60 protein-coding genes, 1 tRNA gene and 1 pseudogene (2 of these 62 running past the window's edge) are annotated in these 53619 nt (G+C 67.2%); 30 read left to right on the forward strand and 32 right to left on the reverse strand.

From position 1 onward, the window contains the following. On the forward strand, nucleotides 1–52 hold the 3' portion of the coding sequence (locus ABID41_RS05175; protein ID WP_331927811.1) for a helix-turn-helix domain-containing protein. Its footprint begins 344 nt before the window's first position; 52 of the gene's 396 nt are visible here — the last part of the coding sequence; its start codon lies beyond the left edge, outside the window; its stop codon occupies nucleotides 50–52. 42 nt (nucleotides 53–94) lie between these two features. Next, nucleotides 95–919 carry a histidinol-phosphatase gene (gene hisN, locus ABID41_RS05180; RefSeq protein ID WP_331927809.1) on the forward strand — a complete coding sequence of 275 codons (825 nt, stop codon included), beginning with the start codon at nucleotides 95–97 and terminating at the stop codon, nucleotides 917–919. A gap of 3 nt (nucleotides 920–922) precedes the next feature. Here the strand turns inward: hisN and ABID41_RS05185 are convergent, their stop codons facing one another. The 5 genes from ABID41_RS05185 to ABID41_RS05205 form a co-directional block, all read right to left on the reverse strand. After that, a complete protein-coding gene (locus tag ABID41_RS05185; RefSeq protein ID WP_354297253.1) occupies nucleotides 923–2362 on the reverse strand; it encodes an alpha/beta hydrolase in 1440 nt (479 codons plus the stop codon). A 1-nt stretch (nucleotide 2363) separates the two neighbouring features. Next, nucleotides 2364–2672, reverse strand: a complete 309-nt coding sequence (locus ABID41_RS05190; protein ID WP_331933038.1) for an SCP2 sterol-binding domain-containing protein — start codon at nucleotides 2670–2672, stop codon at nucleotides 2364–2366. A 110-nt stretch (nucleotides 2673–2782) separates the two neighbouring features. Then, nucleotides 2783–3223 (reverse strand): DUF3617 domain-containing protein, encoded by a 441-nt coding sequence (locus ABID41_RS05195; RefSeq protein WP_331933037.1) that lies wholly within the window; start codon nucleotides 3221–3223, stop codon nucleotides 2783–2785. A 138-nt stretch (nucleotides 3224–3361) separates the two neighbouring features. Beyond that, on the reverse strand, nucleotides 3362–4258 hold the full coding sequence (locus tag ABID41_RS05200) for a class I SAM-dependent methyltransferase (protein WP_331933036.1): 897 nt from the start codon (nucleotides 4256–4258) through the stop codon (nucleotides 3362–3364). Between the two features lie 65 nt (nucleotides 4259–4323). After that, on the reverse strand, nucleotides 4324–5163 hold the full coding sequence (locus ABID41_RS05205) for a class I SAM-dependent methyltransferase (protein WP_331933035.1): 840 nt from the start codon (nucleotides 5161–5163) through the stop codon (nucleotides 4324–4326). 259 nt (nucleotides 5164–5422) lie between these two features. On the opposite strand from ABID41_RS05205, the gene ABID41_RS05210 reads away from it, so the two are divergent. Next, nucleotides 5423–5878: an Hsp20 family protein gene (locus ABID41_RS05210; protein ID WP_331933034.1), complete on the forward strand. Its 456-nt coding sequence runs from the start codon at nucleotides 5423–5425 to the stop codon at nucleotides 5876–5878. A 118-nt stretch (nucleotides 5879–5996) separates the two neighbouring features. On the opposite strand, the gene ABID41_RS05215 is transcribed toward ABID41_RS05210, so the two are convergent. From ABID41_RS05215 to gpmA, 4 genes are all read right to left on the reverse strand, one after another. Next, complete coding sequence (locus ABID41_RS05215; RefSeq protein WP_354297254.1) at nucleotides 5997–6764, reverse strand: crotonase/enoyl-CoA hydratase family protein; 768 nt, start codon at nucleotides 6762–6764, stop codon at nucleotides 5997–5999. A 59-nt stretch (nucleotides 6765–6823) separates the two neighbouring features. Next, nucleotides 6824–8083, reverse strand: coding sequence for a pentapeptide repeat-containing protein (locus tag ABID41_RS05220; RefSeq protein WP_331932002.1), 1260 nt, complete (start codon nucleotides 8081–8083; stop codon nucleotides 6824–6826). A gap of 75 nt (nucleotides 8084–8158) precedes the next feature. Next, nucleotides 8159–8602, reverse strand: a complete 444-nt coding sequence (locus tag ABID41_RS05225) for a bifunctional diaminohydroxyphosphoribosylaminopyrimidine deaminase/5-amino-6-(5-phosphoribosylamino)uracil reductase RibD (protein ID WP_331932001.1) — start codon at nucleotides 8600–8602, stop codon at nucleotides 8159–8161. Continuing rightward, a complete protein-coding gene (gene gpmA, locus ABID41_RS05230) occupies nucleotides 8599–9312 on the reverse strand; it encodes a 2,3-diphosphoglycerate-dependent phosphoglycerate mutase (RefSeq protein WP_331932000.1) in 714 nt (237 codons plus the stop codon). Before gpmA ends, ABID41_RS05225 begins: the two co-directional genes overlap by 4 nt. A 103-nt stretch (nucleotides 9313–9415) precedes the next feature. On the opposite strand from gpmA, the gene ABID41_RS05235 reads away from it, so the two are divergent. From ABID41_RS05235 to ABID41_RS05265, 7 genes are all read left to right on the forward strand, one after another. Next, on the forward strand, nucleotides 9416–9661 hold the full coding sequence (locus ABID41_RS05235; protein ID WP_331931999.1) for a hypothetical protein: 246 nt from the start codon (nucleotides 9416–9418) through the stop codon (nucleotides 9659–9661). 14 nt (nucleotides 9662–9675) lie between these two features. Further along, nucleotides 9676–10638, forward strand: coding sequence for a KpsF/GutQ family sugar-phosphate isomerase (locus ABID41_RS05240; RefSeq protein ID WP_331931998.1), 963 nt, complete (start codon nucleotides 9676–9678; stop codon nucleotides 10636–10638). Nucleotides 10639–10732: 94 nt separating this feature from the next. Continuing rightward, nucleotides 10733–12232 carry a phosphomannomutase/phosphoglucomutase gene (locus ABID41_RS05245; protein WP_331931997.1) on the forward strand — a complete coding sequence of 500 codons (1500 nt, stop codon included), beginning with the start codon at nucleotides 10733–10735 and terminating at the stop codon, nucleotides 12230–12232. Between the two features lie 111 nt (nucleotides 12233–12343). After that, nucleotides 12344–13648: a UDP-glucose dehydrogenase family protein gene (locus ABID41_RS05250; RefSeq protein ID WP_331931996.1), complete on the forward strand. Its 1305-nt coding sequence runs from the start codon at nucleotides 12344–12346 to the stop codon at nucleotides 13646–13648. A 415-nt stretch (nucleotides 13649–14063) separates the two neighbouring features. Beyond that, nucleotides 14064–14744: a DUF969 domain-containing protein gene (locus ABID41_RS05255; protein WP_331931995.1), complete on the forward strand. Its 681-nt coding sequence runs from the start codon at nucleotides 14064–14066 to the stop codon at nucleotides 14742–14744. Then, complete coding sequence (locus ABID41_RS05260) at nucleotides 14741–15691, forward strand: DUF979 domain-containing protein (protein WP_354297255.1); 951 nt, start codon at nucleotides 14741–14743, stop codon at nucleotides 15689–15691. The genes ABID41_RS05255 and ABID41_RS05260 overlap by 4 nt, the downstream gene beginning before the upstream one ends. After that, the gene (locus ABID41_RS05265) at nucleotides 15669–16679 is read left to right on the forward strand and encodes a DUF2891 domain-containing protein (RefSeq protein ID WP_331929350.1); all 1011 of its coding nucleotides are present in this window, start codon (nucleotides 15669–15671) and stop codon (nucleotides 16677–16679) included. The genes ABID41_RS05260 and ABID41_RS05265 overlap by 23 nt, the downstream gene beginning before the upstream one ends. Here ABID41_RS05265 and ABID41_RS05270 read toward each other — a convergent pair. Next, complete coding sequence (locus ABID41_RS05270; protein WP_331929352.1) at nucleotides 16676–17692, reverse strand: adenosine deaminase; 1017 nt, start codon at nucleotides 17690–17692, stop codon at nucleotides 16676–16678. The genes ABID41_RS05265 and ABID41_RS05270 overlap by 4 nt on opposite strands. Then, nucleotides 17692–19044, reverse strand: a complete 1353-nt coding sequence (gene glmM, locus ABID41_RS05275; protein WP_331929354.1) for a phosphoglucosamine mutase — start codon at nucleotides 19042–19044, stop codon at nucleotides 17692–17694. Before glmM ends, ABID41_RS05270 begins: the two co-directional genes overlap by 1 nt. Before the next feature lie 110 nt (nucleotides 19045–19154). Between glmM and glmS the strand changes: the two genes are divergently transcribed. Then, complete coding sequence (gene glmS / locus ABID41_RS05280) at nucleotides 19155–20975, forward strand: glutamine--fructose-6-phosphate transaminase (isomerizing) (protein ID WP_331929356.1); 1821 nt, start codon at nucleotides 19155–19157, stop codon at nucleotides 20973–20975. Nucleotides 20976–20979: 4 nt separating this feature from the next. Here glmS and ABID41_RS05285 read toward each other — a convergent pair whose 3' ends face one another. After that, nucleotides 20980–21237 carry a hypothetical protein gene (locus ABID41_RS05285; protein ID WP_354297256.1) on the reverse strand — a complete coding sequence of 86 codons (258 nt, stop codon included), beginning with the start codon at nucleotides 21235–21237 and terminating at the stop codon, nucleotides 20980–20982. Between the two features lie 184 nt (nucleotides 21238–21421). Here ABID41_RS05285 and ABID41_RS05290 point away from each other — a divergent pair, with 184 nt between their 5' ends. Continuing rightward, nucleotides 21422–22291: a UTP--glucose-1-phosphate uridylyltransferase gene (locus tag ABID41_RS05290; RefSeq protein ID WP_331930896.1), complete on the forward strand. Its 870-nt coding sequence runs from the start codon at nucleotides 21422–21424 to the stop codon at nucleotides 22289–22291. 3 nt (nucleotides 22292–22294) lie between these two features. Further along, nucleotides 22295–23155 (forward strand): SDR family oxidoreductase, encoded by an 861-nt coding sequence (locus tag ABID41_RS05295; RefSeq protein WP_331930898.1) that lies wholly within the window; start codon nucleotides 22295–22297, stop codon nucleotides 23153–23155. A gap of 10 nt (nucleotides 23156–23165) precedes the next feature. Here ABID41_RS05295 and ABID41_RS05300 read toward each other — a convergent pair whose 3' ends face one another. After that, complete coding sequence (locus tag ABID41_RS05300; protein ID WP_331930900.1) at nucleotides 23166–23921, reverse strand: alpha/beta fold hydrolase; 756 nt, start codon at nucleotides 23919–23921, stop codon at nucleotides 23166–23168. 84 nt (nucleotides 23922–24005) lie between these two features. Here ABID41_RS05300 and ABID41_RS05305 point away from each other — a divergent pair, with 84 nt between their 5' ends. The 5 genes from ABID41_RS05305 to ABID41_RS05325 all read left to right on the forward strand — a co-directional run bounded on the left by ABID41_RS05305 (nucleotide 24006) and on the right by ABID41_RS05325 (nucleotide 29385). Next, complete coding sequence (locus ABID41_RS05305) at nucleotides 24006–25175, forward strand: glycosyltransferase family 4 protein (protein WP_331930902.1); 1170 nt, start codon at nucleotides 24006–24008, stop codon at nucleotides 25173–25175. Continuing rightward, the gene (locus tag ABID41_RS05310; RefSeq protein ID WP_331930904.1) at nucleotides 25175–26149 is read left to right on the forward strand and encodes a glycosyltransferase family 9 protein; all 975 of its coding nucleotides are present in this window, start codon (nucleotides 25175–25177) and stop codon (nucleotides 26147–26149) included. Before ABID41_RS05305 ends, ABID41_RS05310 begins: the two co-directional genes overlap by 1 nt. Before the next feature lie 114 nt (nucleotides 26150–26263). Further along, nucleotides 26264–26785, forward strand: a complete 522-nt coding sequence (infC, locus tag ABID41_RS05315; protein ID WP_331930906.1) for a translation initiation factor IF-3 — start codon at nucleotides 26264–26266, stop codon at nucleotides 26783–26785. A gap of 156 nt (nucleotides 26786–26941) precedes the next feature. Beyond that, nucleotides 26942–28186, forward strand: a complete 1245-nt coding sequence (locus tag ABID41_RS05320; RefSeq protein WP_331930908.1) for an MFS transporter — start codon at nucleotides 26942–26944, stop codon at nucleotides 28184–28186. Next, nucleotides 28183–29385 (forward strand): MFS transporter, encoded by a 1203-nt coding sequence (locus ABID41_RS05325; RefSeq protein ID WP_331930910.1) that lies wholly within the window; start codon nucleotides 28183–28185, stop codon nucleotides 29383–29385. Before ABID41_RS05320 ends, ABID41_RS05325 begins: the two co-directional genes overlap by 4 nt. Before the next feature lie 51 nt (nucleotides 29386–29436). Here the strand turns inward: ABID41_RS05325 and ABID41_RS05330 are convergent, their stop codons facing one another. Then, nucleotides 29437–30129, reverse strand: coding sequence for a DUF1345 domain-containing protein (locus ABID41_RS05330; protein ID WP_331930912.1), 693 nt, complete (start codon nucleotides 30127–30129; stop codon nucleotides 29437–29439). Nucleotides 30130–30319: 190 nt separating this feature from the next. On the opposite strand from ABID41_RS05330, the gene rpmI reads away from it, so the two are divergent. From rpmI to pheT, 4 genes are all read left to right on the forward strand, one after another. Then, nucleotides 30320–30520 carry a 50S ribosomal protein L35 gene (gene rpmI / locus ABID41_RS05335; RefSeq protein WP_331930969.1) on the forward strand — a complete coding sequence of 67 codons (201 nt, stop codon included), beginning with the start codon at nucleotides 30320–30322 and terminating at the stop codon, nucleotides 30518–30520. Between the two features lie 13 nt (nucleotides 30521–30533). Then, on the forward strand, nucleotides 30534–30890 hold the full coding sequence (gene rplT / locus ABID41_RS05340; protein WP_331930914.1) for a 50S ribosomal protein L20: 357 nt from the start codon (nucleotides 30534–30536) through the stop codon (nucleotides 30888–30890). A 207-nt stretch (nucleotides 30891–31097) separates the two neighbouring features. Further along, on the forward strand, nucleotides 31098–32201 hold the full coding sequence (pheS, locus tag ABID41_RS05345; RefSeq protein WP_331930916.1) for a phenylalanine--tRNA ligase subunit alpha: 1104 nt from the start codon (nucleotides 31098–31100) through the stop codon (nucleotides 32199–32201). 85 nt (nucleotides 32202–32286) lie between these two features. Beyond that, entirely contained in the window at nucleotides 32287–34662 is a 2376-nt protein-coding gene (pheT, locus tag ABID41_RS05350; protein WP_331930918.1) for a phenylalanine--tRNA ligase subunit beta, read from the forward strand. A 32-nt stretch (nucleotides 34663–34694) separates the two neighbouring features. On the opposite strand, the gene ABID41_RS05355 is transcribed toward pheT, so the two are convergent. Both ABID41_RS05355 and ABID41_RS05360 read right to left on the reverse strand, forming a co-directional pair. After that, nucleotides 34695–35450, reverse strand: coding sequence for an alpha/beta fold hydrolase (locus tag ABID41_RS05355; protein ID WP_331930920.1), 756 nt, complete (start codon nucleotides 35448–35450; stop codon nucleotides 34695–34697). 28 nt (nucleotides 35451–35478) lie between these two features. Further along, a complete protein-coding gene (locus ABID41_RS05360) occupies nucleotides 35479–36105 on the reverse strand; it encodes a DUF1134 domain-containing protein (protein ID WP_331930922.1) in 627 nt (208 codons plus the stop codon). A 151-nt stretch (nucleotides 36106–36256) separates the two neighbouring features. Here ABID41_RS05360 and lepA point away from each other — a divergent pair, with 151 nt between their 5' ends. Next, the gene (gene lepA, locus ABID41_RS05365) at nucleotides 36257–38062 is read left to right on the forward strand and encodes a translation elongation factor 4 (protein ID WP_331930924.1); all 1806 of its coding nucleotides are present in this window, start codon (nucleotides 36257–36259) and stop codon (nucleotides 38060–38062) included. Here lepA and ABID41_RS05370 read toward each other — a convergent pair. After that, nucleotides 38031–38429, reverse strand: a complete 399-nt coding sequence (locus tag ABID41_RS05370; protein ID WP_331930926.1) for a DUF2784 family protein — start codon at nucleotides 38427–38429, stop codon at nucleotides 38031–38033. The two genes, lepA and ABID41_RS05370, sit on opposite strands and share 32 nt — an antisense overlap. A gap of 96 nt (nucleotides 38430–38525) precedes the next feature. On the opposite strand from ABID41_RS05370, the gene ABID41_RS05375 reads away from it, so the two are divergent. After that, complete coding sequence (locus ABID41_RS05375; protein ID WP_331930928.1) at nucleotides 38526–38663, forward strand: entericidin EcnA/B family protein; 138 nt, start codon at nucleotides 38526–38528, stop codon at nucleotides 38661–38663. A 6-nt stretch (nucleotides 38664–38669) separates the two neighbouring features. Here ABID41_RS05375 and ABID41_RS05380 read toward each other — a convergent pair whose 3' ends face one another. Then, complete coding sequence (locus tag ABID41_RS05380; protein ID WP_331930930.1) at nucleotides 38670–38825, reverse strand: hypothetical protein; 156 nt, start codon at nucleotides 38823–38825, stop codon at nucleotides 38670–38672. A 161-nt stretch (nucleotides 38826–38986) separates the two neighbouring features. On the opposite strand from ABID41_RS05380, the gene ABID41_RS05385 reads away from it, so the two are divergent. From ABID41_RS05385 to ABID41_RS05395, 3 genes are all read left to right on the forward strand, one after another. Beyond that, nucleotides 38987–39367 (forward strand): DUF983 domain-containing protein, encoded by a 381-nt coding sequence (locus tag ABID41_RS05385; protein WP_331930932.1) that lies wholly within the window; start codon nucleotides 38987–38989, stop codon nucleotides 39365–39367. Between the two features lie 74 nt (nucleotides 39368–39441). Further along, nucleotides 39442–39600 carry a DUF3309 family protein gene (locus ABID41_RS05390; RefSeq protein WP_331930934.1) on the forward strand — a complete coding sequence of 53 codons (159 nt, stop codon included), beginning with the start codon at nucleotides 39442–39444 and terminating at the stop codon, nucleotides 39598–39600. Nucleotides 39601–39656: 56 nt separating this feature from the next. Then, nucleotides 39657–40370 (forward strand): DUF599 domain-containing protein, encoded by a 714-nt coding sequence (locus ABID41_RS05395; RefSeq protein WP_331930936.1) that lies wholly within the window; start codon nucleotides 39657–39659, stop codon nucleotides 40368–40370. On the opposite strand, the gene ABID41_RS05400 is transcribed toward ABID41_RS05395, so the two are convergent. Together ABID41_RS05400 and msrA are read right to left on the reverse strand one after the other, a co-directional pair. Continuing rightward, complete coding sequence (locus ABID41_RS05400) at nucleotides 40367–40705, reverse strand: MmcQ/YjbR family DNA-binding protein (RefSeq protein ID WP_331930938.1); 339 nt, start codon at nucleotides 40703–40705, stop codon at nucleotides 40367–40369. The genes ABID41_RS05395 and ABID41_RS05400 overlap by 4 nt on opposite strands. Further along, nucleotides 40702–41354 (reverse strand): annotated as a pseudogene (msrA, locus tag ABID41_RS05405) (peptide-methionine (S)-S-oxide reductase MsrA). The gene ABID41_RS05400 and the pseudogene msrA overlap by 4 nt, the downstream one beginning before the upstream one ends. Before the next feature lie 163 nt (nucleotides 41355–41517). Between msrA and ABID41_RS05410 the strand changes: the two are divergent. Then, nucleotides 41518–41607, forward strand: a tRNA-Ser gene (locus ABID41_RS05410). Nucleotides 41608–41979: 372 nt separating this feature from the next. Here ABID41_RS05410 and ABID41_RS05415 read toward each other — a convergent pair. The 5 genes from ABID41_RS05415 to ABID41_RS05435 form a co-directional block, all read right to left on the reverse strand. Further along, nucleotides 41980–43548 carry a recombinase family protein gene (locus tag ABID41_RS05415; RefSeq protein WP_354297257.1) on the reverse strand — a complete coding sequence of 523 codons (1569 nt, stop codon included), beginning with the start codon at nucleotides 43546–43548 and terminating at the stop codon, nucleotides 41980–41982. Next, on the reverse strand, nucleotides 43545–43952 hold the full coding sequence (locus tag ABID41_RS05420) for a DUF2924 domain-containing protein (protein WP_354297258.1): 408 nt from the start codon (nucleotides 43950–43952) through the stop codon (nucleotides 43545–43547). The genes ABID41_RS05415 and ABID41_RS05420 overlap by 4 nt, the downstream gene beginning before the upstream one ends. Beyond that, nucleotides 43949–44443 (reverse strand): DUF3489 domain-containing protein, encoded by a 495-nt coding sequence (locus ABID41_RS05425; RefSeq protein WP_354297259.1) that lies wholly within the window; start codon nucleotides 44441–44443, stop codon nucleotides 43949–43951. The genes ABID41_RS05420 and ABID41_RS05425 overlap by 4 nt, the downstream gene beginning before the upstream one ends. A 124-nt stretch (nucleotides 44444–44567) precedes the next feature. After that, nucleotides 44568–44789: a hypothetical protein gene (locus ABID41_RS05430; protein WP_354297260.1), complete on the reverse strand. Its 222-nt coding sequence runs from the start codon at nucleotides 44787–44789 to the stop codon at nucleotides 44568–44570. A gap of 53 nt (nucleotides 44790–44842) precedes the next feature. Continuing rightward, the gene (locus tag ABID41_RS05435) at nucleotides 44843–45058 is read right to left on the reverse strand and encodes a helix-turn-helix domain-containing protein (protein WP_354297261.1); all 216 of its coding nucleotides are present in this window, start codon (nucleotides 45056–45058) and stop codon (nucleotides 44843–44845) included. Nucleotides 45059–45152: 94 nt separating this feature from the next. Here ABID41_RS05435 and ABID41_RS05440 point away from each other — a divergent pair, with 94 nt between their 5' ends. Then, nucleotides 45153–46094, forward strand: a complete 942-nt coding sequence (locus ABID41_RS05440) for a hypothetical protein (RefSeq protein ID WP_354297262.1) — start codon at nucleotides 45153–45155, stop codon at nucleotides 46092–46094. A gap of 6 nt (nucleotides 46095–46100) precedes the next feature. On the opposite strand, the gene ABID41_RS05445 is transcribed toward ABID41_RS05440, so the two are convergent. The 4 genes from ABID41_RS05445 to ABID41_RS05460 all read right to left on the reverse strand — a co-directional run bounded on the left by ABID41_RS05445 (nucleotide 46101) and on the right by ABID41_RS05460 (nucleotide 49798). Continuing rightward, on the reverse strand, nucleotides 46101–46619 hold the full coding sequence (locus ABID41_RS05445) for a hypothetical protein (RefSeq protein ID WP_269628142.1): 519 nt from the start codon (nucleotides 46617–46619) through the stop codon (nucleotides 46101–46103). Then, nucleotides 46616–47971 (reverse strand): site-specific DNA-methyltransferase, encoded by a 1356-nt coding sequence (locus ABID41_RS05450; protein ID WP_354297263.1) that lies wholly within the window; start codon nucleotides 47969–47971, stop codon nucleotides 46616–46618. The genes ABID41_RS05445 and ABID41_RS05450 overlap by 4 nt, the downstream gene beginning before the upstream one ends. Further along, a complete protein-coding gene (locus tag ABID41_RS05455) occupies nucleotides 47968–48456 on the reverse strand; it encodes a hypothetical protein (protein ID WP_354297264.1) in 489 nt (162 codons plus the stop codon). The genes ABID41_RS05450 and ABID41_RS05455 overlap by 4 nt, the downstream gene beginning before the upstream one ends. A gap of 697 nt (nucleotides 48457–49153) precedes the next feature. After that, nucleotides 49154–49798, reverse strand: coding sequence for a VOC family protein (locus tag ABID41_RS05460; protein WP_354297265.1), 645 nt, complete (start codon nucleotides 49796–49798; stop codon nucleotides 49154–49156). Nucleotides 49799–49840: 42 nt separating this feature from the next. Here ABID41_RS05460 and ABID41_RS05465 point away from each other — a divergent pair. Continuing rightward, nucleotides 49841–51195, forward strand: a protein-coding gene (locus ABID41_RS05465) for an IS3 family transposase (RefSeq protein WP_354297266.1) whose coding sequence is annotated in 2 segments (ribosomal slippage) — nucleotides 49841–50180 and nucleotides 50180–51195 — 1356 coding nt in all. Because the reading frame shifts where the segments join, the coding sequence is not laid out codon by codon here. A gap of 205 nt (nucleotides 51196–51400) precedes the next feature. Here ABID41_RS05465 and ABID41_RS05470 read toward each other — a convergent pair. The 3 genes in view from ABID41_RS05470 to ABID41_RS05480 are tightly spaced (at most 31 nt apart) and all read right to left on the reverse strand, a layout consistent with a single transcriptional unit that may run on beyond the window. Beyond that, nucleotides 51401–52654 carry a TolC family outer membrane protein gene (locus ABID41_RS05470; RefSeq protein ID WP_354297267.1) on the reverse strand — a complete coding sequence of 418 codons (1254 nt, stop codon included), beginning with the start codon at nucleotides 52652–52654 and terminating at the stop codon, nucleotides 51401–51403. Further along, on the reverse strand, nucleotides 52651–52854 hold the full coding sequence (locus tag ABID41_RS05475) for a YgaP family membrane protein (RefSeq protein ID WP_354297268.1): 204 nt from the start codon (nucleotides 52852–52854) through the stop codon (nucleotides 52651–52653). The genes ABID41_RS05470 and ABID41_RS05475 overlap by 4 nt, the downstream gene beginning before the upstream one ends. A gap of 31 nt (nucleotides 52855–52885) precedes the next feature. Further along, nucleotides 52886–53619 carry the 3' portion of an NAD(P)/FAD-dependent oxidoreductase gene (locus ABID41_RS05480; protein ID WP_354297269.1) on the reverse strand. 544 nt of this gene lie beyond the right edge of the window, so only the last 734 of its 1278 coding nucleotides appear in the window; its start codon lies beyond the right edge, outside the window — the gene reads right to left on this strand; its stop codon occupies nucleotides 52886–52888.

The raw sequence follows: 53619 nt of genomic DNA on the forward strand, positions 1-53619 counted from the left end.
TCGCCTGCTGGACCTGGCCAAGTCCCTGAATGGCGATCCGGAGCTGGTCTGACGCAGCTTTCGGAAAGGCCAGCGGCGCGCTAAAGCGGGGGCCATGCCCTCGCCCGCCGCCCTCGCCGCCGACCGCCTGTCCGAGCTGGACGCCTTCCTCCTCGAATTGAACACGGTCGCGGCGGACGTCATCCTGCCCCTGTTCCGCGCCGACCACGGCCTTGAGGACAAGGGCGGCGTCCGCGGCTTCGACCCCGTCACCGCCGCCGACAAGGGCGCCGAGGCCGCGATCCGCAAGCTGATCGCCGCGCGCTATCCGGACCATGGGGTGATTGGGGAAGAATACGGCGAGGACCGTCCGGACGCCGAGTTCGTCTGGGTGCTAGATCCCGTCGACGGCACTCGCGCCTTCATCTCCGGCCTGCCGCTCTGGTGCGTCCTGATCGGCCTGCGCCACCAGGGCCGTCCGGTCCTCGGCTCGATCGCCCAGCCGTTTCTGGATGAGATCTATCTCGGGCATGCCGCCGGCTCGCGCCTCATCGCCCGCGGCCAGACCAAGCCCCTGCAGGTCCGCCCCTGCCCCAAGCTCACCGACGCGGTCATCGCCACCACCGATCCGGAAGGCTGCTTCGACGGCGCCGAACTGGGCGCCTGGACCCAAGTCCGCGCGGCAGCACGCCTCGCCCGCCTGGGCTGCGACGCCTATGCCTACGCCATGGTCGCCATGGGCAAGATGGACATGGTGATCGAGGCCGGGCTGAAGGCCTGGGACATCGAGTCGGCGATCCCCCTGATCGAGGGCGCCGGCGGCCTGGTCACCAACTGGCGCGGCCAACCGGTCGGCCCCGACGGCGGCCAGATCGTCATCGCCGGCGACCAAGCCTGCCTCGACGAAGCCCTGGTCGCCCTCAAGCGCTCGGCGAAATAAGGCTCAGGCCTTCGGCTTGGCCGTCTTGGCGGCCGGCGGCTTGCTGGCGGGCTTCGCCGCCTTCGCAGGGGCAGCCTTCTTTGCAGCGGCAGGCTTGGCCACTGCGGCCGGTTTCGGTGCGGCCTTGGGCGCAACGGCTTTCTTGGGCGCAGAGGCCTTGGCCGAAGCTTTCGGCGCGGCAGCCTTGGCCGGGGCGGGCGTCTTCACCGCGGCGACCTTCTTGGCGGCGGGCGCCTTGGTCGCGGACTTCGGAGCGGCGGCAGGCTTGGGCGTCGCTTTGGCCGGCGCCCGCGCCTTCTTCGTCGCGCTCGCCACCTTCGGCTTGGAAGCGGCCTTCGGCTTGGGCGCCGGTTTGGCCTCCGTCGCCGGCTCGGGCTTCGGCTCGGGCGTCACGGGCGCAGGCTGGGCCTCGGCCGGTGCGGCCGCGGCCGGCTTGGGTTCTGGCGTGGGCGCGGGCTCTGGCGCCGCCTTAACGACCGGCGGCTCCGCCGGCGCGGCGGGCGCCGGTGCTGATTTTCCAAGTAGAGCGTCAAGGGCACGTAGGAAGATGTTCCGCATCGCGTCCGTCTCCATCAGGATTTCGTGGTACGCGCCGGGCGCCGAGACGAACTCGCCTTTGGGCAGGTTCGCCGCCACGGTGCGCTGTGCGCTGTTGTCGACAAGCCGATCCCGCTCGGCCGAGACGATCACGACCGGGATCGTCACTGCGTCGAGGTTCTCCGGCCTCGCCAGGTAACCGGTCGCCCTCAGCGCGAAATCGAGCCATCCCCAGGTGGGACCGCCCAGACCAAGCGCCGGGTGAGCTGCAACCTGAGCCTTGGCCCGCTCATAGCGGGTCCGGTCATGGGTCAGGATGTTGTTGTCGAAGGTTTCGGCCGGCCCTTCGGCGCGCACATAACCGCCCGAGCGGCCGATCAGCCTGTTGAAGCCCGCGAGCAGCCGCGCGACCGGCAATGGCAGGCCGCCGAGCTGGATGCCGAGCATAGGCGCCGAAAGGATCGCAGCCTCGAAGCGCGGCGCTTCGCCCCGCGCCAGGGCGAGCAGCGTCAGGCAGCCCCCCATGGAATGGCCGATAGCGAACCAGGGCTTGGGCAGTTGGCTCTCGTACTTCGCCAGCAGCGCGCGATAGTCGGTGAGAAAGGCCTCGTACCCTCGCGCGTGGCCGGCGAGCCGGTCCGGCAGCTCACGGTGCGACAGCCCCTGGCCGCGCCAATCGTGAGCCAGCACGACATAACCCCGGCCGGTCAGGTCCTCGATGACCTCGAAGTACTTCTCGATGGGTTCGGTCCGGCCACCGCTGAGGACGATGGAACCCCGGGGCGCACCCTTGGCGGGAAAGATCGCGGCGCGCAGTTCGGCGCCGTCCGCGCTCTTGAACCACTCGGCCCGGCCGCCCGCCGGGATGGGCGCGCCGGGGATCGAATAGAGCGGCGCACCCGGCATATCAGGCCAGTCTCGAAAACAGCGCCTGCATCTGAGGCTGCAGCGACATGGCCAGTCCCATGTCCGATACCTTCAGCCGGCCGGTTATGACCGCCGTCATCGGGTTGAGCTCTCCGGCGCCGAGGGCCTTCAGGTCCTTCTGGCTGATGGACACGGTCAGGTCCGCCGGCTTGTCCTCGTTGGTCACGGTTCCGCCGTCGATGTGGATGAAGCCTTCCCCGCGCAGGTCGACCTTGAACGACCGGCCCAGGCCGGAGTCGTTCCCCACCGCCGCCGCCACCCGCTGCGTCAATTCCTCAAGAGTCGCCATACGCCATCCCACGTCACGTAGGCGTGAGCTTCACCTCAAGCGCGTGCCAAGTAAACGGCCCACCTAGGGTTCGAGCCCCGTTTTGGGCGCAAAAGTCCCGATCAGGCCGCTTATTGAGCCTCTGGCGAAGCCGGGCAGCTCTCGGAGATACGCTTGGCCGTGGTGACTGCTTCGCCGCTCAGGGGCACGCCGGCATAGGTCGTACTGATCCTGGCCATCATGTTGAAGGTGGTCGGGGTATAGGAGCCCGTAGCCTGGATCGCCGCCTTGCTGCCGTTCTTGGTCGCGCAATTGCCCTTCAGGGTGATGTGGCCGTCCTTGAACACCCGGGTCGGGTAGTCGCACTTGTAGTGCCGGTTGGAGGGGCCCATCACGAACTTCGACACCTCGGCCGGGGTGATGCAGCGCTTTTCCTTCTTGGTCTGACTGATGATCGCCGTGACCTTGTTGGTCACGTCCCAGTAGCCGGGAAGGATCGTCTGTTCCTGCGCAGCGCTCGATCCGCCGAGCAGGACGAGGGAGGTCAAAGCTAGGATCGTCTTGCGGAGCATGTCAGGCCTTTGGCTTCGGTACGCACGACAGCTAGCGATCACCAACTGACTGGAACCTGAGCGACTCGCCTCTGAACCCGTTCACCTTGGGCTGAGAGGCGACATGGTTACCGTGTGCGGCCGATCAGGTCCATCGCGTCAGGCGGCAGGCTTTACGAGGCGCAGGGTCATCCGGTCGCTTTCGCCGATAGCGTCGTATTTCGCACGATCGAAGCTGGGGTTGGCCGGCTCGCCCCGGGGCGCGGTCAGACGCACCGGCGGCAGGGTCCAGACCCCGAAGGGATGGTCCTTGGTGTCCTTTGGGTTGGCGTTGATCTCGCTGGACTTGTCGAGGACGAAGCCCGCTTCTTGGGCGAGCTTGAGCACGTAGGCCTCCTGGACATAGCCCTCAGCGGCCATGACGTCCTGCACGCCGCCGGCCGGCGCCCGATGCTCCTCGACGCCGAGGACGCCGCCGGGCTTCAGGGCCGCGAACGCATCCTTGAAGGCCTTCTCGGCGATACCGGCGGCCATCCAGTTGTGCAGGTTGCGCAGGAAGAGCACGAGGTCGGCGCTATCGGCCGGGGCGACCGGGCCGCTGGCGCCTCCGAAGGCGGTGATCTCGACCTGGCCGTAGAGCTTCGGCTTCGCCGCCAACCTGGCGCGATAGGCTTCCACGATCTCGGCCGAGGCCGGGTCGGACGGCTCGAGATTGGCGGCGATCAACCGTCCGCCGTTGGCCGCCAGATAGGGTGCGAGGATGTCGGTGTACCACCCCGCGCCGGGCCAGAACTCGATCACCGTTTGGCCAGGCTTCAGCCCCCAGAACTGTAGCGTCTCGACGGGATGGCGCCAGGGATCGCGGGCCTTGTCGGCGGGAAGCCGCCAGTCACCAGCCACCGCCTCCTGCAGGGTCATGTTCCGGCTGGCCTTGGCCGCCGGGGCGGCTTCAGGCTTTGCGGCCTCCTGACGACCGCAGGCCGAAAGCGCCAGCGCCCCGACAATCAGGCCGCGCCGCGAAAACCAAGCCGCGGAGGAAAAAGACGTAAGCTGCATAGAAGTCCTGGGTAACCACCGTCCCGAGGCGACTAGCCTGCGACGGGACGATGGTCAAAGCATGGCTACTGCTTCACGAACTTCAACGTCATCCGGTCGCTCTCGCCGATGGCGTCATACTTCGTCCGATCGAAACTCGGATCGGCAGGCTTGCCGTTGGGGGCGGTGTTGCGGGACGGCGGCAGGGTCCAGACGCCGAACGGATGATCCTTCGTATCCTTCGGGTTGGCGTTCGCCTCGGATTGGCCCGCAAGCTTGAAGCCGGCCTTCTCGGCGGCTGCGACGACCGTGCTGGTCGCCACATAGCCGTCGCGGGCGTCGCCGATCTGCGGCCGCGGATCGGCGCGATGCTCCTCGACCGCCAGCACGCCGCCGGGCTTCAGGACCGCGGCGAAGTCCTTGAAAGCCTTGTCGACCATGCCCTCCTGCCACATCCAGTTGTGGATGTTGCGAGCCGTGATGACCATGTCGGCCGAGCCGGGCGCGCCCAGCGGGCCGGAGACCGGGCCGAAGCCGACATAGCTGATATTTCCATACTTCGCCGCATCGGCGTACTTGGCCTCGAAGCTCGCCCGGCCCTTGCGCGCGCCCTCCGAGAGCTTGGGATTGGCGGTGTCGGCGACGGCCGCCACATAGGTTCCGCCGGTGGCCTTGGCGTAGGGCGCAAGGATCTCGGTCCAGTAGCCGGATCCCGGCGAGATCTCGATGATGGTCTGCCTGGGCGCCACGCTCCAGAAGGTCAGGGTCTCGGTCGGATGCCGCGCGGCGTCGCGGGCCACATGAGCTTCGCCCCTTTGGGGCCCGGCGATGGCCGCCTTCAGCGCCGTATCTTCGGCCGCTGCGGCGGGCTGGACGACAACCGCGAGCGCGGCGGCGGCGAAAAGGGCGGAGAGGCGATGGGACATCTCTGGCGGGAGCCTTTGCTGCGTTCCTGGGTTGCGCGAGCCTAGAGGTCCGCCAGCCCCTGGCAAGCCGGCTTGAGCATTGGGCGCGGCGGACACGCAAAATTCTTGGCTTCGACAGGACTTGAACCCTTGGGAACGTCCACCACCTAAACACTCGAAGGCGCTGGACATCCGGGCCTTCCGGACACTGGACGAGGCCGATCTTGGCTCGTGCGCAGTCCGATCAACGCAACCTTGCTTAAGCCAAGAAGGTACTTCCATGCGTACTCTCGACTTTTCCCCGCTCTATCGCTCTGTCGTGGGCTTCGATCGCCTGGCCTCGCTGCTGGAAACCGCCAGCGCCGACGCCGCCGCCGGCTATCCGCCCTACAATATCGAGCGCACCGACGAGAACGCCTACCGCGTCGAGATCGCGGTCGCCGGCTTCCGTCCCGACGAACTCAACATCGAGGTCAAGGAAAACCTCCTGACCGTCCAGGGTCGCAAGACCGCCAACGACGACCAACGCCGGTTCCTGCATCGCGGCCTGGCCGAGCGCAATTTCGAGCGCCGGTTCCAACTGGCCGACTATGTGGTGGTGACGGAGGCCAAGCTCGCCGACGGCCTGCTTTCGATCTCGCTCAAGCGCGAACTCCCGGAGGCCCTCAAGCCCCGCCGGGTCGAGATCAGCACCGCGGCCCCGGCCAATCTGATCGAAGGAGAGAAGGCCGCCTAACCCTCCCCCCGAGGCGGCTCTAGCCCTTCTTCGGGGCGGCGCAGGAATTGCGCCGCCCCTCCCCCTCCCAAGTCCCCCTAGGGCGGCTCCGCAAGGCGCCGCCTTTTTCTTTGATCGCTCAGAAGGCGCCGTGGCGGCCATCGCCCGAGGCGAAGCGGGCCGCCCCGGCCTGGGCGTCGCCCGAGCGCAGCGACTCCCGCCCCCGCGCCAGTTCGAAGCGGGCGGCCTCTTCCCAGCCCATCGACCACTGGGCGATCGCCGAGGCGCGGTCGTTGCGCATGCAGGCCTGCGGGAAGCCGGATATCTGCTCGGCCAGGGCGATGGCGACGTCGAGCGCCTCGCCAGGCGCGGCCAGGCGGTTGGCCAGACCGATCTCGAAGGCTTCGCGCGCGCCCACCGGCCTGCCGGTCAGGATCAGGTCCATGGCCCGCGAATGGCCGATCAGCCGCGGCAGCCGAACCGTGCCCAGGTCGATCAGCGGCACGCCGAAGCGGCGGCAGAAGACGCCGAACACCGCATCCTCCGCGGCGACCCGCAGGTCGCACCACGCCGCCACCTCCAGCCCGCCGGCGACGGCGTGGCCTTCCACGGCGGCGATCACCGGCTTGGAGAGCGAAAGGCGCGTGCAGCCCATGGGCCCCAGGTCGCCCTCGTCATGCACCGGATTGCCGCGCCCTTCGCTGACGCCCTTCAGGTCCGCGCCGGCGCAGAACGCACCTCCCCGTCCCTGCAGCACAGCGACGTCCAGGCCGGAGTCGGCGTCGAAGCTCTTGAAGGCTTCATAGAGCGCCGTGGCGGTGGCCGCATCGACCGCGTTGCGGCGCTCGGGCCGCTCGATGGTGACGATGGCGATCCGGCCGCGGATCTCGAAACTGACCGTGCTCATCGGTGTCCTCCCGAAAGCCGAGAGGATAGGCGGGCGCCCTTAGGTCAGCCCAAGGGCCTTCAGATCACGTCTTCGAGGCCGCGCGCGCCCCATCGGCTGGCGTTGGTCAGGTTGGCGTTGCGAACCATGGCGCTGGTGAAGTTGGCGCGGGACAGATCGGCGTCGGCGAAGATCGCATGGCGGCAATCGGCGCGGGCCAGGTCGGCGTTTTTCAGCGCCGCGCCGGTCAGGTTGCATGGCAGTGTGCGGTCCGAGCCCAGCAGCAGCGGCCCCATCTGCGCATCCCGCAGGTCCGCGCCCGACAGCTTGGCGCCGATCAGCCGCGCCCCCCGCAGGTCCGCGCGGCGCAGGTTGCAGTTGCGCAGGTCCGCGCCGTCGAGCTGAGCGCCCTGAAGCTGCACGCCTTCCATGTCCAGGCCGTAGAACACCGCCCCCTTGGCCGACAGGGCCGTGAGGTTATAGCCGCGGATGGTCTCCAGGGCGCGCAGGTCGGCCTTGTCGAAGACGCTTGGCGTTCCCTCCGCGCCGCCGGTCTCACACCACTTGGCGTGGTCCCGGATCATGGTCTTGTAAGGCAGGTCGGCCACCGACTTGCCGACGGGATCGTCCGTCAGGACGCCGCGCATGTCGGCCTGGGTGACGTTCCAGGCGAAGGTCTTGGCGCCGACCAGGATCACGTCCTGCAGATTCGCACCGGCCAGGTCCGCCCCCGAAAGGTCGGCGCCGGCCATGTTCGCGCCGGACATGTTGGCCTGCTTGAGGTTGGCCCGCACGAGCTTGGCGTCCTTGAGGATCGCGTCGCTGAAGTCGGCCTTGATCGCCATGACGCCGGAAAGGCGCGAGCGCTCGAGGTTTGCGCCGGCGAGGATGGCTCCGGAGGCTTCGCCCACGCGATTGATATGTTCCAGAACCCGCAGCCCGCGGTCCCGGTCGCCGACGGCGATGGAGCCTTCACGAAGGTCGGCCTCGAAGAGATCGGCGCCGGTCAGGTTGGCGCCGCGCATGCAGGCCCCGCGCAGGTCGGCTCGGCGCAGCGAGGCGTCGGTCAGGTCAGCGTTCTGCATGTCCGCGCCGAATAGATTGGCATGGTCGAGTCGGATCCCCTGCATCCGGCACCCGGCGAGCACGGCCCCGGTCAGGTCAGCGTCGCAGAGGTTGCGGCCGCGCAGGTCCAGGCCCGAGAGATCCTTCCATGCGAAAACGGCGCGGGCGCCGCCGGGCTTGGACGTCCAGAGGCGGTCATGCTTGGCGCAAACGGCGTCCAGCTCGTACTGGTCGAGCTTGCGCAACTCCTGGATGGGAGCGTGCTGGGCGGACATCGGAAACCCCTTACTTGCGAGGCCAAGCTTAGGGCGCGCGCCCTTAACGCCGCCTTTCCCGTGAAGCTTTCCGCGTCAGGCCCTTGGGGGCGTGTAGTCGGCGTAGAGCCCCTGCGCCTCGTCGGCGAGCACGCCGAGGCGAACCCTGATCCCGGCCGCTCGCAGTCGCTCTGCGCCCTGGCCGGACGCAAAGGGCGAGGCGTCCTCGCAGGCGATTACGACCTCAGCCACGCCCGCACGGCTCAGGAGCTCCGAACAGGAGGCCGCGCCCGACGAGCGGGCGCCGCAGGGCTCCAGCGTGACATAGGCGATCGCCCCGGCCGCCGTTTCGCCGGCCTGGAGCAAGGCCTGCTCCTCGGCATGAGGGCGCCCCCCCTGCGCAGTCACTCCTTCGCCGACGACCGCGCCGTCCTTGACGATGACGCAGCCCACGCTGGGGTTGGAGGCGGTCAGGCCGACATGCTCCCGCGCCAAGCCGATGGCCCGGCGCATGTGCTGGAGGTCGGCCTGGTCGATCATGCGAGTTCGGGCAGAGCCGTAGCGCGCGCCTCGTCGAGATAGCGCGAACTGGTCGGCTTCAACTTGGCGTCCAGCTCGATGAGCAGCGGGTTTCCGGTCGGGATCTCGACCCCGATGATCGCCTCGTCGGAGAGGCCGAACAGCAGCTTCACGATCGCGCGAAGCGAGTTGCCATGGGCGGCGATCAGCAGCGTCTCGCCCCTGGCCAGGTGCGGCGCGATCTCGGCGTCCCAATAGGGCTGCACGCGGTCGAGGGTAGTCTTCAGGCTTTCGGTGTCGGGTAGGAGCGCGCCGGCATAGCGGCGGTCCTTGGAGAAGTCGAATTCGCCGCCGGGCGCCAGCGGCGGCGGCGGAACGTCGTAGGACCGGCGCCAGATCTTCACCTGATCCTCGCCGTGCTTGGCCGCGGTCTCGGTCTTGTTGAGGCCGGTGAGACCGCCATAGTGGCGCTCGTTAAGCCGCCAATCCTTGGTTTCCGGCACGAAGACCTGGCCTGCGGCGGTCAGGGCCAGCCACAGGGTGCGGATGGCGCGGGTCAGCACCGAGGTGTAGGCCCGGTCGATCTGCAGGCCCGCGGCCTTGATCAGTTCCCCGCCTTTCTTCGCCTGGGCCTCGCCCTCGGCGGTCAGGTCGACGTCCACCCATCCGGTGAAGCGGTCCTCGAGGTTCCACTGGCTCTGACCGTGGCGGAGAAGGATCAGGGTCGGCAAGGGGCGCGCTCCATCTGGCAAGGGGAGTTCGGGGCTAAGGCCCGCCAGGGCGAGCGTCAAGGTCCGCTGGCCGCCGCGCGCGGCCCTGGCTATATGAGGCTCGATGTCTAATCGGCTGTTCTTTCCGCTGATCGCGGCGCTGGCGCTGGCGCTTGTCGCCCTGGCCGCCGTCTGGCCTCAGGGCCTGGGCGCGCGCGCGCCCGGTCCGTTCGGCCATACGCCGATCCAGCAGACCGCCAGGATGCAGGCGGCGATGAAGCGCGAGACCGAGGCCTCCGAGGGCCGGATCAAGGCCGCGCGCGAGGCGGTCGCCGACGCACAGACCCAGGCGCTCAGCCCCACCAAATGACAGGCGCTACCACCATGACCGAGTTCGACGCCGTCGCCGTCGGCCGCCGCGTACTTACCGCCGAGGCCGACGCCTTGCGTCTGCAGGCGCAAGGGCTGGGCGCCGACTTCGCCCGCGCCGTCGACCTGCTCCACGACGCCAGGGGCCGGGTGATCTGCACCGGAATCGGCAAGTCAGGCCACGTGGCCAAGAAGATCGCCGCCACCTTCGCCTCGACCGGCGCCCCGGCCTTCTTCGTGCACGCCAACGAGGCCAGCCACGGCGACCTGGGCATGATCGCCGAGGGCGATGTGATTCTCGCCCTCTCGAAGTCCGGACAAAATCAGGAACTGGCGGACGTGATCGCCTATTCCCGCCGGTTTCACATCCCGTTGATCGCCATCACCTCATCGGACGACAGCCCGCTCGGCCAAGCCGCGGACGTGGTGCTGAAGCTCGCCGACGCCCCCGAGGTGACAGCGGAGGTCAAGGCGCCCACCACCTCCACCACCCTGCAGATCGCCCTGGGCGACGCCCTGGCCGTCTCGCTGCTGGAACGACGTGGCTTCACCGCCAAGGATTTCAAGATCTTCCATCCAGGCGGCAAGCTGGGCGCCATGCTGCGCACGGTCGGCGACCTGATGCACGGGGCCGAGGAACTGCCGCTGGTCGGCCTGGACACGCCGATGTCCGAGGCTCTGCTGATCATGACGGAAAAGGCGTTCGGGATCGTCGGCGTGGTCGACGGCTCCGGCGCCCTCAAGGGCGTGATCACCGATGGCGACCTTCGCCGGCATCTGGACGGCCTGCTCGGTCACACCGCTGGCGAGGTGATGACGCCCGGCCCTAAAAAGACCGCACCTCCCCACATGCTGGCGGCCGAAGCCCTCGCGCTGATGAGCGACCCGTTGCCGATGGTGACTGTGCTATTCGTGGTCGCAGATGATCGGCCGGTAGGCATTTTGCGTGTTCACGACCTGGTGCGCGCCGGCGTCTGACATCCGTCACGAAACGCGCGCTCCAGTATCGCGTTGGCTTGGCCTTAAGGTCTGACCGCCACTTAAGAGCGGCCAGAGAGATAACGGAGTTACGATGCTGCCTACCCCGCGCGCCGATCTGAAGCCCAACACCTTCGAGTACGAAGTGACTCCACTGGTGAAGGCGACCGGCTTCCGAGAGTACGACGCGCGCTGGCTGTTCGGCCCCGAGATCAACCTGCTTGGCGTCGAGGCGCTGGGTCTGGGCCTGGGGACCTACATCCAGGAGTTGGGCCAGACGAAGATCGTAGTGGGCCACGATTACCGGTCCTATTCGCTGTCCATCAAGCAGGCCCTGACCGTCGGCCTGGTCGCCGCCGGCTGTGAGGTTGTGGACATCGGCCTGGCGCTTTCGCCGGTCGCTTACTACGCGCAGTTCGCGCTGAATGCGCCGTGCGTGGCCATGGTCACCGCCAGCCACAACGAGAATGGCTGGACCGGCGTGAAGATGGGCGCTCAGCGCCCGCTGACCTTCGGCCCGGTGGAGATGGGCCGCCTGAAGGAGATTGTCCTGGGTGGCGAAGGCAAGACCAGGGCCGGGGGTTCGCTCACCCACGTCGAGGGCTTCGCCGAAACCTATATCGCCGACGTTTCGTCGCGCGTGGCGGTCAAGCGGCCTCTGAAGGTGGTCTGCGCCTGCGGCAACGGCACGGCCGGCGCCTTCGCCCCGGACGCCCTGCGGCGGATGGGCGTCGAGGTGGTCGAGATGGACTGCGATCTCGACTGGACCTTTCCGCGCTACAACCCCAACCCCGAAGACCACGAGATGCTCAAGGAGATGGCCAAGGCCGTCAAAGAGCATGGGGCCGATCTTGCCCTCGGCTTCGACGGCGACGGCGACCGCTGCGGCGTGGTGGACGACACCGGCGAGGAGATCTTCGCCGACAAGATCGGCCTGATGCTGGCGCGCGACCTGTCGGCGCTGCACAAGGACGCGACTTTCGTTGTGGACGTGAAGTCCACCGGCCTCTTCGCCACGGATCCGGTGCTGAAGACCAATGGCGCCAAGACGGTCTACTGGAAGACCGGCCACAGCTACATCAAGCGCAAAACCGCCGAGATCGGGGCCTTGGCGGGCTTCGAGAAGAGCGGTCACTTCTTCTTCAACCAGCCCCTCGGCTATGGCTACGACTGCGGCCTGACCGCAGCGGCGGCCGTACTGGCCATGCTCGACCGCAATCCGGGCAAGAAGCTTTCGGAGCTCAAGGCCGCCCTGCCCGTGGCCTGGACATCGCTGACCATGTCGCCCCACTGCGCCGACGAGGTGAAGTACGGTGTCGTCGACAAGGTGGTGGCTGAGTACGAAGCGCTGGCCAAGGCCGGCGGAACGATCCTGGGCCGCAAGATCGTCGAGGTCATCACCGTCAACGGCGTGCGGGTGGCCCTGGAAGACGGATCGTGGGTCCTGGTCCGCGCCTCGTCCAACAAGCCGGAGATCGTGGTGGTCGTCGAGAGCACCCAGTCGGAAGACGACATGCGCGCCCTGTTCCGCCAGGAAGTGAAGCCGCGGCTGGCCGCGCATCCGGAAGTCGGCGCCTACAACCAGGAAGTCTGATCGGCGGGCTGGGCGGCGCGGGTCTTGCTGAGCCGGCTGGCCGCTGTTCCTAACTGGACCAAGCGGCGCCGCCATGGTGAAAGGCGGAACACGCACGCCAAAGGGTAATCCATGCACGTCACGATGATCGGCACTGGCTATGTGGGGCTGGTGAGCGGGGCCTGTTTCGCCGATTTCGGTCACGACGTGACCTGCATCGACAAGGACGCCAGCAAGATCGAGCGCCTGAAGGCCGGCGGCATCCCGATCTACGAGCCGGGCCTGGACCTGCTGGTGGCGCAGAACGTCCGCGCCGGCCGGCTGCACTTCGACACCGAAGCCGCCGAGGCGGTGAGGAAGTCGGACGCGGTGTTCATCGCGGTCGGCACGCCCTCGCGCCGGGGCGACGGCCACGCCGACCTTTCCTACGTCTACGCCGCAGCCGAGGAGATCGCCGGCCTGCTCGACGGCTTCACCATCATCGTCACCAAGTCCACGGTTCCGGTCGGCACTGGCGACGAGATCGAGAAGATCATCCGCGCCCGGCGGCCGGACGCCCAATTCGCCGTGGTTTCCAATCCCGAATTCCTCCGCGAAGGCGCGGCTATTGAGGACTTCAAGCGCCCCGACCGTGTGGTGGTGGGCATCGAGGACGAGCGTGCGCGCCCGGTCATGACCGAGCTCTACCGGCCGCTATTCCTGAACGAGACGCCGATCCTGTTCACCGGCCGGCGGACCAGCGAGCTCATCAAGTACGCGGCCAACGCCTTCCTGGCGATGAAGATCACCTTCATCAACGAAATGGCCGATCTCTGCGAAGCGGTCGGCGCCGACGTGCAGCAGGTCGCCCGCGGCATCGGTCTCGACAAGCGCATCGGCGGCAAGTTCCTTCACGCGGGGCCGGGCTATGGCGGGTCCTGCTTCCCAAAGGACACTCTGGCCCTGGTGCGCACCGCGACCGACGCCGGCACGCCCGTCCGCCTGATCGAGACGACCGTGGCGGTGAACGACGCGCGGAAGAAGGCCATGTCCGGCAAGGTATCGACGGCGCTGGCCGGCGACCTTGCCGGCAAGACCATCGGCGTGCTGGGCCTGACCTTCAAGCCGAACACCGACGACATGCGCGATGCGCCCAGCCTCGACATCATCCCGGCGCTGCAGGCGCTGGGCGCGAGCGTCCAGGCTTACGATCCCGAAGGCGCGCACGAGGCGCGCCAGCTTCTGCGCGATGTCGATTTCAAGGACGACGCCTATGCAGCCGCCCAGGACGCGGACGCGCTGGTGATCATCACCGAATGGGACCAGTTCCGCGCGCTCGACCTGGAACGCGTCAAGCAATCCATGAAGTCCCCGGTGCTCATCGACCTACGCAACATCTACAAGCCCGAAGAGGTCCGCAGCCGGGGCTTCAAGTACGCATCGGTCGGCCGCGCCTAGGCCGGCCGACAACTCAGCTTCAAGGGGCCAGAAGCTGTATCAGGGTGTTGCCGATCCAAAGGGCGCCTGCCCAGAAGGCTATGGCCAGGACAGCGACGAACGCGAGGCAAGCGATCGAGGTCAGACCTCTTGCTGCTCCCCGCGATACGCCACCGAACGCGACGTTGCGTGGCATGTTTCGCTCCCATCCATTTTATCGATCAACATCGGTCGAGCGATGCTGACTTGGTGAGGCTGACACGAATTAACGCTTCTGCAAAGTGCTGCCGCCTCGTCAATCAATACGCGCAAGAACAGGCTTTGCTCCATCAAGCCGCCTGCATTGTGGATAAGTCGGTGGATGCGGGCGCTCTGCCTGATTGCGGGATGATCGTCCGTCGCTAGAGTTCACGTCCGCGAGAGGGAACCGGCGCCAGTGCTGTCGCTTGTAGGAATTATCGTCGTCGTGGCGGGCTTCATGGCCCGTCTCAATCCGCTGCTGGTGGTGACGGTCGCGGCCCTGGTCACCGGGCTGGCCGGGGGCCTCAACCTGGTCGAGGTCGTTGAGACCTTCGGCAAGGCGTTTAAAGAAAACCGTTATGTCAGCGTGGTTTGGGCCGTGTTGCCGGTTATCGGCCTGTTGGAGCGCGCAGGCCTGCAGGAACGCGCCAAGACCCTAATCGGCCAGGTGCGCACCGCCACCACCGGCCGTCTGCTCATCCTCTACTTCATCGTCAGGCAGATCACCGCCGCCCTGGGCCTCACCTCGCTGGGCGGCCATGCCCAGATGGTGCGGCCGCTGATCGCCCCCATGGCCGAGGCCGCAGCCGAGACCCGCCACGGGGAGTTGCCGGACCGTGCGCGCCAGACGATCCGGGCGCATGCGGCGGCTGTGGACAACATCGCCCTCTTCTTCGGCGAAGATATCTTCATCGCCATCGCCTCGATCCTGCTCATCAAGGGCTTCCTCGAGCAGAACGGCATCCTGGTCGAGCCCTTGCAGCTCTCGGTCTGGGCCATTCCGACCGCGGTCATCGCCCTGACGATCCACGGAACGCGGCTGACACTGCTGGACCGCCGCATCGCCCGCACCCTGGCCGAAGGGGCGAAGGCATGATCGGCCTGGAGACCCTCTATCTGATCGGCGGCGCCTTCTTCGCTGCGATCGCGGTGCTGAGCGTGCGCGACGCGTCGAACCCAAAGCGTTGGAAAAACACGGCCTTCTGGGGCCTCTTCGCGGTCTCGTTCCTGTTCGGATCGCATCTGCCGGACTTCGCGAACGGCCTGGTCGTGATCGCCATGGTGCTTGTCGCCGGCTTCGGGGGCCTGGGCCGCGGCGAGCCTGCTACGACCGGGCCGGAAGAGCGGACAGAGAGCGCGGCGCGGCTGGGAAATCGCCTTTTCCTGCCGGCCCTGGCCATACCGCTCACGGCGCTCGCCGGGACCTTCGCCTTCAAGCGCCCGGAGCTGGCGGGCTTGGTCGATCCCAAGCAGGCGACGCTGGTTTCGCTGATCCTCGGCGTCTTCGCCGCCCTGGCCATCGCCATGCCGATGCTGCGAGCGCGCCCCGCCACGCCCTTGCAGGAGGGCCGCCGGCTGCTCGACACGGTGGGCTGGGCGGCGGTGCTGCCGCAGATGCTGGCCGCGCTGGGCGCGGTCTTCGCCGCGGCCGGGGTCGGCGAGGCCATCGGTCAACTGGCGGGCCAGTCCCTGCCCGAGGGCAGCCGGATGGCGGCGGTGGCGGCCTACACCTTCGGCATGGCGATCTTCACGATGATCATGGGCAACGCGTTCGCGGCGTTCCCGGTCATGACCGCCGGCATCGGGCTTCCGCTTATCGTTTTGAAATTCGGGGGAAATCCGGCGATCGTCGGGGCCATCGGGATGCTGTCCGGGTTCTGCGGGACGCTGATGACGCCGATGGCCGCGAACTTCAACGTCGTGCCGGCGGCCCTGCTGGAGCTGTCGGACCGCAACGGCGTGATCCGGGCCCAGGTCCCGACCGCCATCCTCCTCCTCTTCGCAAACACGGCGCTGATGTATGTCCTTGCCTTCCGTTTCTGAGCTGAATCAAGATCTTGGCGAGAAGTTCGCACGGCTGGCCTTGGGCCATGTCCGCCGTCCCTACCCCTTCAAGCTCGACCAGGTGCTGGCGGGCGACGAGGACGTCCTACCGCCGCGGGTGCTGCACCCGATCTTCCACGGCAGCTTCGACTGGCACTCCTGCGTCCACGGCTACTGGCTGCTGGCGCGGCTGCTGAGGCGGCTGCCGGACATGCCGGCGGCGGAAGATATCCGCCGCCTTTTCAACGAGATGGTCGTTCCGGAGAAGGTCGCCGGGGAGCTGGCCTATCTCCAGCGGCCGACCAGCGCCGGCTTCGAGCGGCCCTATGGCTGGGCCTGGCTCTTGATGCTGGCGGCGGAACTGGAGCGCCACGACGCGCCGTGGGGCGCGGCGCTGCAGCCGCTGGGTGTAGCTTTCGCCAACCGTTTCAAAGACTTCCTCCCCAAGGCCACCTATCCGATCCGCACCGGGACCCACTACAACACCGCCTTTGCCCTGACTCTCGCCAGCGATTACGCGCGCCAGGTCGGGGACCAGGAACTGGCCACACTGATCGAGGCGACGGCCCGTCGCTGGTACCTGGACGACGCCGGCGCCCAGGCCTGGGAGCCGAGCGGGGACGACTTCCTTTCGCCCACCTTGATCGAGGCCGAATGCCTTCGGCAGGTGCTGCCATCGGCAGGTTTTCTTCCTTGGTTGTCCAACTTCCTGCCGGATATCGCGGAGCGACGGCCCAAGGCCCTGTTCACCCCGGCCATGGTCAGTGACCGCAGCGACGGCAAGATCGCGCACCTGGATGGCCTGAACCTCTCAAGAGCCTGGTGCTGGCGCTCGATCTCCAAGGCCCTGCCCCTGACCGACCCGGCCCGCCCGGTCGCCCTGGCCGCGGCCGACGAACACCTGGCCGCAGGGCTGGAGCACGTGGCCGGCGACTATATGGGCGAGCACTGGCTGGCGACCTTCGCCCTGCTGGCGCTCGAAGCCTAGGCGGCCTCGGCGACGTAGCGGTCGATCTCGGCCAGGTGGGCGGCGATCTCGTCGTCGGTCAGGAAGGAGCCGGTGAAACTGTTGCGCGCCAGGGTGACGAGCTCGTCGCGGGTGAGCCCGACCGCCTTGGCCGTCTCGACCCAGTTCTGGCCGAGATAGCCGCCGAAGTAGGCCGGGTCATCCGAGTTGACCGTGGCGCGCAGGCCGAGCTGCAGCATTCGGCGGATGGGGTGGGCGGCCAGGTCGTCCACCACGCAGAGCTTGAGGTTCGAGAGCGGGCAGACCGTCAGGGTCATGCCCTCGAGCACCAGGCGCTGGGTCAGGGCCGCGTCTTCCAGGGCGCGGTTGCCGTGGTCGATCCGGTCGACTTCCAGGAGGTCGAGCGCCTCGTAGACATAGGCGGGCGGCCCCTCCTCGCCGGCGTGGGCGACGACTTTCAGGCCGCGAGCGCGGGCGGCGGCGAAGACCTTCTCGAACTTGGACGGCGGATGCCCGACCTCGGAGGAATCCAGGCCGACCCCGACGATGCGATCGAGATAGGGGTCGGCGTGATTGAGGGTCGCGAAGGCGTCGTCCTCGGAGAGGTGGCGCAGGAAGCAGAGAATCAGCTTGGAGGTGACGCCCAGCTCCGCCTGCGCCTGGTCCATGGCCGCGAGCAGGCCGTCGGCCACGACGTCGAAGGGCACGCCGCGCTCAGTATGGGTCTGGGGGTCGAAGAATATCTCGGCATGGCGCGCGCCATCGGCCGCCACCCGCCGGAAATAGGCCATGGCCAGGTCGTGGAAGTCCTGGCGCGTCAGCAGGACGCGGGCGCCCTGGTAGTAGATGTCCAGGAAGTCCTGGAGGTTCGAGAAGGCGTAGGCGGCCCGCACCTCCTCGACGCTGGCGAAGGGCAGCGCAACGCCGTTGCGGCGCGCGAACTCGAACATCTGCTCGGGCTCGAGGCTGCCTTCGATGTGCAGGTGAAGCTCGGCCTTCGGAAGGCCGAGGATGAAGCCCTCCAGGTCCTGCATCAGGCGGCGGCCTTCTTCACGGCCCCGACGATGTCCTTGACCACCTCGTTGACCAGCTTCTCGTCGTCGCCCTCGGCCATGACGCGGATCAGCGGCTCGGTGCCCGAGGCGCGGACCACGATCCGCCCCGAGCCGTTCAGGCGCTCCTCGGCCTTGGCGATGACGCCCTTGACCGCGTCGCTCTCCAGCGGCTTGCCGCCCGCGAAGCGCACGTTCTGCAGGAGCTGCGGCACCGGCTCGAACTGGCGGGCCAACTCGCTCATCGGCTTGTCGGAGGCCTTCATCACCGCCAGCACCTGGAGGGCGGCCAGCAGGCCATCGCCCGTGGTCGAGAAGTCCGAGAGGATCATGTGGCCCGACTGCTCGCCGCCGAGATTGAAACCGCCCTCGCGCATGCGGGCCATCACGTAGCGGTCGCCGACCTTGGTGCGTTCGAGCTTCAGATCGCGGGCCGCGAGGAACCGCTCCAGGCCGAGGTTCGACATCACCGTCGCCACGACCCCGCCGCCGGACAGGCGGCCGCGCTTGGTCCAGTAATCGGCGATCAGCGCCATGATCTGGTCGCCGTCGACGATGTGGCCCTTCTCGTCGCAGATGACCAGGCGGTCGGCGTCGCCGTCCAGGGCGATCCCGACGTCGGCGCGGAACTCCTTCACCGCCCGAGCGACGGCTTCCGGATGGGTCGAGCCGCAGTCCTCATTGATGTTGGTGCCGTCGGGGTTGACCCCGATCTTGATGACCTCGGCGCCCAGTTCGTAGAGCACCACGGGAGCGACCTTGTAGGCTGCGCCATTGGCGCAATCGATCACGATGCGCAGGCCCGAGAGGCTGAGGCGGCGGGGGAAGGTCGCCTTGGCGATTTCGACGTAGCGGGCCTGGCTGTCGTCCACCCGGGCGACGCGGCCGAGCTCGGTGGCCGGGGCGAGGCCCTCGGCGAGACCAGCGCCCATCAGCGCCTCGATCTCCATCTCCCGCTCATCGGAGAGTTTGTAGCCGTCGGGACCGAACAGCTTGACGCCGTTGTCGGTGTAGGGGTTGTGCGAGGCGGAGATCATCACCCCGAGATCGGCGCGCAGCGACCGGGTCATCATCGCGACCCCCGGGGTCGGCATCGGGCCCAGCAGGCGCACGTCCATGCCGACGCTGGCGAAGCCGGCGACCAGGGCCGGTTCGACCATGTAGCCGGACAGGCGGGTGTCCTTGCCGATCACCACCAGATGCCGGCGGTCGGCCTGCGACATGAAGAGCTTGCCGGCGGCCAGCCCGACGCGCAGCGCCACCTCGGCGGTCATCGGATGGCTGTTGGCTTCCCCGCGGATGCCGTCGGTGCCGAAGTAGGCGCGCTTGCTCATGCGTCTTCCCGAAACGATACGAAACTCAGATTTAGTCGACGTCGCATTTGCGAATGCTAAAGGCGACGCAGGATTATCACGCTTGCGCGCGATGAAAGGAACCAGTCGGCATGTGCGGCATCATCGGAATCGTCGGGAAGTCTCCGGTGGCCGGACGGCTGGTGGAAAGCCTGAAGCGCCTGGAGTACCGCGGCTATGACAGCGCCGGGGTCGCCGCGCAGGTGAACGGGGTGCTGGAACGCCGCCGCGCGCCCGGCAAGCTGCGCGAGCTGGAGGCGGTGCTGGAGCGCCAGCCGCTGGTCGCCGCCACCGGCATCGGCCACACCCGCTGGGCCACGCACGGCGCGCCGACCGAACGCAACGCCCACCCGCACATCGCCGGCCGCGTGGCGGTGGTGCACAACGGCATCATCGAGAATTTCGCGGAACTGCGCGCCGAACTGGAGGCCAAGGGCCGCGTGTTCGCCAGCGACACCGACACCGAGGTCGTGGCCCACCTGATCGACGAGAACCTGAACGCCGGCCTGGAGCCGCTGGCGGCGTTCAAGGCCACGCTGGACCGGCTGAGCGGCGCCTATGCCCTGGCCGTGCTGGTCGGCGGCGACACCGACGTGGTCATGGGCGCGCGTAACGGCCCGCCGCTGGCGGTCGGCTATGGCGACGGGGAGATGTTCGTCGGCTCCGACGGGCTGGCGCTCGGCCCGTTCACCAACCGGGTCGCCTATCTGGAAGACGGCGACTACGTGATCATCGACCACGGCAGCGCGCGGATCTTCGACGCCGGCGGCGCGCTGGTCGAGCGCCCGATCAAGACCCTGCCCGCCTCCGCCGCGGTGATGGAGAAGGGCAACTATCGCCACTTCATGGAAAAGGAGATCCACGACCAGCCGGAAGGGTGCCAGCGCACCATCGCGGCCTATGTGGACACCTTGACCACGCGCACGAAGATCCCCGGCGACATCGACTTCGCCAAGATCGACCGCATCCAGATCGTGGCCTGCGGCACGGCCTATATCGCCGGCCTGCTGGGCAAGTATCTGATCGAGCGGATGGCCGATCTGCCGGTCGACGTCGAGGTCGCCTCGGAGTTCCGCTACCGCGAACCCGCCCTGAACGCCGGCTCGCTGGCCATCGCCATCTCGCAGTCAGGCGAGACCGCCGACACCCTCGCCGCCTTCCGCTACTGCCAGGCCAAGGGGATGCAGAGCGCGGCCCTGGTGAACACAGTGGAATCGACCATCGCCCGGGAAGCCGACGTGATCTGGCCGATCCACTGCGGGCCGGAAATCGGCGTGGCCTCCACCAAGGCCTTCACCGCCCAGGTCGCCATGCTGAGCGCCCTGGCCGTGGCCGCCGCCCGCCAGCGCGGCAAGATCGACGAGGCCGAGGAGAACCGGCTGGTGCGCGTGCTGCTGGAGGCGCCGCGCCTGATCGCCGAGTCGATCAATCTGGAAGAGGCCGTCCGCGCGATCGCGGTGGACGTCTCCAAGGCCCGCGACGTGCTCTATCTGGGCCGTGGGCCGATGTATCCCATGGCCCTGGAAGGCGCGCTGAAGCTCAAGGAGATCAGTTATATCCACGCCGAGGGCTATGCCGCCGGCGAACTGAAGCACGGCCCGATCGCCCTGGTGGACGAGGCGACGCCGATCGTCATCCTGGCGCCCTTCGATAGCTATTTCGAAAAGTCGGCCTCGAACATGAGCGAGGTCATGGCCCGGGGCGGCCAGGTCGTCTTCATCACCGACCCCGAAGGCGAGCGGAACGCACCGGCCGGCGCGCGCGTGGTGGTCACGGCGCCGAAGTGCGATCCGCTGATCGCGCCGCTGGTCTTCTCGGCGCCCATCCAACTGCTGGCCTATCACGTGGCCGTTCAGAAGGGCGCCGACGTCGACCAGCCGCGCAACCTCGCCAAATCGGTGACTGTAGAGTAGCCGCCTACTTCGCGGGCGGCGTCGTCGTATCCGCAGGCGGCGGGGTCGTCGTCATGGCGTCGGCCGGGGGCGGCGTGGTCGCCATCGAGCCGGTGGCTGGCGGCGTGGTGGCCGCATCGGCCGGCGGCGTCGCCGTCATGGTGTCGGCCGGCGGAGTGGTGGTGTCGACGGCGGCCGGCTCCTCAGCCGGCTTGTTGCAAGCGGCCAGGGTGAGGGCCAGGGCCGAAGCGGCGACGATGGTCGAGTAGCTGCGGAAGTTCATGAAACGCCCTTTTTACAGATGATCGATAGCGCCACGAGAACAGGTCACGCTCTCGTGAGTTCCCAACTCCGTTCATGAAACGGGCAGATCGTCAAATTTGCAGGCGCTTGCCGAAGATTTGCGCTGGGCGTGACCGCAAATTTCGCGCATCCCCTCATAACGTCGGGGAACAATCGGAGGATGCATGACAAAGCGCGTGCGTAAGGCGGTGTTGCCAGTGGCTGGTCTGGGGACGCGGGTTCTGCCCGTAGCCAGGGCCACGCCAAAGAACCTGCTGAACGTTTTCGACCGGCCGATACTGTCCTACGTGATCGAGGAGGCTCGCGCCGCGGGGATCGAGCACTTCGTGTTCATCACCAGCCGCGGCCAGGGCGCGATCGAGGATTTCTTCGACGGGAATCCCGAGATCGAGGGCGCCCTGGAGGCCAAGGGCAAGCTGGACGTCCTGACCGAGGTGCGCCGGGATATTCTGACCCCCGGTTCGATGAGCTTCGTGCGCCAGATGGCGCCGCTGGGCCTGGGTCATGCGGTGTGGTGCGCCCGGGACATCATCGGGGACGAACCCTTCGCGGTGATGCTGCCGGACATGCTGATGGCGGCCAAGACTCCCGCCCTGGCTCAGGCGATCGCCGCGCATGAGAAAACCGGCGGCAATATCGTGGTGGTCGAGCCCGCTCCGGAGGGCGAGGCGCACAAGTACGGCATCGTGGCGCTGGACGGGCAGGACGGCCGTCTGAACCGCATGACCGGCATGGTGGAAAAGCCCGCGCCGGGGACCGAACCCTCCAACCTCTTCATCTCGGGCCGCTATGTCCTGCAACCGGAAATCTTCGACCTGCTGCAAAGGCAGGGGAAGGGCGCCGGCGGCGAGATCCAGCTCACCGACTCCATGGCCGAGCTGATGAAGACGCAGGACTTCCACGCCCTGGAGTACGAGGGCGTCACCTATGACTGCGGCGACAAGATCGGCCTGCTGCGGGCCAATATCGCCTTCGCGCTGCAACGGCCGGAGTTCGCCGACGCCGCCCGCAAGGCGATCAAGGAGCTGCTGTAGCCCTTGCGGCTCCTGATCTACGGATACGGGTTCGCGGGAAAGGCCCTGGCGCGCCGGATGGCCGCCAAGGGCTGGGCGGTTTCGGCCACCTATCGTGACCCGGAGGCCGCCGCGGCCATGCGGGCCGACGGTATCGATCCCGTCCCGGCCGGCGACAAGGCCGCCATCGCCGAGCGGCTCGGGCGGACCCAGGCGGTCCTGGTCGCGACTCCGCCGGGACCGGAGGGCTGCCCTGCGCTGCAGGTGCTGGTCCCGGCCCTGGCCAGGGCCGGGGCGTTTCCCGACTGGATCGGCTACCTCTCCACCACCGGCGTCTATGGCGACCGGCGTGGCGGCTGGGTGTTCGAGGAGAGCTCGCTGGCCGCCCGCTCGCCCGAGGGCGCGCGCCGGGTGGCGGCTGAGCGCGACTGGCTGGAGGTCGGTCGCGGCATGGGGCTGACCGTGACTGTTCACAGGCTGCCGGGGATCTACGGTCCTGGCCGGTCCGCCTTCGACCGGCTGCGGGACGGCCGCGCGATACGCTACGCCCTGCCCGGCCACGTCTTCAGCCGCATCCACGTGGAAGACCTGGCCGCCGGACTGGAGGCCTCGATCGCCAGGCCTCGGGCCGGCGGGATCTACAACCTGTGCGACGACGAGCCGGCGCCGAACAGCGCGGTGATCGCCTATGCGGCGCAGCTACTGGGTGTCGAGGCGCCGCCAGAACGCCTGGTGGACTTCGGCGCCATGCCGCCCCAGGCGCGGCGGTTCTACGACGAGACCAAGCGGGTCTCGAACGCCAAGGCCAAGGCCGAGTTGGGCTGGCGGCCGGCCTTTCCGACCTATCGCGAAGGCCTGGCGGCGATCCTGAAGGCAGGGGGATGACGGCCTCGGGTCAGCGCGGCGAGGCCAGGACCTCCTCAATCGCCGCGATCAGGCGAGCGATGTCCTGCGGCCTCGACAGGCGATGGTCGCCGTCCTTGATCAGGGTGAAGACCACGTCCTCGCCATGGATCGCCTGGGCCAGTTCCAGCGCATGACGCCAGGGAACGTCCGGGTCGGCTCCGCCCTGCAGGATGCGGACCGGCATGTCGAGATTGACCGGTCCAGGTAGGATCGACCAGCGTGCGCCGTCCTCCAGCAGGTTGCGGCTGATCGGATAGGGATCGCCGTATTCCGAGGGCCGCCACCAGACGCCGGCCTCCTCCAGCGCCGCGCGATCGGCCGGAGTCATTTCCGGCGCCATGAGCTTTTCGGTGAAATCCGGCGCGGGGGCGATCAGCACCAGGGAATGGATGCGGTCGGGGATGGCGGCTGCGGTCAGGCAGGAAAGCCAGCCGCCCATGGACGAGCCAACCAGCACCGCCTGGCCCATCACCAGCTTGTCCAGCACCGCCAGGGCGTCCTCGCGCCAGCGGGTGATCGTGCCGTGGGCGAAGTCGCCCTCTGACTCGCCATGGCCGAAATAGTCGAAGCGGACGTAAGGCCGGCCCGCCGAGGCGGCCCAGTCGGCCAGGGCCTGGGCCTTGGTTCCGGCCATGTCCGACCTGAACCCGCCCAGCCAGACGACGGTGGGGCCTTCGCCCTCGATGCGCCGCCAAGCCAGTTTCGCGCCGTCAGGGCGCTCAAGGAATCCCGCCGTCTCAACCATGGACGGCCTCATAACGCGGGCTTGTGACATCGTTAAGCGCCTCCGCGGGCTTTACCTGCATGATGCTTGCGTTATGCAGAACGCGTGACCCTTCCCCCCGACTTCACACTCCTGCAGGTCGTGCCCGAGCTCGACACCGGCGGGGCCGAACAGACGACGATCGATATCGCCGACGCGGTGGTGCGCGCCGGCGGCAAGGCGCTCGTCGCCACACGGGGCGGGCGCATGACCGCGCGGCTGGAGGCCGACGGCGGACGCCTGGCGCAGATGCCGGTGCAGACCAAGAACCCGCTGGTGATGCTGGGCAACGCTGCGCGGCTGGCGGACCTGATCCGCCGCGAGAAGGTCTCGATCGTGCATGCGCGCAGCCGGGCGCCGGCCTTCTCGGCCCTGTGGGCGGCGCAGGCGACCAAGACGCCGTTCGTGGCCACCTATCACGGGGTCTATGGCGCGAAGAACAGCCTCAAGCGCTGGTACAATGCGGTGATGACCCGCGGCGACCTGGTGATCGCCAATTCCGACTACACCCGCGACCATGTGCTGGCCGAACACAGGATCGACCCGGCCAGGATCGTCTCCATTCCGCGTGGGGTGGACCTTGAGCGGTTCAATCCGAGCTGGGTGGCGCCCGAGCGGGTGGACCAACTCCGGGCCGCCTGGGGCGTGGATCCCAAGGACCGGCGGGTGAAGCTGCTGCTGGCCGGCCGCCTGACCCGTATCAAGGGGCATCTGCTGGCGATCGAGGCCGCCCGGCGGATGAACCGCGACGACTTCCTGATCCTGTTCGTCGGCGACGACCAGGGCCGGACGGACTATCGCCAGGAGGTCGAGGCGGCCATCGCCGCAGCCGGGCTGGACGAGCAGATCCGCCTGGTCGGCCACTGCGACGACATGCCGGCGGCCTATCAGATCTGTGACCTGGCCATGCTGCCCAGCACCAAGCCGGAAGCCTTCGGGCGGACGGCGGTCGAACCGCAGGTGATGGGCAAGCCGGTGCTGGCCTCCAATCACGGAGGAACCACCGAGACGGTGATCCATGGCGAGACCGGCTGGCTGGTGAAGGTCGACGACGCCGACGCCTGGGCCGCCGCCATGACCAAGGCGGTGGAGTTGGGCCCGGCCCGGCTGGCCGCCATGGGTCAGGCCGCGGCCAATCGCGCGCGGCGGCTCTATTCCGTCGAGGCCATGTGCGAGGCCACCCTCGAGGCCTATGCTCGCGTGCTCGCGACCCGCCGCGGGGAGCAGCTCGGCTGATGGCCAAGGAAGTCCGCAAGATCCTGGTTATCAAGCTGTCGGCCCTGGGCGACTTCGTCCTGGCGCTGGCGGCGATGAAGAAGATCCGCCAGGCGCACAAGCGCGCCCACATCACCCTGCTGACCACGCCGCCGTTCGAGTCGCTGGCCAAGGCCTGCCCCTATTTCAATGCGGTCGAAACCGACGGGCGTCCGGGCGGGCTGGGCGAGTGGCTGGCCCTGCGCAAGCGGCTGAAGGGCGCCAAGTACGACCGGGTCTACGACCTGCAGACCTCGGCCCAGTCGGCGCGGATCTTCCACATGCTGGCGCCCTTCCCGCCCGACTGGTCGGGCATCGCCGCCGGGTGCTCGCTGCCGCACAAGAACCCCAACCGCAACCGCATGCACACGCTGGAGCGGCACGCCGACCAGCTCAAGTACGCCGGCATCTGGCCAGATGCACCGACCGAGCCGGGGACCGCGCCGGGGCCCGATCTTTCCTGGGTGCTGCCCAAGCCGTCCGAGACCCGGCCGGTGCCGGGGGGCGTGAAGCCCAAGCCCTATGCCCTGTTCATTCCGGGCGGATCGGCCCACCGGCTGGACAAGCGCTGGTCGGCCGAGCGGTACGGCCAGCTCGGCAAAATCCTCTTCGACCGCGGCTATGACATCGTGATCATCGGCGGGCCGCAGGAAAGCGCCCTGGCCCGGCAGATCCAGCGCGAGGTGCCGCGGGCGCGGGACCTGACCGGCCGCACCGACTTCGCCCGCATCGCGGTGCTGGGCGCCAAGGCCGCCCTGGTGGTCGGCAACGACACCGGGCCGCTGCACTTGGCCGCAGCCACCGGCGCGCCAACCGTGGTGCTGTTCTCGAGCGCATCCGACCCTCAGCTCGCCGCGCCGCGGGGCCAGGTGACCGTGCTGCGGGCGGGGAATCTGGCCGACCTGCCTGTGGCCGAGGTTCTACAGGCCGCCAACGCATTGCTTCCGCAGGCCTAGCGCCGCTTGATTGGGCCGGGCGCCTTAGTCATATATGGCGGGCTGACCGGAGCCCTCTGCTGCCGGCCATATCCGTTACAACAGCTCTAGGAGCGAAAGCCTATTCGCCGCCCGATGCAGGCGCCGCCCGTCAAAGACGGACCGCGCATCAATGATGAGATCCGCGTCCCCAAGGTTCTGCTTATCGACCAGCATGGCGAGAAGCAGGGGGTGATGCCAACTTCGGCCGCTATGGAAGCCGCCGAAGAAGCCGGCCTCGACCTGGTCGAGATCGTCCCGAATGCGGATCCGCCGGTCTGCAAGATCCTGGACTACGGCAAGTTCAAGTTCCAGGAACAGAAGAAGAAGAACGAAGCGCGCAAGCGTCAGAAGGTCGTCGAGATCAAGGAGATCAAGCTCCGCCCGAATATCGACACCCATGACTACGACGTCAAAACCAAGGCGATGCATCGCTTCTTCGACGAAGGCGACAAGGTGAAGGTCACCCTTCGCTTCCGCGGTCGCGAGCTGGCCCACCCGGAACTTGGCATGAAGCTGCTCCAGCAGGTCAAGGCCGACTTCGACGAAGTGGCCAAGGTCGAGTACGAGCCGCGCATGGAAGGCCGCCAGATGATCATGATCCTGGCGCCTCGCTAGGATCGGCCTCACCGCTGGATTTACGAAACGGCCGTCCTCCTGGGCGGCCGTTTTCATGTGGCCGGTACGCCACGGTCGCCTCCTCCGTTCGCCACAGACAACCCAGCGAGAAGGTCGGACTTGCGGCGTAACGCCGGTCCGCTTACCAGCGTTCACATGTCCGACTCCGCGCCCCGGCGGGCGAGCCCGTCGCCCTTGGCGGCGCCGTCCCTCATAGCCGTCATCTTCATCAACATGCTCGGCTTCGGGATCATCGTCCCGTTGCTGCCCTTCTATGCGAAGTCGTTCGACGCCCCGGCCTGGCAGATCGCCCTGATCTTCTCGGCCTATTCGGTGGGCGCTTTCTTCGGCGAGCCCTTCTGGGGCCGGCTTTCGGACAAGTACGGCCGCAAGCCGCTGCTGATCTCGACCATCTCCGGCAACTGCCTCTGCTACCTGGCCCTCGCCTTCGCCCCCAATATCTGGGTCGCCTTCGTGATCCGGCTCCTGGGCGGGCTGGCGGCCGGCAACGGCGCAGTCGTCCAGGGCTACATCGCCGACGTCACGCCGCCCGAGAAGCGGGCGCGCCAGCTCTCCTACCAAGGCGCGGCCTGGAACGTCGGCCTCATCGTCGGCCCCTCCATCGGCGGCATCTTCGCCCACCCGAACGCCGGGCCGATCGGCTTCCAGGTCCCGCTGTTCATCGCCTCGGGCCTGGCTGCGCTCTGCGTGCTGGCGATCATCCTGGTCATTCGCGAGAGCAACACGCGCGAAGAGGCCATCACCCATCGCCCCAGCCCCTGGAGCGCGATCGGCGAGGCGGTCAGCCATCCGATCATCGGGCGGCTGATGCTGCTGACCTTCCTGGTCGGCTTCGCCTTCACCGGCATCGAGAGCACCTTCGGCCTCTGGTCGCAGGCCAAGTTCAACTGGGGCCCGCGGGAGATCGGCGTCGTCTTCGCCTTCACCGGCATCGCCGCGGCCCTGACGCAGACCTTCGTCACCGGCCGGCTTTCCGAACGGTACGGCGAAGGCAGGATGCTGGCGGTCGGCATGTCGATGACCGCCATCGCCTCGGCCTCGCAGGTGTTCTCCACCAACATGCCGATGGTCATCGCCTTCATGTGCCTGACCGCCATCGGCCAGTCGGTGGCCTGGCCCAATGTCGCGGCCATGATCTCGCAGAGCGCCGACCCGCACCGGACGGGCCAGATCCTGGGCCTCAACAACGCCACCGGCGCCCTGGCGCGGGTGGTGGGGCCATTCTGCGCCGGCCTGGTGTTCCCGGTGGTCCTGGACGGCCCGTTCCTGATGGGCGCGCTGATGATGATCCCGACGATCATGCTGGCCCTGGCCGCCAGCCGCCGGGTGGTGGCCGCCCGCGCCGTGACCAGCGACGAGGCCCGGGCCGCAGCGGAATGAGCGGCGACACGCCCCGCCAGGACGACAACCGCGCGTTGATCGTCCTGCTCTCGGTGATCTTCCTGAACATCGCCGGCTTCGGGCTGGTGATTCCTTTGCTGCCGTTCTTCGGCAAGGCGCTGGATGCGCCGGCCTGGCAGATCGCCATCCTGTTCTCGGCCTATTCGTTCGGCCAGTTCCTGGGCGAGCCGTTCTGGGGGCGGATGTCCGACCGGGTCGGCCGGCGCCCCGTGCTGATGATCACCATCGCCGGCGGGGCCCTCAGCTATGTCGCCCTGGCCTTCGCCCCGACCATCTGGCTGGCCTTCACCGCGCGGTTCGTCGGCGGCTTCCTGTCGGGCAACATCTCCACCCTGCAAGGCGCGCTGGCCGACATCACCCGGCCGGAAGAGCGGGCAGGCAAGATGGGGCTGATGGGCTCGGCCTTCTCCCTGGGCTTCATGATCGGCCCGGCGATCGGCGGGCTGTTGGCGCATCCGGAACTCGGCCCGCTGGGCTTCCAGATCCCGCTCTTCGCCGCCGCGGGGTTCGGCCTGGCCTCGGCGGCGGCGGTGGCCATCTTCGTGCGCGAGAGCCGGCCCGAACCGAAGACCGGGGCGCGGGTTCCGCAGATCGAAGCCCTGCGCGAGGCCTTCGCCCACCCGGTGATCGCCCGGGTGATGATCATCAGCTTCATCACCGTCTCAGGCTTCGCCGGCATCGAAGCGACCTATGGCCTCTGGACCGAGCAGCGCTTCGGCTGGGGACCGAGACAGATCGGCTTCGCCTTCATGGCGATCGGGGTGCTGGGCGCCTATTGCCAGGCGATCCTGACGGGACGGCTGGTACGTCGGCATGGCGAGCCCAGGGTGCTGACCGCCGGCCTGGTGGCCATGTGGATCGGTATGGGCTTCCAGTTCTTCTCGCCCACCTGGCACGTGGCGATGATCGGCTTCGCCTTCGTCTGCTTCGGCCAGTCGATCTGCTTTCCCTGCCTGACCGCCCTGATCTCGCAGGCGACGCCGCCCGATCGGCAGGGCGAGTTCCTCGGCCTCAACATGTCCAACATGGCCCTCGCCCGCATCGGCGGCCCGATCTATGCGGGCCAGCTCTTCTCGCTGGTCAACCCCGGCGCGGCTTTCGTGGTCACGGCGATCCTGATCATGCCGGCCACTGCGCTGGCCCTGCAGATCATGCGGCGGACCTTGCGGGCCGCTTAGAGCCCGAGAGTCAAAGCCCGATCGAGCGGCGAAACCGCGCGCGCTTTCGCCCTAGAACAACCCCGCCAGCAGGTTGATCGTCAGGGCGAGGACGACCGTGTTGAAGACGAAGGCGACGACGCCGTGGACCGTGCCCAGCCGGCGCAGGCGCTGGGAGGTGAAGGCGATGTCCGCGGTCTGACAGGCGACGCCGATGATGACTGAAAAGTGGACGAAGTCCCAATAGTCCGGCGGCTCACCGCCCGGGAACAGCAGGCCGCGGGGGTCGGTCTCGCCGCTGTCGCTGCGGCCGTAGTATTCATGGGCGTAGTGCAGGGCGAAGACCAGTTGCACCATGAACCAGGAGGCGGCGACCGTGGCGAAGACGAGGGCGATCCGCACGGCGCGGGCCACGCCCTGATCGATCTTGGCCGCGGAAAGCTCGGCGGCGACGACGCCGATGCTGGCGGCGACCGCGGCCAGAATCAGGGCGAGGATCACCCCCTGCCCCTCGTCCTGCCCCTCGGCGACCACGCGGATGCGCGCGGCGTCCGCCCCCCACATCCGGCGAAGGGTGGCGACGAAGAAGACCAGGCAGACAGCGTCCCAGGCCAGGATCGCCGAGATCAGCGAGTTCGGACCATACGGCGCCAGGCGACAGGCCGCCCAGACCAGGAGCCCGGTGGCGATCGCCAGCATCAGGCTGGGACGCGCGACCAGCGGCCCCACGACAGGAGGGCGCTTGCGATGTATGGAACGGGCCATCCGGACCTCATTCGCGGCCGATCCGAAATCTATAGCCGAGGCGGGCGAGTCGCCGCAGCGCAGACTCAAACCCTTGCCTTTGCTGCCCCTTTCGCGTAAACGCCCCGCTCTTCGGAGTCGTCTGGCCAAAGGCATGCCAGGGCGGCTCATCAATACACCAGAGGACGGGGCCGTGAGGTTCCGCAGAGAAATGCCGAAGCTGAAGACTAAATCTGGCGTGAAAAAGCGCTTCAAGATGACCGCGTCGGGCAAGCTGAAGGCCGGTGTGGCCGGCAAGCGCCACCGCCTCATCAGCCACTCCGCGAAGTACATTCGTCAGAACCGTGGCACCAAGGTGATGACCGAAGCTGACACCAAGATCGTCAAGCTTTGGATCCCCTACGGCCTCTAAGGAGAACTGACACATGGCTCGCGTGAAACGGGGCGTCGTCGCCCACGCCAAGCACAAGAAGGTTCTGGAGCAGGCCAAGGGCTTCTACGGCCGCCGCAAGAACACCATCCGCACCGCCAAGGCCGCCGTCGACAAGGCCGGCCAGTACGCCTACCGCGATCGCAAGGTCCGCAAGCGCAACTTCCGTTCGCTGTGGATCCAGCGCATCAACGCTGCGGCTCGCCTGGAAGGCTTCACCTACTCGCAGTTTATCTACGGCCTTGATAAGGCCGGGATCGAAGTCGACCGCAAAGTCCTCGCCGACATCGCGGGCGCCGATCCGGTCGGTTTCAAGGCCATCGCCGACAAGGTTCGCGCCGCGCTGGCTTGAGGCCATTTGAGTCCCCGGACTCAACGACCTAACAAGAGCCCTCCGGCCTGAACCGCCGGAGGGCTTTTTGCTGTCTCCATAGCAAGCTCGCCATCCGGTCTCGCCTCCCTCCACCACGCTGGCGCGTGGTCCCCCTCCCCGCTCCGCCAAGCTTCGCAGGTGAGGAAGGGATTTCACTCCAGACGAAGCCCCTCTAAAGAGCCCGTCATGACCGCCCAACTCGAAGCTGAAATCCTCGCCGCCGTGGAAGCGGCCGGCGACCTCGCGGCCCTTGAGGCCGTGCGCGTGGCCGCCGTCGGCAAGTCCGGCTCCATTTCGGAGCTGCTCAAGTCGCTCGGCGGCATGAGCCCGGACGAACGCCGCGAGCGCGGCCCCCAGATCAACGGCCTGCGCGACCGGGTGCAGAGCGCCATCGCCGCCCGAAAGACGGTGCTGGAGACCGCCGCCCTCGACGCCAAGCTGGCGGCCGAGCGCGTGGACCTTTCGCTGCCGGCCCCGCCCCGCCGCAAGGGCAGCGTCCACCCGACCATGCAGGTCATGGACGAGATGATCGCGGTCTTCGCCGAGATGGGCTTCTCGGTCGCCGAAGGCCCGGACATCGAGACCGACTTCAACAACTTCACCGCCCTGAACTTCCCCGAGAAGCACCCGGCGCGTGAGATGCACGACACCTTCTTCCTACCGGAAGATGCCAACGGCGAGCGCAAGGTGCTGCGCACCCACACCAGCCCGGTGCAGGTGCGGGTGATGCACAAGGTCAACGAGAAGCTGCCGTCCTGGATCGCCAACGGGCAGGAGCCGCCGATCCGCATCATCGTGCCGGGCCGCACCTTCCGGAAGGACAGCGACCAGACCCACACGCCGATGTTCCACCAGATCGAGGGCCTGGTGATCGACAAGGCGATCCACATGGGCCACCTGAAGTGGACGCTGGAAACCTTCCTGTCCCGGTTCTTCGAGACGCCGGAAGTCGTCACCCGCTTCCGCCCGCACCACTTCCCGTTCACCGAGCCCAGCGCCGAGATGGACGTGCAGTGCGACCGCTCCGGCGGCGAGGTGAAGATCGGCCAGGGGACCGACTGGCTGGAAATCCTCGGCTGCGGAATGGTGCACCCGAACGTGCTGCGCAATTGCGGGCTCGATCCCGACGTCTGGCAGGGCTTCGCTTTCGGCTGCGGCGTCGATCGCCTGGGCGTGCTGAAGTACGGCATGCCCGACCTGCGCGACATGTTCGCTAGCGACGTCCGCTGGCTGGAGCACTACGGCTTCAGCCCCTATGCGGCGCCGAACCCGGCGACCGGGCTCTCCTGAGCCTTACCGATCAATGCTCTCCCATCAGGAGAGCTGCCTGAGAACTCCGCCCTCCCCACGGGGGAGGATCTAGGAAGAGACGACAATGAAGTTCACGTTGTCCTGGTTGAAAGACCACCTCGACACCGACGCCAGCGTCCAGCAGGTCGTCGACGCCATGACCATGGCCGGCCTCGAGGTCGAGCATGTGGATGATCCGGCCTCCAAGCTGGCCGCCTTCTCGGTCGGCAAGATCGTCGAGGCCGTGCAGCACCCCAACGCCGACCGCCTGCGCGTCTGCCAGGTGGACACCAAGGACGGGCGGCTGGAGATCGTCTGCGGCGCGCCGAACGCGCGGGCCGGCATCACCATCGTCTACGCCCCGATCGGCGCCTATGTGCCCGGCCTCGGCGTGACCCTGGTCGAGAAGCCGGTGCGGGGCGTGGTGTCCAACGGCATGCTCTGCTCGGCGTCCGAGCTCGAGGTCGCCTCCGAATCCGACGGGATCATGGAACTGCCCGACAGCCTGGCGGTCGGGACGCCGGTGGCCCAGGCCCTGGGCCTTGAGGCGGTGATCGACTTCGAGGTGACGCCGAACCGTCCCGACTGGCTGGGCGTCGTCGGCATCGCCCGCGACCTGGCCGCTGCAGGCCTCGGCAAGCTGAAGGACGTCTCGGTCGCGCCGGTGGCGGGCAAGTTCGCCAACCCGGTCGAGATCCGCCTGGACGGCTCGGACGGGTGCCGCCAGTTCGCCGGCCGCCTGATCCGCGGGGTGAAGAACGGCCCCTCGCCGGCCTGGCTGCAGCAGAAACTGACCTCGATCGGCCTTCGGCCCATCAACGCGCTGGTCGACGTCACGAACCTGATTTCCTACGACCGCGCCCGGCCGCTGCACGTCTATGACGCGGCCAAGCTGGCCGGCGGCTTCATCGAGGCCCGCGCCGGCAAGGACGGCGAGAGCGTCGAGGCCCTGGATGGCAAGACCTATGCGGTGACGCCCGAGATCACCGTCATCGCCGACGGCTCCGGCGTCATCGGCCTGGGCGGCGTGATGGGCGGAACCTCGACCGGCTGCTCGGACGAGACCACCGACGTCTTCGTGGAAAGCGCCTGGTTCGACCCCATCCGCATCGCCCAGACCGGCCGGACGACCGGCATCACCTCGGACGCGCAGTACCGCTTCGCGCGCACCGTGGACCCGGCCAGCCAGGTCCCGGGGCTGGAGCTTGCGACCAAGCTGATCCTGGAACTCTGCGGCGGCGAGCCTTCCGAAGTCACCGTGGTCGGCGAGGCGCCGGCTGCGCCGGGCCCGATCGCCTTCGACCGCGGCTATGTCCGCCAGCTTTCGGGCCTGGACCTGCCCAGCGAGCGGATCGACCAGATCCTGGCCGACCTCGGTTTCAAGCTGGACGGCGATGCGGTGACGCCGCCCACCTGGCGTCGCGACGTGGAGGGGAAGGCCGACCTGGTGGAGGAAGTGGCGCGGATCGAGGGCTATGACGCCCTGCCCGCCACGCCCCTGCCCGAGGTTCCGCCGGCCGCCGGCGGCGTGCTGACCGCCCGCCAGGGGCGCATGCGTGCCGGCCGCCGGGCCATGGCCGCCAAGGGCTATGCCGAGACCATCACCTGGAGCTTCTGCAAGCGCGAGGTCGCGACGCTGTTCGGCGGCGGGCAGGACGAGCTGGTGGTCACCAACCCGATCGCTTCGGACCTCGACTGCATGCGTCCGTCGATCTTGCCGAACCTGATCGACGCGGCCGGCCGCAACGCACGGCGCGGCTTCCCGGACGTGGCGCTGTTCGAGATCGGCCCATTCTACAAGGGCGACCAGCCGGCCGACCAGATGACCGCCATCAGCGCCGTGGTGGCGCCGCACGCGCCACGCCGCTGGGACGGTGTGACGGCCGATGCGCTCTACGAGTTGAAGGGAGACGTGCTGTCCCTGCTGGACGACCTGGGCGCGCCGACCGGCTCGCTGCAGGTCTCGCAAGCCGGCCTGTCGGACTGGTGGCATCCGGGCCGGGCCGGCGCCCTGCGCCTGGGCAAGAACACCCTGGTCGAGTTCGGCGAGATCCATCCGCGCATCCTCAAGGCGCTGGACGTCGAGGGGCCGGTGCTGGGCTTCGAGCTGGTGCTCGACAACCTGCCCGAGCCGAAGAAGAAGGCGACCAAGACCAAGGCGGCGCTGGAACTCTCCCCGCTGATGCCGCTGAGCCGTGACTTCGCCTTCGTGGTGGCCGAGGACGTCGCCGCGGCGGACCTGACCAAGGCCGTGGCCGGCGCCGACAAGGCGCTGATCAAGGAGGCGCGGGTGTTCGACGTCTATCGCGGGACCGGCGTGCCGGAAGGCTTCAAGTCGGTGGCGGTCGAGATCCTGGTCCAGCCGCGGGAGAAGACCCTTACCGAGGCCGAGATCGAGGCGCTGTCGGCCAAGGTGGTCGCGGCGGCCGAGAAGGCGACCGGCGCCAAGCTGCGCGCCTGATCCACGTCAGGGGCCGGCCGCGCGCCGGCCCCTCAGGCGCGGGCGAGTTCGCCCAAGATGAGCTCGCGACAGGCCTCGGGCGCCTCGCGCAGCAGGTCGTGGCCGCAACCGGCCAGGGTCTCCATCCGGATGGCTGGATAGGCGGCCAGGCGCGCGTGCGCCGCGCCGTCCATCAGCGAAGGGGCCGGGCTGTCGCGCGGCTCGCCGAGCGGGACGCTTCCCGAAAGCACGAACACCGGCGCGCGGATGCGGTCGAGCAGTTCCCCATAGTCGCGGTTCTCCGCGATGGCGCCGTCCCGCCAGCCGATGGTCGTGAAGAGGAAGTCGGGGTCGAGGGCCTCGCCCCTGGCCTCACCGGCGCGGATGCGGGCCTCCAGCGGCCACAGGCCGGCGGTGGAAAGCAGGGGATCCAGGGCCACACAGGCCCGGCGATGGGCGGCGAGCGCCAGGGCGATGGTCCCGCCCAGGCCTGCGCCGACCACCAGCACTCGACGGCCCGGAAGGATGGTGTCGATGCTGCGGGCGTAGGCTGTGATCAGGTTGGTCCAGCCCCCCTCGGAGAACCTCGGCGCCTTGCCATGGCCCGGCAGTCCCGCCAGCACGACCTCGGCCTCGGGCTCCAGCCGGCCGAACCAGTCGGCCATCGCGCCAGGCGTGGAAAAGAGGTCGTGGATGAGCACCACGGCCGCCTTGCTGCGATCCTTGATCTCCGGCCGGGCGACGAAGACGAACTCGTCGCCCGCAGGCGTGTGGACGTGCAGCCACTTGGTATCGCTGATCGGTCGCACCCGCCCCCCGGCCGGCTGAACTCAGATATTAGAAGGGCAGGAAGCGACGCGTCCTGCTGAAGCCCAGATAGCCGACATTCGCGCCGAGTCGCAGCCCCACGCCAGCGCGGATCGGCGCCAGGGTGATGTCGTCGGAGCGCAGGTAGTTCACGCCCAGGCCGCCGATCAGATAGGCCGAGCCCTCGACCCCCGGGAAGCGTTGGAAAATCACTTCCGGGTAGTGGAGGTTGTAGCAGAGGGTGAAGACGCGGCTGGCGTTGCCGCCGAAGTCCCAGCCTACGGACGGGCCCTGCCAGAACACCTCGATGGGCTGGCGGTTCTTCATGTAGAGCAGGCCGCGGCCGTAGCGGGCGCCGCCGACGATGGCCGCGCTGCCCTCCTCACCCGCGACGTAGGCGGTGGGACGGCCGTTATCCTGGAAAACCCGCTCGATCGCCCCGCCGGCGGCCTCGGCCGTGACGCCGAGGAAATCGGAGACGTTGTTGACGATCTCGTCGCGGCTGTAGGTCTCGGCCTGGCCGGTCGAATAGCTGGGATTGGCGGTCGCGCTGGGCGACGGCGGAGGCAACGAGCCCGGGGCGGTCGATTGGGCGCTGGCGCACCCGGCGACTCCGGCGGTGGCGAGCCCTGAAACGATAAGCGTGCGGCGATCCATGTGTCGCAATTATTCCCTGGAAGCTTGAACGAGCCTCACATCCCCAAGAGGCATGAATGGGGCCGCCCGCCTTAACGGCGGATTAACCATGAGGGCCCAGCGCACGCGCCCTACTCGCGATCTGCGCCGAATGTGCTAGAGGCGGGGCGAAATGACGACGCCCCTTTCCCGCATCCGCAACTTCTCGATCGTGGCCCACATCGACCACGGGAAGTCGACCCTGTCCGACCGGCTCATCCAGGAGACCGGCGCGCTCAGCCAGCGCGAGATGAAGGAGCAGGTGCTCGACAACATGGAGATCGAGCGCGAGCGCGGCATCACCATCAAGGCGCAGACTGTGCGCCTGCATTATCGCGCGCGCGACGGCGAGGAATACGTCCTCAACCTGATGGACACTCCCGGCCACGTCGACTTCGCCTACGAGGTCTCGCGCAGCCTGGCCGCGTGCGAAGGCTCGATCCTGGTGGTGGACGCCTCGCAGGGGGTCGAAGCCCAGACCCTGGCCAACGTCTACCAGGCGATCGACAACAACCACGAGATCGTGCCGGTCCTGAACAAGATCGACCTGCCCGCCGCCGAGCCTGATCGCGTGCGCCAGCAGATCGAAGACGTCATCGGCATCGACGCGTCCGACGCGGTGGAGTGCTCGGCCAAGACCGGCGTCGGCATCGCCGACGTGCTGGAGGCGGTGGTGACCCGCCTGCCCCCGCCCAAGGGCGACCGCGACGCGCCGCTGAAGGCGCTGCTGGTCGACGCCTGGTACGACCCCTATCTCGGCGTCGTGGTGCTGGTGCGCATCTTCGACGGCGTTCTGAAGGCCGGCCAGCGGGTGCGCATGATGAACGCCGGGGCGACCTATCAGGTCGACCGCATCGGCGTGTTCCGGCCCAAGCAGACCGAGGTGGCCGAGCTCGGCCCGGGTGAGGTCGGCTACATCACCGCCCAGATCAAGCAGGTGTCCGACGCCGCCGTCGGCGACACCATCACCGACGAGAAGCGCCAGACCGCCGCGGCGCTCACCGGCTTCCGCGAGGTGCAGCCGGTGGTGTTCTGCGGCCTCTTCCCGGTGGACGCGGCCGACTTCGAGGACCTGCGCGCCGCCATCGGCCGGCTGCGCCTGAACGACGCCAGCTTCTCCTACGAGATGGAGACCTCCGCGGCCCTGGGCTTCGGCTTCCGCTGCGGGTTCCTCGGCCTGCTGCACCTGGAGATCATCCAGGAACGGCTGTCGCGCGAATTCGACCTGGACCTGATCGCGACCGCGCCGAGCGTGGTCTACAAGATCGCGATGACCGACGGCGCGGTCATCGACCTGCACAACCCCGCCGACATGCCCGACCCGGTGAAGATCGAATCGATCAGCGAGCCGTGGATCAAGGCGACGATTCTGACACCGGACGAGTACCTCGGCTCGGTCATCAAGCTCTGCCAGGACCGCCGCGGCGAGCAGCGGGAGCTGTCCTATGTCGGCGCCCGGGCCCTGGTGGTCTACGACCTGCCGCTGAACGAGGTGGTGTTCGACTTCTACGACCGCCTGAAGAGCGTCTCGAAGGGCTACGCCTCCTTCGACTACCAGATCGAGGGCTATCGCGAGGGCGACCTTGTGAAGATGTCGATCCTGGTCAATTCCGAGCCGGTGGACGCGCTGTCCATGCTGGTCCACCGCAGCCGCGCCGAGACGCGGGGCCGCTCCATGGTCGAACGGATGAAGGACCTGATCCCGCAGCACATGTTCCAGATCCCGATCCAGGCGGCGATCGGCGGCCGGATCGTCGCCCGCGAGACCATCCGGGCGCTGCGCAAGGACGTGACGGCCAAGTGCTATGGCGGCGACATGAGCCGCAAGCGCAAGCTCCTCGACAAGCAGAAGGAGGGGAAGAAGCGCATGCGGCAGTTCGGCAAGGTCGAGATCCCGCAGGAAGCCTTCATCGCCGCCCTGAAGATGGACGCCGACTAGGCCTGGGCGGAACCAGGAACCACAGGGCCAGGACATACGCGAAGACCGCCATATAGGCCGCGGTGAACACCCATAGCGGCAGGGGCCAGTAGATCAGGCTGTTGATCGTCCGTGCGATCAGAGGCGGCCTCTCGACGCCGCCGCCGGCCTCGTCCTGCCAGATGGTCAGGAAGCAGGCGCGGCCAAGCACCGCCTGCAGCGCCACCACGGCGAGGGAGGCAAGGTGCAGCAGCCGCCAGCCGCGGGCGCGCACGAAGCGCCAGCCTCTCCAGGCGCCCAGCGGAATGGCGACCAGGCCGAACAGGTTGAAGGCGATCACCGCCAGGTGCAGGGCCAGCATGAGGGCTGCGACAACCGTCCCGCTCATCGGATCGCCACCGCGATTGATCCGCCGCCACACCCACGCCTAAAAAGGGCCTGGAAGCGCAGCCATGAAGCTTCCGCCAAGAAGGGGAGCTCACCCATGCGCAAGATCATCGCCCTCGCCGCCGTCGCCGCCGCGCTTATGGCGTCCGCCTGCAACACCGTCGAAGGCCTCGGCCGCGACGCCCAGGCCGCCGGCGCGGCCGTCACAGGCGCCGCCAGCGACATGAAGCGGTAGGCGATTTCAGGCGTCCTCCTCGCGGGACGCCTCCTCCGCCACCTTGGCCTTCTCGGCGGGGCTGACGATGTGGTCCGGCGCCCTGCGGGAGCTTTCCTCCGCAGGCGTGGTCGGGGCTTGGGGATGCTCCTCCGCCGGTTTCGACGGCTTGGTCGCGGCCATATGAACTGCTCCGGACATGGTGGCTTGTCTTGCTGAAACAGGCGGAGGCGGGCGCGGGTTCAGGCTTGCGGGACAATTCCTGGCGCGTTGCGGCCATTGGCGCCCTTCCCTTGTGGGGACGCAGGGCCTATCGGTGGCCCCGTCGTCGACCAGGTGCGCTCATGTTCTTGCAGTCCATGCGTCGCGGCCTGAAAGGCCGCTGTCCCCATTGCGGAGAAGGCAAGCTCTTCCGCGCCTATCTGAAGGTCTCGCCCACCTGCCCGGCCTGTGGCCACGACCTGGCCAAATATCCGGCCGACGACGGCCCGGCCTATTTCACCATCCTGATGGTCGGCCACCTGGTCGTCGCGCCGCTGCTGCTCTTCCCGGCGATCTGGCAGGTCTCGCCCTGGATCGTCGTGCCCTCGACCTTGATCCCCCTGACGGTGATCAGCCTGTTGCTCTTGCCGTTGAACAAGGGCTGGTTCATCGGCCTGCTCTACGCGCTTGGCGTCAAGCGCGGCGACGCCGCCGTCCATACCGCCGACGTGGCCGACCGCTAGGCGGCAGGAACCGGCGCCGAAGCCGACCGTTGCCTCGGTAAGACCCCTAAGGGTCCGCACCGGAGGAGGCGCTCGTGAGCCTTGGAACCATCCTGCTTATCGTGCTGATCGTCCTGTTGATCGGCGCCTTGCCGACCTGGGGCTATTCGAGTTCGTGGGGATACTTCCCATCCGGCGGCATGGGCCTGATCCTGGTGATCGTGCTGCTCCTGGTCCTGACGGGTCGCCTCTAGCCGGGCGGTGGGCGGCGCCCTAGGATTCCAGGCGTAGTCGCGTTCAGGACGGCCTGGTGAACTTCGTTCGAGCTCTCTCCTCCGCCGACATGGCGGCCCTGGCCCTGTTCGCCGCGGTGTGGCTCGCCTACGAGCCGCTGCTGAGGACGCTCGCGCGCGGCCGAGGCCTGATCAACACCGACATGACCATCATCCGCGTCGCGTGGATGCGGACCATGACGATGCGCGAAAACAAGCTCATGGATGGCCAGTTGCTCGGGCACACCCTGAACTCCGCATCGTTCTTCGCCTCGTCGAACCTCATCCTCATCGCCGGCGCCGCCGGCGTGCTGTTCGGCGGCGAAGGCGCGTTCCGCAGCGCCTCGAGCCTGATGGTGCTGAAGACGTCCTCCCGGCTGCTGTTCGAGGCGCAGATTTCCCTGGTGCTGCTGACCCTCGCCCGCGGCCTGCTCGAATTCATCTGGGCCATCCGGCAGATGAACTATTGCCTGGCGGTGATCGGGGCCGCCCGCGACACCGCCGACAAAGCCTTTGCGACGGAGTACGGCGAGGCGGCGGCTCGGCTGCTGAATCCGGCGCTGTCGTCGTTCAACAGGGGCGTGCGCGGCTACTACTTCGCGCTGGCGGCGGCGGCCTGGCTTTTCGGGCCCATCCCCTTCGCCCTGGTCACCCTGGCGGCGGTCGCGCTGCTGTTCTCGCGCCAGCGCAGTTCGCCGGCCGCGGCGGCGATCGCCGACGTGCGGCGGCTGCTGGACCGGGACACTAGCTAGAGGCCCAACTCCGCCCGGAGCTTGCGGGTCAGCTTGGCGGCGATCAACTCGTGGGAGGTGGCGATCCAGCCGGCCACCTCTTCGGGTTCGACGTCATCGATATCGACGGAAACCCATTGCCCCTTGGCCAGGTAAGGCGCCTGGCGGCCAGGTCCGCCCTCGTCGGTGAGCACCACGAAGCCGATCTCCGTGACCTTGAACGACAGCGCCTCGCCAAGGCCACAGATGGCGAACACCTTGCCGCCGACCTTGTAGACGTCCGCGCCGCCCCACTGGACCACCTTGGTGGCGGCCGGCAGGGCCAGCGCCAGAAGCTCGACGTCCGTCCGGTTCAAGCGCTGACGCCGACGCCGATCGGGCAGGTGACGCCCGTGCCGCCGATGCCGCAGTAGCCGGCGGGATTCTTGGCCAGGTACTGCTGGTGATAGTCCTCGGCGAAATAGAACTCGGGCGCCTCGGCGATCTCGGTGGTGACCGGGCCGTAGCCCTTGGCCGACAGCGCCTGCTGGTAGGCCTGCAGCGAGGCCGTGGCCGCAGCGGCCTGGGCGTCGTTGTGGACGTAAATGCCCGACCGGTACTGGGTCCCGATGTCGTTTCCCTGGCGCATGCCCTGGGTCGGGTCGTGGTTCTCCCAGAAGACCTTCAGCAGGTCCTCATAGGTGACTACGCGGGGATCGAAGACCACGCGAACCGATTCAGCATGGCCGGTGCGACCGCTGCAGACCTCTTCATAGGTCGGATTGGGGTGATCCCGTTCTGATAGCCGACGGCCGTCACCCAGACGCCGGGAACCTGCCAGAACTTGCGCTCCACGCCCCAGAAGCAGCCCATGGCGAAGTCGGCGACCTCCAGCCCTTCCGGATAGGGCCCCTTCAGCGGACGGCCGTTCACGAAGTGAAGCTCGGCGGTGGGCAAGGGGTTCGACCGGCCCGGGAGGGCGGTGTCGGGGGAGGGAAGCTCGGAGGTTTTCTTGGCGAAGAGCATGGGCTTGGCCGATCAGGAGGGGACAGGCTGCAAACATAGGAGTGCGGTCACGCAAATGCACGCGCCCCAGCGGCGCCAAAGGCTCAAACGGCGCTTGCCCGGCAAGGCGTCATGAGTATATTGCGCGCCTTCCGCGAGGGGCCGCACGCTCCTCAAGGCCTGTGGTGAGGTGGCGGAGTGGTCGATCGCGCACGCTTGGAAAGCGTGTATAGGTGAAAGCCTATCGAGGGTTCGAATCCCTCTCTCACCGCCATTCAGTCTGAAAATTCGTCTCTCAACCGACGCTGGACGCCCAAGCCGCGGATAACGCGGCGCTTTTCCCGCTTCCTAGCCAACTGGTCTCGCGCAACCGCCGCCGTAAGCGGCGCAATAGCGCCCCTGTGCGTCGCCGGTCTCTCGCGGCGCCCCGCCATACACAGTTTCACCCTGTTGTCCTGTTCCCCGCAATCGACCGGTCGTGACGAGGCCGGCTGCACAGCCGGCCTCGTAGCAAACACCTGATCTAACGGGTTTTCTTTAGCGCTGTTGCGCGATGCGCACTGAACAGAACAGGAGAAAAACAGGCCCTGCTATCGGCTGGAACAGGTCCTGCAAGCGCAGGGAACAGGACCTGCAACCCGTTGAATCAGGACCTGTCGAAATCCAGCACCCGTCGCTGCTCGCTCCACTCGATGGGCAGATCGATGTCAAGCAGCTGGTGCAAAGTCAGGCCTGGCGGCTGTCGTCCATGCATGATGGCGTGCTGGATGTCCGGCGCGAGAAAGGCGAGCTCGACAAGTTTGCGCTGGTAGGGATCGGCGACGCCCCGCCCCATCGGCAGAGCGCCTCGTCCGGCCACGGGCACGAGGCCATTTTCCCGCAGAATTTCATGCGACCGCCGTAGCGCCCGGATCAACGTCCGGTCCGGCCGGGCGCGCTCGCCTGCCGCCTTCAGCCAGGTCCGACCACCGCGAACCTCCGGCCTCTGTCCAGGGATCAGCCGAAGCGTACCTTCCGGCGCGGGTTCAAGCATGTCGTGGTATCCCAGGCGATCCTGCCAGTCCCGCGCGATCGACGTTCGCACCTCGATGGCCACGCCATCGGGCATCAGCTCCACCTTGAGCAGATGGGCTGCGAGGTCCTCCCAGGACGCCGTTGATGCGCCTGCGAGAAGGCGAAGCCTTTCAAGCACGAAGTCCTCGATCACCGGCGCCGAGATGCGTGCCGGCTTTTCACCGCGGGCCGCCTCGACCGCAGCGTAGTAGCGGAAGGTCGCCCCATGCCGATTCCTGGTGTGGCTCGGGCTCATCGTCCGCCCGCTGGCGTCGACGATCCGACCGACCAAGCGGCTGGGGCTCGCCTGTACCTTCGCCTTGTGTCGCCGCACATTGTCGTCGAGCGCGGTCTGGACCGCCTGGAACAGCTCCGGAGCGATGATGGGCTCGTGAAGGCCTGGATAGCTTTTGTCTCGATGGACGATTTCACCCAGGTACACACGATTGCGGAGCAGGTGAAACAGCGCACCACGAGCGAATGGACCGCCGCCTACGATGTGGCCCGCCTTGGCCATTCGCTGCTTGGAAGAAACGCCCCGCCGGTTCAACTCCGCGCATAGCGCCGGCACGGAGCCGAGTTCGAGATAGAGTTCGAAGATCACCCGGACGGTGTCGGCCTCCGGCTGGTTCAGCACCAGTTTGCGATCCTCGCAGTCATAGCCCAGGGGCAGGTTGCCCCCCATCCACATGCCCTTGGCCTTGGATGCTGCGATCTTGTCACGGATGCGCTCGCCGGTGACCTCTCGCTCGAATTGAGCAAAGGACAGCAAGACGTTCAGCGTCAGACGTCCCATGCTGGTGGTCGTGTTGAACGCCTGCGTCACCGAGACGAAGGAAGCGCCGGCTTTGTCCATCACCTCGACAATCTTCGCGAAGTCCGCGAGAGAACGCGTCAGGCGATCGACCTTGTAGACCACGACGATGTCGATCTTGCCGGCGCGGATATCGGCCAGGAGCCGGTCGAGCGCCGGGCGCTCCATCGAGCCGCCCGAGAAACCACCATCATCGTACTTGGCCGGCAGCGCCTTCCAGCCTTCGCCGACCTGAGAGCGGACGTAGGCTTCACAAGCTTCGCGCTGCGCATCCAGGCTGTTGAAGGATTGATCGAGGCCCTCCTCCGAGCTCTTGCGCGTATAAATGGCGCAACGCTTGCGGCTCATTTGCCGTCGTCCGATCGAAGGCCGAAGAAACGCGGACCGTTCCACCGCGTGCCGGTGATCGACCGGGCGATCTCGGAAAGGCTCGCCCAGCGCTCGCCATCGTAGATGTAACCGCTGTCGGCGACCTCCACCTCGTGACGCACGCCGCGCCACTCTCGGACCAGCCGCGTGCCGGCCGCGAGCCCCCTCGGCTGCGTGTTCGACTTCAGCGCGCGTTGTGTCTCGGAGTCGAGGCCCCCAAACGCCTCGGCCTGAACCCGCCAGGCCAGAATACGCCGAAGCAGGTCGGGCGAGCGAAGCGGCGGCGGCGCACCATACCGCGCGCGCCAGATTTCCCGCAGCGACTGAAGCCCGAGCGCGTTCAGCGCCCGGACTTCCTCCATCGCCTGCGTCTGCCGGCTCACGCGGTCGCGCCGACAAGGCGGTAGACGCGGCCCGACGGCGTCTTCTCCGATACGAGCTGCAGGCCGAGCTTCTTCTTCAGCGTTCCAGCCATGAAGCCACGCACCGAGTGCGGCAGCCACCCTGTCGTTTCGGACATTTGCACGACCGTCGCGCCTTCAGGTCGCTCCAGCAGGCCGCGCAGGGTGGCGGTCTTCGAGCCGCTTGCGATTTCGACCACCGGCGCGGACTCGGCCGGCTCGATCTTGCGGACAGGCGTCGCCTTCGGCGCACGCACACCGGCCGCTTCGCGGCCTTCGCGGGTGATCGTCAGCAGACTCGCCTCGCCATCACGTGGCACTGCGATGAGATAGCCACGCTTGATCAGGGCGTGCGCGATGCGCCCATCGACGGTGTCGACTGCGAGATCGCCGCCAACGGCGGATTTCAGGATTTCAATCTGAGCAGGCTTTAGGTTGGACACGAGGTGCTCCGGTATTCGCCGGCGCGCCATCGCGCCGGTCCCACCGGGCAGAGCCCCGTCGCGACCTATCGCCGGGGCTGCGGCGCGAGGCATCGGGGCGTCGCTTCCGCGCGACCAATGACGCTCTGGTCGGTGGCGAAGTCCAGTCCGAAGCTCAGGTTTCGTGGTGGTAGGCTCGGCGCAAGGCCATCGCCGTCGCATCCGCCGCGAGCGCGATGTCGCGTCCGATGTCGCCGATCGCCTGTAACTCGTCGATTTTTAGAAGGATGGTGGGCGGCGAAGCATCCTCCCCAAATTCCATCGCCCGGGCCGCAAGATCGCCGATTATCATCTTGAACGCGACATAAGCGTCTTCTGCGGTCACATCGTCCACCATGTCCGAACTCCGTTCTCGACCATGACGGATTGACGCGTCCTCGCAGTCCACCCTTACGAGGGCTTGTTATCCAGTAGGTCGCTGAACGTTACGCCAAGACCTTTGGCGACCTTCTCAACCGATACGATGGTGCTTTTCTTAGACGCGCGCTCGATCTGCGAGATGAACGTGCGATGCAACCCCGCTTCTTCGGCGAGTCTCTCTTGAGACCAGTTCTTGGCCTTTCGAAAAGTCCTCACGCGATCCGCTAGCCAACGCTCGATCTCCATAGAAGGAGAGGGCTTGGATGACGCCCTCTCATCTACAGCCCACTCATCTCATTTCGAGTTGAACCGACGTGAGTTCCGTGGCTGATGTGGCGACATGAGACGAGTAGTATTCAATCCTGCGAAGCAACAGAGCGACCCTTGGCAATCACAGGGGTCGGTTCATAGGGAAAAGGCGGTCGAGCATCTCTTCCTCGGCGAGCTCTCGCGCCATCTGCTGATCCAGACTGGCAGCGGACCTGAAATCCTGAAGGCAGAGCACGACAGCTACGGCTACGATGTCATCATTGAAGTCGCGTCGGTGGTCCGCCACGTCCAGCTGAAGATCTCACATCTCGACGGACGGCGCGCGCACGTCGATGTCTCTACGGTGCTGGCGACGAAGCCCGGCGGATGCGTTCTGTGGATGTTCGTCGATCCGACGACATACGAGATTGGACCCTACTACTGGCTGGGCGGGCGGCCCGGCCAACCGCTCCCTGACCTCGGCGACCGCCCTGTCCGGCACAGCAAGGCGAACGCGCAGGGCGAGAAGGCTGTGCGGCCGGGCCTGCGACGCATACCCAAGGGCCGGTTCTCGCGGCTCGTCTTGATCGACGAGGTCGCCGAAGCGCTCTTCGGACCTGCCAATGACCGGCGCCTCCGCGCGCACCTTGCCTCCCGTCCACCGCAAGGCACCCCTCTGGATCAAGGCTGGCTGGATGCCGTTCGCATGGGCTGCTTCGCGGCGATCCCGCGAGACCTCACCTTCGAAGCCGCCGCCGGCTTGGCGCACCTCATCGACGGCTACGAGCTGGCGTTTGACGCCGGTCTTACGAAAAGCCCGACCTTGGCCGGCGCCGCCCCCTATGCTGACGAAACGTTGCGGCGGGCGATGCAAACGGGTGATTGGGAAGGCGACGCCCTTGAACTCTGGGTCGCCCTCTTCATGGAGCACCGCCGCGAAAGGTTTGGTGGAACGGAGCTCCCGCCGGGCCGAACCCGGCTTCTGAATCTGCTGGTGGATCGGTTGCGGTCTCGCTTGGCGAACGGGACCTGAGGACCATCACTCACGATCCAGCGTCGCTTTCTCGTCAGGATCACTATCGCGTTGCGCCTGCTCGGTAGCCAACCGCTTCCACCTCGGGAGAGGCGCGGTCCAGACACCGCCATTTTCCGGCGGAACGCTGCCGCTTTCCCGCAGCAGCTCCTTGAGCCGTTCGATCTCCTTCTGAGATTCCATCCAGCCTTCGTAGAAGATCGTCTGCATCTCTATGTGGCGGTCGTTCTCGATCGCCGCCGCCTGCACCTCGCGGATGAACCTCCCGGCAGAGATCTGCTTGCCGCCGGCGCCGGACATCCCGAGTTGAAGGAGGTTGGCTTCGTACAGTGTCATTTCCTCCTCCTTCCCGGCGACCTTGATCTTCACCTTCCGCTCGGCGATCCGCATCGCCGCCTCTCTGTTGTCGAACGGAAACCGATGCATGCCGCTGGACTGTGGCTTGGCGCCCCGGCGACCATTCCTGTTGGGGCATTGGCCCTTGACGAACCGCCCGCCCACATCGCGCTTGATCGGGTCGTTCACGCCGCTTCCTCCGCAAGCGCGCGGTCAGCGGCCCGCTCTATCTCCTCGTCCCGACGCGCCTTGACCTCGGCGAAGGCTTCGCCCGTCTCGACCAGGACCGCCGACTTCCGGGTCTTCCGCTGCCAGCGATCAACGATGACGTCGCAATAGCCGGCGTCATACTCGATCAACCTGGCCGCCCGCTTGGTGCGTTCGGCCGCGATCAATGTCGATCCGCTGCCACCGAATGGATCGAGGACGATGTCGCCCCTTTCCGAAACGTCCTTGATCGCGTCGGCGATCATCGCGACGGGCTTCACCGTCGGGTGCAGGGCAAGCTCGGCATCAGGTCCGATCTTGGTCGCGCCGCGATAGTTCCAGACATTGGTGCGATAGCGACCGTTCTTGCCCAGCTCCACGTTGTTGAGGTGGGGAGCAGAGCCGACCTTCCACAGGAACACCATCTCGTGCCTTGAGCGGTACAGCGAGCCCATGCCGCCGTTGTCCTTGGCCCAAATGCAGACGTTCTTCAGCTCGTCGTAGACCGCGCGTCCCGCCGTCATCATCTCGTCGATGTGGCGCCAGTCCATGCATTGGAAGTGCAGTGCGCCGTCGACGCTGACCTCGGCAGCATTCTCGAACACGGTCCGCAGGAACTCGCAGAACTCGTTCGAACTCATCTCGCCGGCCGCCATCGCGAACTCGCGATGCTTGACGCGGCCCAGGCCGCCGACGTGACCGTCGATACGCACATTGTACGGCGGATCGGAAAACACCATTCGCGCCCGATCCGCACCCATGAGGCGGGCGAACGAACCCGGTTCCTGAGAGTCGCCGCACAGCAGGCGGTGCGTCCCAAGGCTCCAGAGATCACCTCGGGCTGTGGTCGGCCATCGACGCGGAGGCTCGTCATTGTCGTCGGGATCGGCCGCCTTCCCCTCCGCGGTGTCCAACAAGACATCCAGATCGACGGTTGAAAAGCCTGTCACGTCGAGTTCGAACTCAAGCGGAAGCTCGGCGAGCTCGACGACTTCGAGCTTCAGGAGTTCCTCATCCCAGCCGGAATTGAGCGCGAGCTTGTTGTCCGCAATGGCATACGCACGGAGTTCTTCCGGCCCGAGATGGGACAGTGCGATCGTCGGCAGAGTCTCCATGCCCAATCGCTTTGCCGCCTCGACCCGTCCGTGACCTGCGACAATGCGATTGTCGTCGCCAAGCAGGATCGGTTGCGTGAACCCGAACTGGCGGATCGATCCCATGATCTGGGCGATCTGCTGCTCGGAGTGAGTACGGAGCACTCGCCTGGCCGGCTTGAGCTCCGCTACCGGCCGCAGGTCCACCTGCGGCCGGTCCACAACGCGGAGGCGGCTCACTTGCGGGTGTCCGCATCAACCTTCAGCAGCGCGCTCGCAAGCGCCGCTTCTGCGGGCGCCGCGCGGCGCACACTCTCCTGCAGGCGCTCCACCGCCTTGGCACGGCTCATCAGGCGCAACTCGCCCGGCCGCACGAAAACCACCACCTGCTCCTTGTTCACCAGACCCAACGCCTGTGTCACCTGGGGTGACAGCACCAGTTCGCCCTGCTCGTTCACGCTCGCAACCATGACAACCTCTTCGTCATCCAACGCCGGCTGGTCACCGACGGCGCGAGTCATACCAGCAACGTTGACATCACCGCAATCGCTAACGTTAGCATTTTTCCTGCGTGCGCGATCGCGAGAGATCGTCGAGTAGACGTGGTTCTCCTTCACGCCGAGGAAGTTTGCGATTTCTTTGCCTGCAATACCAGCTTCATGCAGCGCCCGAATTTTGGCCGAGACGCTCGTGCGGCCCTCGATCAAACGGTCAAAATTGCTCACGTTGATTCCTGCGAATAATTCGCCAATGACGTTATCATAGCAAAATGATCCTCGACTTTAAACGTTACAACGGCCTCTAAAGAGGCCGCTCCGTAGTCTCGGAAGTTGGTTGGGTAGCAGGACCGCGCCGCATGCCTCCGCGATATCGCAGCTTCCGCAGGCAACACCGTGATGGTCTGCGGGGAGCGGATGTGACCCAGGTCGCCGATGCACCGTCCGAGCCTGCATCGTCTACGGCGGCTACTTCTTCGCGCCCCTACCAGACATCAACTCAGGCTCCAGAAGCGGACCCAGGCGACAACCTTTTGCCGACCATTAATCTGTCGGACCCAATCTCGGGGAATATGGACGGCAAAACGACTGAAGCGCGTGGCCGCCTCTTGGAGGGCCCTGGAAGCGATGCACGTCTGCGTCGCCTTCAGATGCGCTTCGCTAGGCTAAATCGCCGCTCCATTGAACCAGCCAGCCGATCGAGTTGGCCATTCGGCTTATTGTGCGCGCTCACGTTTGTGGGCGTCTTTACAATCGGACTCTTGATCCCCAGGTAGACCGCTCGGTGCCAATAGATGACATCGGCGACGGGCCTGAAAGCGGACTGAACTAACCGTCCGCTTTTTGGAACGGGGGCATCGTCGAATGACGGACCACCACGCGCTCCGGCATCCGTAAGGCGCATCGGCATAGGCAGCGGCGAAATTCAGCCCTGGCGTTTGTGTCCCCAGATGCTGGTCTTGTCGTGCCGCACGACACGCCAATTCTCGTCGATGTCGCGCGCGCCCCAGCCGTACTCGATCTCGAAGCCCGACGGGGTCTGGGCGTAGAACGACACCATGTGGTCGTTGGTGTGCTTGCCCAGCGTGTTCATCAGCGGGATCTTCGCCGCCGCGACGCGGTCCAGCGCGAAGCCGACGTCGTCGAGGGTCTCGACCTGCAGCATGAAGTGGTTCAGCCGCCGCGGCACGGGCAGCGGGACCAGGGCCAGCGTGTGATGGCGCGGGTTGCAGTGGTAGAATTCCAGATCCATCCCGAACTCTTCGGTGATCTGCATCCGGATGATGTCGGACAGCCGGAAGCCGAGGATGTCGCTGTAGAAGGCCCGCGCGGCGCCAATATCGGCCGCAGCCAGCACCACATGGCCCAGGCCCTGGTCGCCGGTCACGAAGCCGCTGACGCCGGCCGGCGAAACGAACGGAATTTCGCGTCGCTCGGTCGCTCCGTAGTAGATTTCGACGAGCAGCCCCTGCGGATCGTGGCAGGCGATCATGCCCATCACGCCGCGCAGCTTCAGGTGCTCGGGGGTGTCCGGCGTCAGCGCCGATGAGACAGATTGAGGGTGCCGCATTTAGGAGGGTTTTGGTCTCGTCGTAGTGACGAAGGAACGAAGATGAGACCAAAACCCTTGGCCGCGAAGACGACGCCCGGTGAGCGGGTGGCGAAGGATATCCGGCGGGCGACGCGCCGACATTTCTCGGCGGAAGACAAGATCCGGATCGTGTTGGACGGGCTGCGTGGGGAAGACAGCATCGCGGAGCTGTGCCGCAAGGAGGGGATCGCCCAGAGCCTGTACTACGTGTGGTCGAAGGAGTTTCTGGAGGCGGGCAAGCGCCGCCTGGCGGGCGACACCGCCCGGGCTGCGACCACGGACGAGGTGAAGGATCTGCGTCGGGAAGCCACCGCCCTGAAGGAGGTCGTCGCCGAGCAGGCGCTGGAGATCCGCCTGCTCAAAAAAAGCATGATCGCCGATGGGGGCGACGGCGAATGAGATACCCCGCAGCTGAGAAGATCGAGATCATCCGCCTGGTCGAGCAGTCGAACCTATCGGTGCGCCGAACGCTGGAGCAGATCGGCGTGCCGCGCGCGACCTTCTATCGCTGGTACGACCAGTACCAGACCGGCGGCCCGGAGGCGCTGGAAGACCGCCCAGGGCGACCCAGCCGGGTGTGGAACCGCATCCCCGAGGAGGTTCGCGCCGCGATCCTGGAGATGGCCCTGGAGCATTCGGAACTGAGCCCTCGGGAACTGGCCGCGCGGTTCACCGACAGCCAGGGCTACTTCGTCTCGGAGGCCAGTGTTTACAGGCTCCTGAAGGCCCATGACCTGATCACCAGCCCGGCCTTCATCGTCATGAAAGCGGCCAAGGCGTTCAGCGACAAGACCACGGCGCCCAACCAGATGTGGCAGACCGACTTCACCTACTTCAAGATCATCGGGTGGGGCTGGGTCTATCTGTCGACGGTCCTGGACGACTTCTCGCGCTACGTCGTGGCCTGGAAGCTGTGCACGACCATGAAGGCCGACGACGTCACCGACACCCTGGAGCTGGCGCTCAAGGCCTCCGGCTGCGACCAGGTCCACGTCCGGCACAAGCCGCGTCTGCTGTCGGACAATGGCTCGAGCTACATCTCTGGCGAACTGGCCCAGTGGTTGGGCCGGCAGGACATCACCCACGTCCGCGGCGCGCCCTATCATCCCCAGACCCAGGGCAAGATCGAGCGCTGGCATCAGACCCTGAAGAACCGCATCCTGCTGGAAAACTACTTCCTGCCCGGCGACCTGGAGGCCCAGATCGGAGCCTTCATCGAGCACTACAACCACGCCCGCTATCACGAGAGCCTGGACAACGTGACGCCGGCCGACGCCTACTTCGGACGGGCTGCCGACATCCTGCGCCGCCGCGCCAGCGTCAAGCGACAGACCCTCGAACATCGGCGCTTGCAGCACCGCAAAATCGCCGCCTAGATATCAACCCCAGACGAGCCCAATCCTCCGCTAAATCCAAAGCCCCACTGTCCCAAAACTTCTGACGACGGACAGTTGATTTCCTTGATCATGTCCACGGACATAGGCGTGTCTCCTTCAGGTGGCTGCGCCACCGTTTCGTGTTGGCGAGAGGGATTGCGCAGGCTGAGGTCGCAGCCCGCATCCGCCGGGCGTGGGCCGGCTCTCAGGTCCCGAGCAGGGCGAGCAGCCGATAGGCCGCGACGATGCGATCGCTTCGAGCCTTGGCCTCGTTCACCGCGGCGGCGGTCGCTTCACGCTCGGCGTCGAGCAGGTCGAGTTGCGGCTTCATGCCGACGCGAACTTCATGGCGGACACCGTCGCGCGCCTGGGCGGCGGCAAGGGCCTGGCGGGTGGCGGCCGCTTCGACCATGGCGGCCGAGCGAACGCCCTGAAAGGCGCCGATCGTCTGCTCGTCGACAGCGGCGCGGGCCGCGCGCAGACGCGCCTCGGCCGCCCTCACCGCGCTGTCGGATTCCGCGATCCTTGCGGAAATGCGTCCGCCTGCGAACACCTGCCAGCGCCCGCGCACGCCGACGGTCACGCCGTCCGCGCGATAGTCGGGGAAGAACTGGTCGCGCACCGTGGAGCCCTCGGCGAAGGCGCCGACCATCGGCAGGCGCTCGGCGCGTGCGCCTCGAGCCGCCGCGCGCGCGGCGGCCAGCGCAGCTTCGGCCTGGGCCAGACCAGGGTTCTTCGCCCGCGCGATGTCCAACGCCTCTTCGATGGTTCCAGGCCCAGGCGGGCTTGGCGGCAGGGGTTGCAGATCCCGCGGCCCCAGGCCCGTCAGGTTCATGAATCTCGCCTCGGCTGAGACGGCGCGCCCGCGGGCGCGTTCGAGACCGGCCTGGGCTTCCGCCAGCCGCGCCTCGGCCTGGGCGATATCGGTGCTTGGGCTGTCCCCGGCCCTGAAGCGGAGCTGGGCCTGGCGCTGGATCTCCTGCATCTGAGCGACCATCTGCTCGTAGAGCGACGTCGTGCGGTGCGCGGTCAGCACATCGCCATAGGCTTGCACCGTCGCGAGGACGACCTGACTGCGGGTCGAGCCTTCGCCGGCGCGGGCCGCCGCGCTCCCCGCCCGGGCTTGGGCGATTGCAGAGCTGATCCTGCCGCCCGCGAAGAGAGGCTGCTCGATCGTAAGCTGGGCGGCGCGGGGGGAGACGTTCGCCGCCTGAAGCCCGAAATAGCCCAGCGGATCGAGCCGCCCGGCCCCGACCGTTCCGGTCAGAGCGACGCTGGGCAGGCCTTGCCCCCTCGCCGCTCCGATCCGGGCCTCGGCGGCGTCGGCGTCGGCTTGCGCCGCCTGGATTTCCGGGGCGTGCCGCAGGGCGGCCGCGATCGCGTCTTCCAGGGTGGTCGCATGGGCGGGCGCGGCGACGCCCACGAGGAGGCAGGCGATCAGCGACCGCTTGAGCCTCATTTGAAGGCCGTGCCCGGGCGAACCCCCAGCGACTTGAACACCATCGCGGCCGGGCAGAAGCCGGTGAAGCTGGCCTGGATCATGTTCAGGCCGGCGAAGACGGTCAGGGCGATCCACCACGGATGCACGGTGAGCGACAGGACGACGCCCAGCAGCACGACACAGCCGGCGAACACCATGACGGCGCGGTCGAGAGTCATCGTTTCATTCCTTCATTCAAGGATTTGAAGATCAGAAGCGCAGCTTGCGGATGCCCATGACGTGGAGCGCCAGCTTCTCGTAGAAGGGCTCGCTCTCGCCCTTGCGGACCTTGCGCAGGAAGTATTTTTCGAAGCCGACCTTCGCCAGATGGACCCACTTGCCGCTGGACGCCCAATTGACGTTGCGCGGCGGAATCTGGGGCTGGGCCACGAAGGCGACGCCCCCGTCCCCGAAGTCGGCCAGGCAGACCGCGTTCCAGGTCGCTTCAGCGGTCGGCTCCCTCTCCTCAAGGACGGCGGCGAGATTGGCGGCGATCGCCGTCGACATGGATTCGATCATGAAGCCCGTCTTCGGCACGCCGACCGGAACCGGCGTGGGTCCGGTCGGCGCGATGGCGACGCAGACGCCCAGGGCGAAGATCTCCGGGAAGGCTGGATTGCGCTGATGCTTGTCGACAATGATGAAGCCGCGGGGATTGGCCAGCCCCTCGATGTTCCGGACCGCGGGCACGCCCCGAAAGGCCGGAAGCATCATCGAATAGCCGAACGGCAGATCGTGCGTCTTCTTCACGGCGCCGTCCTCGCCCACCTCCTCGACGTGCATCAGGCCGGCCTCGACCTTGGCGACGCGCGCATTGGTGATCCATTTGATGTGACGGTCGCGCAGCTCGCTTTCGAGCAGGCCCTTGGTGTCCCCGACCCCATCGAGGCCCAGATGGCCGATATAGGGCTCGGCGGTGACGAAGGTCATCGGCACGCGGTCGC

Source organism: Phenylobacterium koreense (assembly GCF_040545335.1).
Lineage (GTDB): Bacteria > Pseudomonadota > Alphaproteobacteria > Caulobacterales > Caulobacteraceae > Phenylobacterium > Phenylobacterium koreense.

Excerpts from the sequence above, each read along its gene's own strand:
- ABID41_RS05300 (WP_331930900.1), bottom strand. The coding sequence starts at position 23,921 with ATGGTTGAGACGGCGGGATTCCTTGAGCGCCCTGACGGCGCGAAACTG.
- ABID41_RS05380 (WP_331930930.1), bottom strand. The coding sequence starts at position 38,825 with ATGGCCGCGACCAAGCCGTCGAAACCGGCGGAGGAGCATCCCCAAGCC.
- ABID41_RS05205 (WP_331933035.1), bottom strand. The coding sequence starts at position 5,163 with ATGTCCCATCGCCTCTCCGCCCTTTTCGCCGCCGCCGCGCTCGCGGTT.
- ABID41_RS05360 (WP_331930922.1), bottom strand. The coding sequence starts at position 36,105 with ATGGATCGCCGCACGCTTATCGTTTCAGGGCTCGCCACCGCCGGAGTC.
- ABID41_RS05415 (WP_354297257.1), bottom strand. The coding sequence starts at position 43,548 with ATGAGCCGCAAGCGTTGCGCCATTTATACGCGCAAGAGCTCGGAGGAG.
- ABID41_RS05200 (WP_331933036.1), bottom strand. The coding sequence starts at position 4,258 with ATGCAGCTTACGTCTTTTTCCTCCGCGGCTTGGTTTTCGCGGCGCGGC.
- glmM (WP_331929354.1), bottom strand. The coding sequence starts at position 19,044 with ATGAGCAAGCGCGCCTACTTCGGCACCGACGGCATCCGCGGGGAAGCC.
- ABID41_RS05475 (WP_354297268.1), bottom strand. The coding sequence starts at position 52,854 with ATGACTCTCGACCGCGCCGTCATGGTGTTCGCCGGCTGTGTCGTGCTG.
- ABID41_RS05235 (WP_331931999.1), top strand. The coding sequence starts at position 9,416 with ATGTCTAATCGGCTGTTCTTTCCGCTGATCGCGGCGCTGGCGCTGGCG.
- ABID41_RS05320 (WP_331930908.1), top strand. The coding sequence starts at position 26,942 with ATGTCCGACTCCGCGCCCCGGCGGGCGAGCCCGTCGCCCTTGGCGGCG.
- ABID41_RS05440 (WP_354297262.1), top strand. The coding sequence starts at position 45,153 with ATGAGACGAGTAGTATTCAATCCTGCGAAGCAACAGAGCGACCCTTGG.
- ABID41_RS05425 (WP_354297259.1), bottom strand. The coding sequence starts at position 44,443 with ATGGCGCGCCGGCGAATACCGGAGCACCTCGTGTCCAACCTAAAGCCT.
- ABID41_RS05250 (WP_331931996.1), top strand. The coding sequence starts at position 12,344 with ATGCACGTCACGATGATCGGCACTGGCTATGTGGGGCTGGTGAGCGGG.
- ABID41_RS05375 (WP_331930928.1), top strand. The coding sequence starts at position 38,526 with ATGCGCAAGATCATCGCCCTCGCCGCCGTCGCCGCCGCGCTTATGGCG.
- ABID41_RS05290 (WP_331930896.1), top strand. The coding sequence starts at position 21,422 with ATGACAAAGCGCGTGCGTAAGGCGGTGTTGCCAGTGGCTGGTCTGGGG.
- ABID41_RS05260 (WP_354297255.1), top strand. The coding sequence starts at position 14,741 with ATGATCGGCCTGGAGACCCTCTATCTGATCGGCGGCGCCTTCTTCGCT.
- ABID41_RS05265 (WP_331929350.1), top strand. The coding sequence starts at position 15,669 with ATGTCCTTGCCTTCCGTTTCTGAGCTGAATCAAGATCTTGGCGAGAAG.
- ABID41_RS05310 (WP_331930904.1), top strand. The coding sequence starts at position 25,175 with ATGGCCAAGGAAGTCCGCAAGATCCTGGTTATCAAGCTGTCGGCCCTG.
- ABID41_RS05385 (WP_331930932.1), top strand. The coding sequence starts at position 38,987 with ATGTTCTTGCAGTCCATGCGTCGCGGCCTGAAAGGCCGCTGTCCCCAT.
- ABID41_RS05435 (WP_354297261.1), bottom strand. The coding sequence starts at position 45,058 with ATGGAGATCGAGCGTTGGCTAGCGGATCGCGTGAGGACTTTTCGAAAG.
- ABID41_RS05190 (WP_331933038.1), bottom strand. The coding sequence starts at position 2,672 with ATGGCGACTCTTGAGGAATTGACGCAGCGGGTGGCGGCGGCGGTGGGG.
- infC (WP_331930906.1), top strand. The coding sequence starts at position 26,264 with ATGCAGGCGCCGCCCGTCAAAGACGGACCGCGCATCAATGATGAGATC.
- ABID41_RS05270 (WP_331929352.1), bottom strand. The coding sequence starts at position 17,692 with ATGCAGGACCTGGAGGGCTTCATCCTCGGCCTTCCGAAGGCCGAGCTT.
- ABID41_RS05460 (WP_354297265.1), bottom strand. The coding sequence starts at position 49,798 with ATGCGGCACCCTCAATCTGTCTCATCGGCGCTGACGCCGGACACCCCC.
- glmS (WP_331929356.1), top strand. The coding sequence starts at position 19,155 with ATGTGCGGCATCATCGGAATCGTCGGGAAGTCTCCGGTGGCCGGACGG.
- ABID41_RS05470 (WP_354297267.1), bottom strand. The coding sequence starts at position 52,654 with ATGAGGCTCAAGCGGTCGCTGATCGCCTGCCTCCTCGTGGGCGTCGCC.
- pheT (WP_331930918.1), top strand. The coding sequence starts at position 32,287 with ATGAAGTTCACGTTGTCCTGGTTGAAAGACCACCTCGACACCGACGCC.
- rpmI (WP_331930969.1), top strand. The coding sequence starts at position 30,320 with ATGCCGAAGCTGAAGACTAAATCTGGCGTGAAAAAGCGCTTCAAGATG.
- ABID41_RS05185 (WP_354297253.1), bottom strand. The coding sequence starts at position 2,362 with ATGCCGGGTGCGCCGCTCTATTCGATCCCCGGCGCGCCCATCCCGGCG.
- ABID41_RS05220 (WP_331932002.1), bottom strand. The coding sequence starts at position 8,083 with ATGTCCGCCCAGCACGCTCCCATCCAGGAGTTGCGCAAGCTCGACCAG.
- hisN (WP_331927809.1), top strand. The coding sequence starts at position 95 with ATGCCCTCGCCCGCCGCCCTCGCCGCCGACCGCCTGTCCGAGCTGGAC.
- ABID41_RS05430 (WP_354297260.1), bottom strand. The coding sequence starts at position 44,789 with ATGGTGGACGATGTGACCGCAGAAGACGCTTATGTCGCGTTCAAGATG.
- ABID41_RS05325 (WP_331930910.1), top strand. The coding sequence starts at position 28,183 with ATGAGCGGCGACACGCCCCGCCAGGACGACAACCGCGCGTTGATCGTC.
- ABID41_RS05245 (WP_331931997.1), top strand. The coding sequence starts at position 10,733 with ATGCTGCCTACCCCGCGCGCCGATCTGAAGCCCAACACCTTCGAGTAC.
- rplT (WP_331930914.1), top strand. The coding sequence starts at position 30,534 with ATGGCTCGCGTGAAACGGGGCGTCGTCGCCCACGCCAAGCACAAGAAG.
- ABID41_RS05225 (WP_331932001.1), bottom strand. The coding sequence starts at position 8,602 with ATGATCGACCAGGCCGACCTCCAGCACATGCGCCGGGCCATCGGCTTG.
- ABID41_RS05370 (WP_331930926.1), bottom strand. The coding sequence starts at position 38,429 with ATGAGCGGGACGGTTGTCGCAGCCCTCATGCTGGCCCTGCACCTGGCG.
- lepA (WP_331930924.1), top strand. The coding sequence starts at position 36,257 with ATGACGACGCCCCTTTCCCGCATCCGCAACTTCTCGATCGTGGCCCAC.
- pheS (WP_331930916.1), top strand. The coding sequence starts at position 31,098 with ATGACCGCCCAACTCGAAGCTGAAATCCTCGCCGCCGTGGAAGCGGCC.
- ABID41_RS05240 (WP_331931998.1), top strand. The coding sequence starts at position 9,676 with ATGACCGAGTTCGACGCCGTCGCCGTCGGCCGCCGCGTACTTACCGCC.
- ABID41_RS05285 (WP_354297256.1), bottom strand. The coding sequence starts at position 21,237 with ATGAACTTCCGCAGCTACTCGACCATCGTCGCCGCTTCGGCCCTGGCC.
- ABID41_RS05210 (WP_331933034.1), top strand. The coding sequence starts at position 5,423 with ATGCGTACTCTCGACTTTTCCCCGCTCTATCGCTCTGTCGTGGGCTTC.
- ABID41_RS05195 (WP_331933037.1), bottom strand. The coding sequence starts at position 3,223 with ATGCTCCGCAAGACGATCCTAGCTTTGACCTCCCTCGTCCTGCTCGGC.
- ABID41_RS05330 (WP_331930912.1), bottom strand. The coding sequence starts at position 30,129 with ATGGCCCGTTCCATACATCGCAAGCGCCCTCCTGTCGTGGGGCCGCTG.
- ABID41_RS05215 (WP_354297254.1), bottom strand. The coding sequence starts at position 6,764 with ATGAGCACGGTCAGTTTCGAGATCCGCGGCCGGATCGCCATCGTCACC.